Genomic DNA, 53,682 nt, shown 5'->3' with positions numbered 1-53,682 from the left:
GCGCCGGTACCAGCGCGCAGCTGGTCGCTCGCGAAGGCAATTACGCCACCCTGCGTCTGCGCTCCGGCGAGATGCGCAAGGTGCTGGCCGAATGCCGTGCGACCCTGGGTGAAGTCAGCAACACCGAGCACAGCCTGCGTCAGCTTGGCAAAGCCGGTGCGAAGCGCTGGAGAGGTGTGCGCCCGACGGTTCGCGGCGTGGCCATGAACCCGGTGGACCACCCGCATGGTGGTGGTGAAGGCCGCACCAGCGGTGGCCGTCATCCGGTGTCTCCGTGGGGTATCCCCACCAAGGGCCACAAGACCCGCAAGAACAAGCGCACCGACAAGCTGATCATCCGTCGCCGCAAGGCCCGGAAATAAGATCCAACGCCAAGACATCAAGAGGTAACGGCTGTGCCACGTTCACTGAAGAAAGGTCCTTTTATTGACCTTCACCTGTTGAAGAAGGTTGAGGTTGCAGTGGAAAAGAACGACCGCAAACCGATCAAGACCTGGTCGCGTCGTTCCATGATCCTGCCCAACATGGTCGGGCTCACCATTGCAGTCCATAACGGTCGCCAACACGTCCCGGTGCATGTCTCCGAGGAAATGGTTGGCCACAAGCTGGGCGAATTCGCTGCTACCCGCACTTATCGCGGTCATGCGGCGGACAAGAAAGCCAAACGGTAAGCCGAGAGAGGATTAGAGATGGAAGTCACAGCAAAGCTGCGTGGCGCTCGTTTATCCGCCCAGAAGGCCCGTTTGGTGGCTGACCAGGTGCGCGGTAAACCGGTCGCCGAGGCACTCGACCTGCTGACCTTCTCCCCGAAGAAGGCCTCCAAGCTGGTCAAGAAAGTGCTGCAGTCCGCCATCGCGAATGCGGAAGAAAATAACGGCATGGATATCGACGAGCTGCGTGTCTCGACCATCTGCGTCGATGAGGGCATGACGCTCAAGCGCATCCGGCCGCGGGCCAAGGGCCGTGCGGACCGTATCCTGAAGCGCACCTGCCACATCACCGTCAAGGTAGCCGAGAAGTAGGAGTCGACCAGATGGGTCAGAAAGTCAATCCAACAGGCATTCGCCTGGGTATCGTCAAAGACCATACCTCGGTTTGGTATGCCGAGCGCGGCGCCTATGCCGACAAGCTGAACAACGACCTCGAAGTGCGTCGCTTCCTCGAGGAACGGCTGAAGAATGCCTCGGTGAGCAACATCATCATCGAGCGTCCGGCCAACAATGCTCGTATCACTATCCACACCGCGCGTCCGGGGATCGTGATCGGCAAGAAAGGCGAGGATGTCGACAAGCTTCGTCGTGATCTTTCCCAGATGATGGGCGTGCCTGTTCACGTCAACATCGAGGAAGTCCGCAAGCCGGAACTCGATGCCAAGCTCGTCGCGCAGAACATTGCCGGCCAGCTCGAGCGTCGCGTGATGTTCCGTCGTGCCATGAAGCGTTCCGTCCAGAACGCCATGCGCCTGGGCGCCGGCGGTATCAAGGTGCAGCTCTCCGGTCGTCTCGGCGGCGCGGAAATCGCCCGTACCGAGTGGTACCGCGAGGGTCGTGTGCCGCTGCATACCCTGCGTGCGGATATCGACTTCGCCACCTACGAAGCCAAGACCACCTACGGCATCATCGGTGTCAAGGTCTGGATCTTCAAAGGTGAAATCCTCGGGGGCATCGAGGAGGTCCGCGCCAAGGCTAAGCAGTCGCAAGGCGCGCCCTCCAAGAAGAAAGGTTCCAGGTAAGGGGAGAGCGAATCGATGTTACAACCCAAGCGTCTCAAATTCCGCAAGGTGCAGAAGGGCCGTAACCGCGGCCTCGCGCATCGCGGTAACAAGGTAAGCTTCGGCGAGTATGGCCTCAAGGCCACTGGTCGTGGCCGCGTCACCGCCCGTCAGATCGAGGCCGGTCGTCGTGCCATCACGCGTCACGTCAAGCGTGGTGGCAAGATCTGGATCCGGGTCTTCCCTGACAAGCCGATTTCCAAGAAGCCGTTGGAAGTCCGCATGGGTAAGGGTAAGGGCTCCGTCGAGTACTGGGTCGCTCAGATCCAGCCCGGCCGTGTCCTGTACGAGATCGAAGGCGTATCCGAGGAGCTGGCTCGCGAGGCATTTGGCCTGGCCGCACAGAAGTTCCCGGTCTCCACCACCTTTGTGAAACGGACGGTGATGTGATGAAAGCCCAGGAAATTCGCGAGAAGTCAGCCGAGCAGCTCCAGGAGCAGCTCTTCGAACTCCTCCGTGAGCAGTTCAACCTGCGCATGCAGAAGGCCACCGGCCAGCTGAGCCAGACTCATCTGCTCAAGCAGGTTCGTCGGGATATTGCCCGTGTGAAGACTGTGCTCAACGAGAAGGCAGGTGTCTGAGATGGCCGAAGCAAAGAAAGCCCGTACGCTCACCGGTAAGGTGGTGAGCGACAAGATGGACAAATCCATCGTCGTCATGATCGAGCGTCGTGAGCGCCACCCGATCTATGGCAAATATGTCAAGCGCTCCACCAAGCTGCACGCCCACGACGCGACCAACCAGGCCAAGGCCGGTGACACGGTGTCTATCGAGGAGTGCCGTCCGCTGTCCAAGAACAAGTCCTGGACACTGGTCGAGGTCGTCGAACAGGCCAAGGGTTGATCGGCTAACGCCAGTCAAGCCTGCGCAGTCAGATTAGGTTTGGAGAAAACCGATGATTCAGACTCAGACAATGCTGGATGTCGCCGACAACAGCGGGGCGCGCCGGGTGCAGTGCATCAAGGTGCTCGGTGGTTCACACCGCCGTTACGCCCGCGTCGGTGACATCATCAAGGTCACGGTGAAGGAAGCCATTCCGCGCGGCAGGGTCAAGAAAGGCCAGGTCCTCAAGGCGGTTGTGGTTCGCACCCGTAGTGGCGTCCGTCGTAACGACGGCTCGCTGATTCGCTTCGATGGAAATGCGGCGGTTTTGTTGAACAACATCAACGAACAGCCGGTTGGTACCCGGATCTTTGGGCCGGTGACCCGTGAACTTCGTACTGAGAAGTTCATGAAGATCATTTCCTTGGCGCCTGAAGTGCTGTAAGGAGCGAGGCGGATATGCAAAAGATCAAACGTGACGACCAAGTGATCGTCATCGCCGGCAAGGACAAGGGCAAGCGTGGCACGGTCAAGCGCGTCCTCAAGGACGAGCGCTATGTGGTGTCCGGTGTGAACATGATCAAGCGTCACACCAAGCCTAATCCTATGGCGGGAAATCAGGGCGGTATCGTCGAGCGCGAGGCTCCGATTCACGCGTCCAACGTTGCCATCTTCAACCAGGAGACCGGTAAAGCGGATCGCGTCGGCTTCCAGGTTCAGGAAGACGGTACCAAGGTACGTATCTACAAGTCGACGCAAGCGCAGATCGACGCTTAACGCGAGTCGGGTAGCAAAATGGCGAACTTGAAAGAACGTTATCAAAACGAGGTGGCAGCTCAGCTGCGAGAGCAGTTCAGCTACGCCAACGTGATGCAGGTGCCCCGGATCACCAAGGTGACTCTGAACATGGGCATCGGCGACGCGATCAGCGACAAGAAGCTGATCGATAACGCCATCGGCGACCTGGAGAAGCTGTCCGGTCAGAAGCCGCTGGTGACCAAGGCGCGCAAGTCCATCGCGGGCTTCAAGGTGCGTGAAGACTGGCCGATCGGGATCAAGGTGACCCTGCGCCGTGAGCGCATGTGGGACTTCCTCGATCGCCTGGTGAATATCGCGATCCCCCGCGTTCGTGACTTCCGTGGTCTCAACCCGAAGTCCTTCGACGGTCGTGGCAATTACTCGATGGGGGTACGTGAGCAGATCATCTTCCCGGAGATCGAGTATGATAAGATCGATCGGATCCGTGGTCTGGATGTCACCATTACCACCACCGCCAACACCGATGAAGAAGGTCGTGCGCTGCTTGGCGCGCTGAACTTCCCGTTCAAGAAATAAGGGTGGGATCATGGCAAAGAAAAGCATGGTAGAGCGTGAGACGAAGCGCGCCAAGCTGGTGGAGAAGTTCTCCGCCCGGCGTGCCGAGCTCAAGGCGATTATCCAGGACGTGAACGCTTCCGACGAAGAGCGCTTCGACGCACAGCTCAAGTTGCAGCAGCTGCCGCGTGACTCCAGCCCGGTTCGCCAGCGTAATCGCTGTCGTATCACCGGCCGTCCGCACGGTTACTACAACAAGTTCGGCCTCGGTCGCAACAAGCTGCGTGAAGCCGCCATGCGTGGCGACGTGCCCGGACTCAAGAAGTCCAGCTGGTAACGCCACGTAGAATCATCAGGAGCGCAACGTAAATGAGCATGCAAGACACTCTGGCGGATATGTTCACCCGTATCCGCAATGCGCAGATGGCCACCAAGGAGACGGTTTCCATGCCGTCCTCCAAGCTCAAGATCGAGGTGGCCCGCGTGCTGAAGGAAGAAGGGTACGTCACTGACTATAGCGTCAGCGGCTCGGTCAAGCCCGAGCTGAACGTGACCCTCAAGTACTTCGAAGGCAAGCCGGTCATCGAGCATCTGCAGCGGGTCTCCAAGCCGTCTCTGCGCAACTACAAGGGCAAGGATTCACTGCCCAAGGTTGCCGATGGCCTGGGTATCGCGATCGTCACTACCTCTCAGGGGGTGATGACCGACCGCGCGGCTCGTCAGGCTGGTGTCGGTGGTGAAGTCATCTGCACCGTATTCTAGGAGTTTGGAATGTCCCGCGTAGCCAAATATCCGGTTAAACTGCCCAGCGGCGTCGAGATCAAGCTCGATGGCGACCAGCTGACCGTCAAGGGAGGTCAGGGCTCGCTGTCCATGGCCGTGCATCCCGACGTGACGATCGGCCAGGAAGATGGCCAACTGACCTTCCAGCCGAGCGAGTCTGCCAAGAGCTGGGCAATGGTTGGTACTACTCGTGCCCTGGTCCAGAACCTGGTCACTGGTGTGTCCGAGGGCTTTAGCCGGACCCTCGAAATTAACGGCGTCGGTTATCGTGCTCAAGCGAAGGGCCAGACGCTCAACCTGACACTGGGCTTCTCACACCCGGTCGACTATGAACTGCCTGAGGGTGTCACGGCCGAAACGCCGAAGAACACCACGATCGTGCTGAAGAGTGCGGACAAGCAGAAACTCGGCCAGGTTGCCGCGGAAATCCGCGCCTTCCGTCCGCCCGAGCCCTACAAGGGCAAGGGTATCCGGTACGGCGACGAGCAGGTCCGCCGCAAAGAAGCCAAGAAGAAGTAAGGCAGGGTTATGAACGCGAAGAAAGAATCTCGTCTCCGTCGTGCCCGCCGCGCTCGTGCCAAGATCCGCGAGCTGGGCGTGCATCGCCTGTGCGTCAATCGTACCCCGCGCCACATCTATGCGCAGATCATCTCGCCGGATGGTGGCAAGGTCCTGGCCAGTGCATCGACGCTGGACAAGGCCCTGCGCGAGGGAGCGACCGGCAATGTCGACGCCGCCACCAAGGTCGGCGAAATGATTGCCGAGCGCGCCAAGCAGGCTGGCATCACCCAAGTGGCTTTCGATCGCGCCGGTTTCAAGTACCACGGCCGCGTCAAGGCCCTGGCCGACGCCGCTCGTGAAGGCGGCCTGGAATTCTAAAGGGTTTTACGATGGCGAAGAACGAACAGCAAAACGGCGATCTGCAGGAAAAGCTCGTGCAGGTCAACCGTGTCGCCAAGGTGGTCAAGGGTGGCCGAATCTTCGGCTTCACCGCCCTGACCGTCGTGGGCGACGGTAACGGTCGTGTCGGCTTCGGTCGCGGCAAGGCTCGTGAGGTTCCGGTGGCGATCCAGAAGGCCATGGACCAGGCGCGTCGCAACATGGTCAAGGTCAACCTGGCCGGCAACACTCTGCAGTACTCCGTCAAGGCCCGCCACGGTGCCTCCAAGGTGTACATGCAGCCGGCTTCCGAGGGTACCGGCATCATCGCCGGCGGCGCCATGCGCTCCGTGCTCGAGCTGGCCGGTGTTCACGACGTCCTGGCCAAGTGCTACGGCTCCACTAACCCGGTGAACGTGGTGCGGGCGACCGTCAACGGTCTGACTGCCCAGCAATCGCCGGAAGACGTGGCCGCCAAGCGCGGTCTGTCAGTCGAAGCGATCACGGGGTAAGGACCATGTCAGCAACGATCAAGGTTACCCAGACCCGCAGCACCATCGGCGTATTGGCCAAGCACAAGGCCACCATGAAGGGCCTCGGCCTGCGTCGTATTGGTCATACGGTTGAACTGGAAGACACCCCTGCCGTGCGCGGCATGATCCACAAGGTCAACTACCTTGTGCGTGTTGAGGGAGAGTAATCCATGAAACTCAATAGCCTGAGCCCGGCACCGGGCTCCAAGCACGCCGAAAAGCGCGTCGGTCGTGGCATGGGTTCCGGTCTGGGCAAGACCGGTGGCCGTGGCCACAAGGGACTCAAGTCGCGCAGTGGCGGTAGTGTGAAGCCCGGCTTCGAGGGCGGCCAGATGCCGCTGCAGCGTCGTCTGCCGAAGTTCGGTTTCACCTCCGCCAAGGCGCTGGCCTCCGAAGAAGTCCGTCTGGCCGAGCTGGCCCGGGTCGAAGGTGACGACGTCACCCTGGAGACCCTCAAGCAAGCCAACGTGCTCAAGGATGCCACGCGCTACGCCAAGGTGATCCTTTCCGGCGAACTGAACAAGGCGGTTACTGTCCGCGGCCTCAAGGTCACCAAGGGTGCCCGTGCCGCGATCGAAGCCGCCGGCGGCAAGGTAGAGGACTAAATGGCCAAGTCAGGAAACATGCCGGCGATGGGCAGCGGTCTGAGTGAACTGTGGGCGCGTCTGCGCTTCGTGCTCCTCGCCATCGTGGTCTACCGTATCGGTGCCCACATCCCCGTTCCCGGTATCAATCCTGACCAGCTTGCTGCCTTGTTCAGGGAGCAGCAGGGCACCATCCTGGGCATGTTCAACATGTTCTCGGGCGGTGCCCTGGAGCGCATGAGTATCCTCGCCCTGGGCATCATGCCCTATATCTCGGCGTCGATTATCATGCAGCTGCTGACCGCCGTCTCGCCTCAGCTCGAGCAGTTGAAGAAGGAGGGCGAGGCCGGCCGTCGCAAGATCAGCCAGTACACGCGCTACGGCACCGTGCTCCTGGCGCTCGTCCAGGCCACCGGCATGTCGGTCGGTCTGGCGAGTCAAGGGATCGCCTATACGGCCGATTTCAGCTTCTATTTCACCGCCATCGTGACGTTCGTCAGCGGGGCGGTGTTCCTGATGTGGCTGGGTGAGCAGATTACCGAGAAAGGCATCGGCAATGGTATTTCACTGCTGATCTTTTCCGGGATCGTCGCCGGGTTGCCGGGTGCCGTGGGGCAGGCTTTCGAGCTGGCCCGCAACGATGGTGCCTGGAACGTGCTGCCGCTGTTGGCCCTGTCCGCGCTGGGCATCGCCACCGTGGCCTTCGTGGTGTTCATCGAGCGTGGCCAGCGCCGCCTCACCGTGAATTATCCGCGTCGTCAGGTCGGCAACAAGATGTATGCCGGCCAGAGCAGCTATCTGCCGCTGAAGGTGAACATGGCGGGTGTGATTCCGGCGATCTTCGCTTCGAGCATCCTGCTGTTCCCGGCCTCGCTGGGACAGTGGGTCGGTGCCGGAGAAGGCATGGAGTGGCTGCAACGGGCATCCCAGGCTCTGGGTCCTGGTCAGCCGCTTTATATCTTGCTTTTCGCGGCGGCGGTGGTATTCTTCTGCTTCTTTTACACAGCGCTGGTCTTCAACCCCAAGGATGTCGCCGACAACCTCAAGAAGTCGGGGGCCTTCCTGCCGGGTATCCGTCCCGGTGAGCAGACCGCTCGCTACGTCGACAAGGTCATGACTCGTCTGACCTTGTTCGGTGCTCTCTACATCACTGCGGTTTCCCTGATGCCCCAGTTCCTGATCGTGGCCTGGAACGTGCCGTTCTTCTTCGGCGGTACCTCGTTGCTGATCGTGGTTGTGGTCATCATGGACTTCATGGCTCAGGTGCAGTCGCACCTCATGTCGCATCAATATGAATCGGTGATGAAGAAGTCGAACCTGAAAGGCTACGGCAGCGGCGGCATGATGCGCTGAAGGCGCCGCCGCTCGATTTGGCGCGCCGCGAGCCGAATTTGGAGAAAGAACGATGAAAGTTCGAGCTTCCGTGAAGAAAATGTGCCGTAACTGCAAGATCATTCGTCGCAATGGCGCCGTGCGCGTCATCTGCAGCGAGCCGCGGCACAAGCAGCGTCAGGGCTGAAGCCCTGGGCTGTAATGAACCGGGTGCCGGCATGCCCCTTGCCCTTTGATAGGGAAAGGGGTATGCTGTTGCGCCTTTTGTAGATGATTAAACGAGCAAGCCGCTCAAGAAAACGCCGAGTGAATCGGTGAGCGGCGCGAAACGCAACCAAGCGATTCGCCCGTGTCGCCATTCAAGCGGCTTTTCGCAAACTTCGGAGTAAGCTGATGGCCCGTATAGCAGGCGTCAATATCCCGGACAACAAGCATGCGGCGATCTCGCTGACCTATATCTTCGGGATTGGCCGTACGCGCGCTCAGGAAATCTGTGTCGCGGCCGGCATCGCACCGACCACCAAGGTTCAGGAGCTGTCCTCTGAAGAGGTGGACACCCTGCGTGCCGAGGTCGGCAAGCATACCGTTGAAGGCGACCTTCGTCGTGATGTGACGCTGAACATCAAGCGTCTCATGGACCTGGGTTGCTATCGTGGTCTGCGTCATCGTCGTGGTCTTCCGCTGAACGGTCAGCGTACCAAGACCAATGCGCGTACCCGCAAGGGCCCGCGCAAGCCGATCCGCAAATAACACGCACGTTCTGGCGTAACGACAGGAATAGACATCAACATGGCTAACCCGCGTAGCAACCGTAAAAAGGTTAAAAAGCAGGTAGTGGATGCGGTTGCGCATATCCACGCCTCTTTTAACAACACGATCATTACGATCACAGACCGCCAGGGCAATGCGCTCTCTTGGGCGACTGCCGGTGGTTCGGGTTTTCGTGGTTCTCGCAAGAGCACCCCGTTCGCTGCTCAAGTGGCAAGTGAACGTGCAGCGACTGCTGCAGCCGAGTATGGTGTGAAAAACGTCGACGTGCTGGTCAAAGGCCCCGGTCCGGGTCGTGAATCCGCCGTGCGTGCACTCAATGCCGCCGGCTTCCGCGTGCAAAGCATCACCGACGCGACGCCCATTCCCCACAATGGCTGCCGTCCGCCGAAGAAACGCCGCGTTTAAGGAGACAGATTCATGGCTCGTTATATTGGACCGAAGTGCAAACTGTCTCGTCGTGAGGGTACCGACCTCTTCCTCAAGAGCGGTGTCACTCCCTTCGAGAAGAAGTGCAAATCCGAGCAGATCCCGGGTGTGCACGGCCAGCGTCGTCAGCGTATTTCCGACTACGGCTTGCAGCTTCGCGAGAAGCAGAAAGTACGTCGTATGTACGGCGTACTCGAAAAGCAGTTCCGCAACTACTACAAGGAAGCGGCCCGTCTGAAGGGCGCAACCGGCGAGTTGTTGCTGCAGCTGCTTGAATCCCGACTGGACAACGTCGTCTATCGCATGGGCTTTGGCTCCACGCGTTCCGAGGCACGTCAGCTGGTCAGCCACAAGGCGATCGCCGTCAACGGCAGGACCGTCAACGTGGCCTCTTACCAGGTCAAGCCGGGGGATGTGGTCTCCATTCGCGAGAAGGCCAAGAACCAGGCCCGTATCCAGAATGCCCTCGGCATCGCTGCCAACCGCGGCGACGTGGCCTGGGTCGAGATCGATGCCAAGAAGATGGAAGGCACTTTCAAGGCTCTGCCTGAACGCGGTGACCTGTCTGCCGACATCAACGAAAACCTGATCGTCGAGCTGTACTCGAAGTAAGCGGCCAGACCGCGCCGCTTCCCGATGATGGGAAGCGGCTTCCAGAACCGAGTATCCGTTTGGCAGCCTGAAAGGTGTTCATATGCAGCGTTCAGTGACAGAGTTTCTCCGTCCTCGCGATATCAAGGTCGAAGAGATCAGCGCACACCACGCGAAGATCGTGCTCGAACCCTTCGAGCGTGGTTTCGGCCACACGCTGGGGAATGCACTGCGTCGTATCCTGCTCTCGTCCATGCCCGGCTGTGCCGTGGTTGAGGTCGAGATTGCCGGTGTCGACCATGAGTACAGCGCGATCGAGGGTGTCCAGGAAGATGTCATCGAAATCCTCCTGAACCTCAAGGACGTGGCGATCAAGATGCATAGCCGCGACGAGGCGGTGCTCTCGCTGAACAAGCAGGGCCCGGCCGTTGTGACTGCGGGCGACATCGCCCTCGACCATGATGTCGAGGTCGTCAATCCCGAGCACATCATCGCCCACGTCAACGAGGGTGCCGAGCTGAAGATGCAGCTCAAGATCGCGCGTGGCCGTGGCTACGAGCCGGCCGACGTGCGTGGCGATGCCGACGATGAGTCTCGCGCCATCGGCCGCCTGCAGCTGGATGCGACCTTCAGCCCCGTGCGTCGCGTTTCCTATTCCGTCGAAGCGGCGCGTGTTGAACAGCGCACCGACCTCGACAAGCTGATCATCGATCTGGAAACCGACGGTACCCTGGATCCGGAAGAGGCGATCCGTCGCAGCGCCACCATCCTGCAAGAGCAGCTGGCAGCGTTCGTCGACCTGGAAGCCGACAAGGAACAGGAAGTCGAGGAGGAAGAGGATCATATCGATCCGATCCTGCTGCGCCCCGTGGACGATCTCGAGTTGACCGTTCGCAGCGCCAACTGTCTGAAGGCCGAGAATATCTATTACATCGGGGACCTGATCCAGCGCACCGAGGTGGAGCTGCTGAAGACCCCGAACCTCGGCAAGAAGTCGTTGAACGAGATCAAGGACGTGTTGGCCGCCCGCGGTCTGTCCCTCGGTATGCGGCTGGAAAATTGGCCACCCGCTAGCCTGAAGGACGACAAGGCCTCCGCGTGAGCGTCGACTCGAGTCCCAGTTTGGTAAGGAATCACAACCATGCGTCATCGTAAGAGTGGTCGTCACCTGAATCGCACCAGCTCACATCGTCAGGCCATGTTCAAGAACATGTGCGTGTCGCTGGTCGAGCACGAAGTGATCAAGACAACCCTGCCCAAGGCCAAGGAGCTGCGTCGTCATATCGAGCCGCTGATCACCCTGGCCAAGCAGGACAGCGTCGCCAACCGGCGTCTGGCCTTCAGCCGTACCCGCTCCAAGGAAACGGTCGGCAAGCTCTTCAACGAGCTGGGTCCGCGTTACGCCGAGCGCCCGGGCGGTTACGTCCGGGTACTGAAGTGCGGTTTCCGCACCGGCGACAACGCCCCCATGGCCTACGTCGAATTGGTCGACCGTCCGGTCGTCGAGGAAGCCGCCGAGGACTGATCCTCGCGTCGCGCGACCAAGACCGGTACGAAAACCGGCTCCCCGAGGGGAGCCGGTTTTTTTTACGCCCGGCTTCGCCGGGAGCTGGAAGAGCGGCGCTACGCGCCTGGAAGACGAGCTACGAGCTACGAGCTCGGGTCACTCGTTTGAGCTTCGCGCCCGGCTCAGGCCTCCGCGCTGCTTGTGGCTCGCGGCTCGCCGCTCGTGGCGCGTTCCAGCATCGGCTTGAGGAAGCGGCCGGTATGCGAGACTTCCTGCTGGGCGACCTGCTCGGGTGTGCCTTCGGCAATGATGCGCCCGCCGCCGGAGCCGCCTTCGGGGCCCAGGTCGATGAGCCAGTCGGCGGTCTTGATCACGTCCAGATTGTGCTCGATGACCACGATGGTGTTGCCGTGATCGCGCAGGCGATGCAGCACTGTGAGCAGCTGGCGGATATCCTCGAAGTGCAGGCCGGTGGTCGGCTCGTCGAGGATGTAGAGCGTCTTGCCGGTATCGCGCTTGGCTAGCTCGCGGGCGAGCTTGACGCGTTGTGCCTCGCCGCCGGACAGGGTGGTGGCGCTCTGGCCGAGACGGATATAGGACAGGCCCACGTCCATCAGCGTCTGCAGGCGTCGGGCAATGGCCGGTACCGGCGAGAAGAACTCCAGGGCTTCCTCGACGGTCATCTCGAGCACCTCGTGGATGCTCTTGCCCTTGTAGGCGATCTCGAGGGTCTCGCGGTTGTAACGCTTGCCCTTGCAGACATCACAGGGCACATAGATATCCGGCAGGAAGTGCATCTCCACCTTGATCATGCCCTCGCCCTGGCAGGCCTCGCAGCGCCCGCCCTTGACGTTGAAGGAGAAGCGCCCCGGCTTGTAGCCGCGTGCTCGGGCTTCCTGGGTGCCGGCGAAGAGTTCGCGGATCGGTGTGAAGATGCCGGTATAGGTGGCCGGGTTGGAGCGAGGGGTTCGACCGATGGGGCTCTGGTCGATGTCGATGACCTTATCCAGCGCCTCGAGACCTTCGATGCTCTCGTAGGCGGCGGGGCTCAGCGCGGTCGCGCGGTTGAGCTCGCGGGCGGCGATGGGCATCAGCGTCGAGTTGATCAGCGTCGACTTGCCGGATCCAGAGACGCCGGTCACGCAGACGAAGAGCCCCAGCGGCAGCGTCAGGGTGACATCCTGCAGGTTGTTGCCGGAGGCGCCGGACAGCACGAGCTGTTTCTCGGGGTTGCCGGGGATGCGCCAGGGCGGTATCTCGATGCGACGCTGCCTGGCCAGATACTGGCCGGTCAAGGAGTCCGGTGTTGCCATGATATCGTCGGGCGTGCCCTGGGCGACGATGCGACCGCCATGCACGCCGGCTCCCGGGCCGATGTCGAGCACGTGATCGGCGGCCCGGATGGCGTCCTCGTCGTGCTCGACCACGATGACGGTATTGCCCAGGTCGCGCAGGCGCTCCAGGGTCTGGAGCAGGCGGTCGTTATCGCGCTGGTGCAGGCCGATGGAGGGCTCGTCGAGGATGTACATGACGCCCACCAGGCCGGCACCGATCTGGCTGGCCAGGCGGATGCGCTGGGCCTCGCCGCCGGAAAGCGTCTCGGCGCTGCGTTCCAGGTTGAGATAGTCGAGCCCCACGTTGACGAGGAATTCCAGCCGTGCGCGAATCTCGTTGAGGATTTTCTCGGCGATCTCGCCGCGGCGGCCGGGCAGCGAGAGTCCCTGGAAATAGTCCAGTGCCTCGCCGATGGGCAGGCCGACCACCTCCGGCAGGGTACGCTCATCGATGTAGACGTGGCGAGATTCCTTGCGCAGCCGGCTACCCTGGCAGGCGGGGCAGGCCTGGGTCGAGATGTAGCGGGAGAGCTCCTCGCGCACCGCGCTGGATTCTGTTTCCCGGTAGCGGCGCTGCATGTTGGGCAGCACCCCTTCGAAGGGGTGCTCCCGGACCACCTTGCGGCCACGGTCGTTGACGTAGCTGAAGGCGATGTCATCGCTGCCGCTGCCGTGGAGGATGATGTCGTGTTCGTGGCGCGCCAACTCCTGCCAGGGTGTTTCCAGGGTGAAGCGATAGTGGTTGGCTACTGCCTGGAGCTGGTTGAAGTAGTAGACGCTGCGCCGGTCCCAGCCCTTGATCACGCCCTCGGCAAGCGACAGTTCCGGGTGACTGATCAGCTTGTCCGGCGCGAAGAATTGCTGGACGCCCAGGCCATCGCAGGTGGAGCAGGCGCCGGCTGGATTGTTGAAGGAGAACATCCGCGGCTCGAGCTCGGCGATGGAGTAACCGCACACTGGGCAGGCGAAGCGTGACGAGAAGGCGATATCCTCGGCCTCGCCGTCCATGAAATGCACCACGGCGGTGCCATCGGCCAGCCCCAGCGCCGTCTCGAAGGACTCGGCCAGACGCTGCGACAGGCCTTCGCGGACCTTGATGCGGTCGACCACCACGCTGATGTCATGCTTCTTGTTCTTGTCCAACGGAGCGATGTCGTCAAGTTCGAGCACCTGGCCATCGACCATGGCGCGCACGAAGCCCTGGGCGCGCAGTTCGGCGAGCAGTTGCAAGTGCTCGCCCTTGCGACCACTGACCACTGGCGCCAGCAGCATCAGCTTGCTGCCCTCGGGCAGGGCCGTGACCTGATCGACCATCTGCGAGATGGTCTGGGCCTCGAGATCCTCGCCATGCTCCGGGCAGCGCGGCGTACCGGCGCGGGCATACAGCAGGCGCAGGTAGTCGTAGATCTCGGTGATGGTGCCGACGGTAGAACGAGGGTTGTGGGACGTGGATTTCTGTTCGATGGAGATCGCTGGCGACAACCCCTCGATGTGATCGACGTCCGGCTTTTCCATCATCGACAGGAACTGGCGGGCATAGGTGGAGAGCGACTCCACATAGCGGCGCTGACCCTCCGCATAGAGGGTGTCGAAGGCCAGCGACGACTTGCCCGAACCGGACAGGCCAGTGACCACGATCAGCTTGTCCCGCGGCAACTCGACGTCGATCTGCTGGAGGTTGTGGGTGCGCGCACCCCTGACCAGAATCTTGTCCATTCCCACCTCGCGAGACGCGGCAAAAGTTCGATTATACGTGGCCGCTCGTGGCCCCGGCAAAGCCCTACTTCGCTTTGGCTTTCCCCGGGTGGTGACGAACGGCTAGAATATGCGGTCCATTCAAGGGCGCCAGCCCGTTCACGGAAACGCGATTCCTATGCGAAAGGTCTCTGGACTGCTGTTGGCTTCCGAGCGCCGTGCCATTGCCGGCCTGGCGGGGCTTTACGCCTCGAGAATGCTGGGGTTGTTCATGGTGCTGCCGGTGCTGGCGCTGCACGCCGAGAACCTGAGCGGTGCGACACCGTTGCTGGTCGGCCTGGCGCTCGGCATCTACGGCCTGACCCAGGCCGCTCTGCAGATCCCGTTTGGTCTGGTCTCCGACCGTATCGGGCGCAAGCCGGTCATTGCCTTCGGGCTCTGTCTGTTCATGATCGGCAGCCTGGTGGCGGCCCAGGCCGATAGCATCGCCGGCATCATCCTCGGGCGCTGCCTGCAAGGCAGTGGCGCAGTGGCGGCGGCGATCATGGCATTATTGGCCGACCAGACCCGCGAGCAGGTACGCACCGCGGCCATGGCCACTATCGGCCTGTCGATCGGCGTGGCCTTTGCCGTGGCCATGGTGCTGGGGCCGCTGGTCTCGGCACACTTCGGCCTGACCGGCGTGTTCTGGTTCACCGCCGGCCTCTCCGCCGTGGGGCTGGCCGTGCTGTGGAAGTTGGTGCCGCCAGCCCCTCGGCGCAGCCGTCATCGCGATGTGGGACTGGACCGCGGCCAGCTCGCCAGTATCCTCGGGCGGGTCGACCTGTGGCGTATGGATGTCTCGATCTTTTCCCTGCATCTTATTTTGATGGCGATCTTCATCGCCGTGCCATTCCGTCTGGTCGATGCCGGGATCGAGAGTGCGCAACATGGTTGGGTGTACCTCGGCGTCATGGCGGCGGCCTTCGTCGCCATGGTACCGCTGGTGATCGTGGCCGAGAAACAACGCCGGATGAAGACCATGTGCCTGGGCGCCATCATGGCGATCACCCTGAGCCTGATCGGCCTGGCCGGCTTCGCCGAGGGGCTGCGTGGCCTGCTGGTCTGGTTGCTGGTGTTCTTCACCGCCTTCAACCTGCTCGAGGCCACCCTACCGTCGATGCTCAGCAAGCTGGCGCCGGCCGGCGCCAAGGGAACGGCGATGGGGCTCTACTCCACCAGCCAGTTCCTGGGGGCCTTCCTGGGCGGCGTGCTGGGGGGCTGGTTGTCCCAGCAGTGGGGGCTCTCCGCAGTATTCGCGGGATGTGCCATGCTGGGAGGCGTCTGGCTGGTACTGATGGTCGGCATGGCGCCGCCACGGCATCTTTCCAGTGAAGTGGTCGCACTGGACGAGCGACATCGCGACGACGCCCTGGACACCCTGATGGCGAAGTTCGCCGATGTCGCCGGGGTCGAGGACGTGATGGTGGTACCCGAGGAACAGCTGGCCTACCTCAAGGTCGACCGTCAGCATCTCGATGAGCAGGCCCTGGCGGCACTGGTCGCCCGGGGCGAGAAACAGGACGGTGTTTGAACCCGCCGGGTCGTGAGACCCTGACATGATGGTGGTGCCGGTGTACCGGCGCCAAGGAATCCGCAGCACTACGCATTCGATAAGGAGTCAACCATGGCCCGTGGCGTCAACAAGGTCATACTCATCGGCAACCTCGGGCAGGACCCGGAAGTGCGCTTCACGCCCTCCGGTACCGCGGTGGCCAACCTCAACCTGGCAACCACCGATACCTGGACCGACCGTCAGAGCGGTCAGCGTCAGGAACGTACCGAGTGGCACCGGGTGGTGATGTTCAACAAGCTGGCCGAGATTTCCCAGCAGTACCTGCGCAAGGGCTCCAAGGTGTATATCGAGGGGCGCCTGCAGACTCGCAAGTGGCAGGATCAGAACGGTCAGGACCGTTACAGCACCGAGATCGTCGCCAACGACATGCAGATGCTCGACTCGCGCGGTGGTGAGATGGGCGGCGCCCCGCAGGGCGGTTTCGGTGGCGGCCAGCCTCAGCCCCAGCAGCAACAGCAGGGTGGCTTCGGTGGCCAGCCGCAGCAACCGCCACAGCAGCAGGGTGGCAACTATGGTGGTGGTCAGCCGCAGCGTCCTCCGCAGCAGCAGCCGGCCCCCAACCAGGGCGGCCAGCAGGGTGGTAACTACGGCGCTCCGGATCCGGGCAGCTTCGATGATTTCGACGACGAGATCCCGTTCTAAGGCATCCCCTTCGTCGGGGAGTTGTCATGACCCAGGAAACGCCCCGCTTCGACGGGGCGTTTCGCTGTCCGGCGTGCCAGCGCCATTCAGCTCTCGGCAATGCGCTCGAGCAGCGGCCGCCAGTCGGGACTGACGGCCAGGCCGAAGGTTTCGTGGAGGGTGCGTGCCAGGCCGTCGGCGTCCAGCAGGGTACGTGTCTGCTGGCCGTCGGTCGTGCGTACCGTGAGTCGCCGATCCGCCAGGCTGTAGCGTGCCTCCGGGGTGCTGAGCGCCACCGTCAGGTGATACCGGAAGTGCGAGCTGGAATGCGTGGCGGTGTACCAATTGGGCAGTTCGTAGTCGATGTCGAGCTGCGGTGTTGGTGCCAGCTCATAGAGAGAACGCCAGCGATCCTCGATCCATACCTGCAGCCGCCAGCCATCGCCGAAGGGGAGCACTCGGTAGAGCCCATGGGGCGTCGGCTGTGGCGCGCTGGTGGTCATGTCGAGCGGCGTCGTGGGCATGTTGCCGCCGAAGCCGACGTCGACCAGCCAGGGGGTATCGTCCAGCCAGACGCGCAGCGCCATGTGGGTCGGCAGGTTGGGAGCGCTGCCCGCCGGAGCCTGCCAGAGCACGCGCGCGATCAACCCGTCCACCTGGAAGCCCATGGCCGTGAGGGCGCGCTTGAAGAGTGCATTGTGCTCGAAGCAGTAGCCGCCGCGCTGGCCGTCGATCAGCTTGGCATCGATGTGTTCGGGCGCCAGGTCGATGCCCTTGTCCAGCAGGACATCAAGGTTCTCGAAGGCGATGGCGGCGGGGTGCTGTTCCTGCAAGGCCGCCAGAGTGTGGAAGGTCGCCTCCTGGGGGCCCCGATAGCCGATTCGTGTGCAGTAGGCGTCCAGGTCGATGGTGGGCGGTGCTTCGCCTTCGAGGGCCGAGGCGGCCCGGGAAACGGCGAGCGCTGCCGGGGCCTCGATGAGCGATGCGTGTGATCCGAGGAGTTCGCGGGCCTGGCGGCGTTCGGCCGAGGAGGTGCCAGGGGCATGAAGTGCGACGTCGAACTCGGGACTCTCGAGGGAGACGAGCGATGCCGTACCGCCCGTTGCGACACCGAGCTCGGTCAGCTCATCGCGCAGCGCCTCCAGAGTCTGGGGCGCGTAACCCAGCAGCAAGGCCCGTTTCGTTGTGCTGGCCTTGCCCGGGTTGGCATATTGGTTCTGGGCCGGTGCATGGTGTGATCGGTTGCCGTCAATGGAATCGATGGACTGTGACATCTGGCATGCCTCCTGGGACTGGGTCGAGTGATACGCCAGTTTATAGATCCTCAAGCATGGTTGAGGTCAAGGGTCGCATCAGGGGCGAACACCCTCTCGGCGGCGGATGGAGGACGAGCGTCGATGAAGTGGCCGCGTGTCTCCGGGAGATCGTGTAAAATGCGGGGCCTTGGACCGCCAATGCGCCATTCGCCAGGGCGCGTGATGTGACGCGGTCATCCCATGATCGAGCAAGGAGCCGCCGTGAAGTTACTGATACTGGACGCCGGTCACTGTCTTAGCCTGGCGCTGGCCCGCGAAAGTAACCGGCGCAGCGATGTCGAGCTGGTCATCGAACCCAGACTGGGCCTGGCGCCCGAACGCCTTGATGAAGTCGCCCCCGACGCTCTGATCATCCCGCCGCTGTCGCATCCGATCAGTGCCGATCCGGCCTCGGTGACGGCGCATGCCGAAGCCGTGGAAGCCTGCATGCAGGCCTGTCGTGAGCGCGATGTCCCCTTGGTCTGGTGCGTTTCCGACCAGCTCTACGAGGAAGGCTTCGAAGGGGTCATCGATGAGCATGTGGTGCCCCAGCCCCGGGATGATGGCCTGAGACGCCTGGTGAGTACGGGCGAGCGTATTCGTGCCGAGTTGCCTCGTCACCTGATCGTGCGAGTCGGGCCGCTTTTCGCCCTGGAGGGCAGCCATGCCTGGCTCGGCGAATTGCTCGACAGCCTGGCGAATGGTGAGGAGGTGCGTGCCGCCTCGGACGTTATCTTCTGCCCCACGTCTTCCGATGCCGTGGCCATGGCGCTGATCGGCATGCTGCAGCAGCAACATTGCGGCGCCGATGCCTGGGGCAGCTATCACCTGGCCGGTACGGAGCCGGTCAGCGCCTATACCTTCGTCTCGATGGTTCGTACCCAACTGGCCACGCGTCTCGAGGGGCGCGGCGAGTCGGTCGAGCTGGGTAGCGTCAAGGCGCTGAGCCATCACCATGATCAGCCGTTGCGCCGGGTGCTCAACTGCCGTCGCGTGCTGGAGGTTTTCGGCGTCCACCAGAAACCCTGGCGACTTGAGGTGGGGCGCATGCTGGACCTGTGGTGTCTGGCGAGGGATGAGGAAGCTGGCACGGAAGAGGAGTCCGGGAAAGCATGAATGTGATTCGTAGCACGGTGTTTTATATCGGCTATTTTCTGGCCATGCTCATCTGCGGCGTGCTGTTCCTGCCGCCCGCCCCCTTCCTGCCGCTGGCGAGCCGCTATCGCCTGCTCAACCTCTACAACCACTTCATCATCGCCTGGTTCCGGCTGGTCTGTGGCGTGCGCTACGACGTGCGTGGCCGCGAGCGCCTGCCCGACGGCCCCTGTGTCCTGCTGGCCAATCATCAGTGCGAGTGGGAGACGGTCTACCTGCAGTTGCTCAAGCCGCCGGTATGCACGGTGCTCAAGAAGGAGCTGCTCAATATCCCGATCTTCGGCTGGGGGCTGCGCCTGCTGCATCCCATCGCGCTGGATCGCTCCAAGCCTGCTCGTGCCATGAAGCAGGTGCTGACCCAAGGCAAGCAGCGTCTCGAGGAAGGGCTTTCGGTGTTGATCTTCCCGGAGGGCACCCGAGTCGAGCCGGGCCAGCGGCGACGCTACAACAAGAGCGGGGCAGTGATCGCCTGCCGGGCCGGCATGCCGGTGGTGCCGGTGGCCCACAACGCCGGTGAGCGTTGGCCGGGGCATCATTGGGTCAAGCGCCCGGGGCGTTTGACGCTGGTGGTCGGCGAACCCATCGAGACCGTCGGGCGCAGCGCGGAAGAGGTGCTGGCCGAGACCGAGGCCTGGATCGAGGCGCAACTCGCCGAGATCTCCGAGGTGCCGCGGCCGCGCGACGAACGCCAGGCCTCCTCTGACGGCGAAATCCAGCCGGGCTGACGTCAGACGAGAGCCGAAAAACGAAGAGGACGCCCTGGGGCGTCCTCTTCGTTACGTCATGCTGATTTCAGCATCATGAGCGTCAGTCGCGATATCGCTGCAGCACCAGACAGGCGTTGGTGCCGCCGAATCCGAAGCTGTTGGAGAGCACGCGCTCCAGCGAGGCGTCGCGCCGTTCGGTGACGATATCGAAGCCGGCGGCCTGCTCGTCGAGATTGTCCACGTTGGCCGAGGCGGCGATGAAGTCGTGTTCCATCATCAACAGCGAGTAGATGGTTTCCTGCACCCCGGTGGCACCCAGCGAGTGGCCGGTCAACGACTTGGTAGAGCTCATTGCCGGCGTGGTATCGCCGAAGACTTCGCGCACGGCCTTGAGTTCGGCCACATCGCCCACTGGTGTGGAGGTGCCATGAGTGTTGATGTAGTCGATATCGCCATCCACAGTGGCCAATGCCTGGCGCATGCAGCGCACCGCGCCTTCCCCGGAGGGGGCGACCATGTCATGGCCGTCGGAGGTCGCGCCGTAACCGACCAGCTCGGCATAGATCTTGGCGCCGCGGGCCTTGGCGTGTTCCAGTTCCTCGAGTACCAGCATGCCGCCGCCGCCGGCAATGACGAAGCCGTCGCGGGCCTGGTCATAAGGGCGGGAGGCCAACTCGGGGGACTCGTTGTACTGGGTCGACAGCGCGCCCATGGCGTCGAACAGACAGGACAGCGTCCAGTGCTCTTCCTCGCCGCCGCCGGCGAAAACCACATCCTGCTTGCCGAGCTGGATCTGCTCCATGGCGTTGCCGATGCAGTGGGCCGAGGTAGCGCAGGCCGATGAGATCGAGTAGTTGACGCCCTTGATCTGGAAGGGCGTGGCCAGGCAGGCCGAGACGGTGCTGCCCATGGTGCGGGTAACGCGATAGGGTCCGACGCGGCGTAGGCCCTTCTCGCGCATGACATCGGCGGCCTCCACCTGGTTGGCGCTGGAGGCGCCGCCGGAACCGGCGATCAGGCCGGTGCGCTCGTTGGAGACCTGATCCGGTGCCAGGCCTGAATCCTCGATGGCCTGGGCCATGGAGACATAGGCATAGGCGGCCGCGTCGCCCATGAAGCGGCGCAGCTTGCGGTCGACCAAGGTTTCCAGGTCGATGTCGACAACGCCGGCGACCTGGCTGCGGAAGCCACGTTCGGCGTAGTCGTCCTTGAAGCGAATGCCTGACCGCCCCAGGCGTAGCGCCTCGAGAACCTGTTGTGCGTCGTTGCCCAGGCAGGACACGATGCCCAGGCCGGTGACTACCACTCGTCGCATGGGAGCCTCCTGATCAGAAATTCGCGGTGGAGGTGAACAGGCCGACCCGCAGGTCATTGGCCTGATAGATGTCGCGGCCATCGACAGCCAGAGTGCCGTCGGCCATGCCCAGAATCAGGCGCCGGGTGATGATGCGCTTGATGTTGATACGGTAGGTCACCCTCTTGGCATCGGGGTGAATCTGACCACTGAACTTGACCTCGCCACAGCCCAGGGCACGGCCGCGCCCCGGGTGGCCTAGCCAGCCCAGGTAGAAGCCGACCAGCTGCCACATGGCGTCGAGGCCGAGGCAGCCCGGCATCACCGGGTCGCCGGGAAAATGGCAATCGAAGAACCATAGGTCCGGGTGGATATCCAGCTCGGCGATCACTTCGCCCTTGCCGTATTCGCCACCCTCTTCGTGGATGTGTGCGATGCGATCGAGCATCAGCATGTTGGGTGCCGGCAGTTGGGCGTTGCCGGGGCCAAACAGCTCGCCACGGCTGCATGCCAGCAGTGCTTCGCGATCAAAGGAATGTTGCTTGGTCACTGAATCGTTCCGAGAGTCGAGATTACTGTATGCCGTTTCACGGCATGCGACCGCCAGGCGGCATCGCCTAGTCTACTGTTCGCGTTCGTCGAATGCACGCCGCGCGGGCCGGTTGCCTCACCTCATGGTTCGACGACGGCAAGCTCACAACCCGCCGGGGCCTTGATCGGGAGGGGATGAGGTCGAGTCATCTCGCGTGTATCCGGGCTCAACGCGTCAGCCCCTTGAAGGCTTCGAGGGCGCGAGCGCGGGCGGCACGGTGCTCGACGATCGGCGTGGGATAGTGTCTGGCCGCGCGTTGTGCGGGGGCTGGATCATGACGCTCCTTGGCGGGCAGATCGGCCAGTTCGGGTAGCCACTCGGCGATGAAGCGCCCGTCGGGGTCGAAGCGACGCGACTGGGTGGTGGGATTGAAAATGCGGAAATAAGGCACGGCATCGGTGCCGGTGGAGGCGGCCCACTGCCAGCCGCCGTTGTTGGCGGCGAATTCGCCATCCACCAGATGGTGCAGAAAGAAGCGTTCACCGTGGCGCCAGTCGATGAGCAGGTGCTTGGCGAGAAACATGGCCGTGACCATGCGCAGTCGATTATGCATCCAGCCGGTGGCAAGGAGCTGGCGCATGGCGGCATCGACCAGTGGATAACCCGTGCGCCCCTCGGCCCATGCTCGCCATGCCGAGGTGTCGTTGCGCCACGGCAATGCCTCGGTGTGTGCCTGAAAGGCGCGATGACGACACACCTCGGGAAAGCCGACCGCAACGTGCTGATAGAACTCCCGCCAGATCAGCTCGTTGGCCCAGGCGGTCAGGCCGGCGTCGCCTTCGGCGAGCCCCCCGTCGTTCTCGGCGAGCACCGCCTGCAGGCACTGACGATGGGAGATCATGCCCAGTGCCAGATAAGGCGAAAGGCCGCTGGTGCCGGCCTCGGTAGGGAAGTCCCGTCGCTCGGCATAGTGACGAGCGCGCAAGCGCAGGAAACGCGCCAGGCGATCGGCGGCGGCGTCCTCGCCGGCGGGCCAGTTTTCCGGACCGGCGGGTGCTGTGTCGAGCGTCGGGAATTCGGGCTCCGGGTCGCTGGCGATGGGCAAGGGTGCCTGGGGGGCGGGGGGATCGCGCAGCGCGAGGCGCTCTGGTGTCACCTGCCGGTGCCAGGCCTTGGCGAAGGGCGTGAAGATGCCATAGAAGTCGCCCTTGCCGGTGCGCAGCTCTCCCGGCGCAAAGGCGACCCCGTCATGGTGGCCGACGGCGCTGAGCCCGGCGGCCTCGAAGGCGTCGACGACGCTGGCATCGCGACGCCTCTCGTTGAGTGGATACTCGTGATTGAAATGCAGTCGGCGGGCGCCGGTCTCGCGGGCCAGGGCCAGCAAGGTATTCGGCGCGGTGGCGAAGTCGTCGATATCGCGGTGCAGCAGGGGAATTCCCAGCCCGTGGAGGGCAGCCCGCAGGGCGAGGACGCCACGATGCCAGAAGTCCAACTTGTTGGCGCCGTGGCCATGTTCTAGCCACTGGGCCGTGCTGCGCAGGAAAACGGCCACTACGGGGCCTTTCGAAGCTGCAGCGGCCAGGGCAGTGTTGTCATGCACGCGAAGATCACTGCGAAACCAGACCAGGCTGGGGGGCATCGAGGGCTCCCTATTCATTCAGGTGCATTCCGGTCTCGTTGTGTGGGGTATTGGCCAGCAGGTCATTCAGGCGTGATGCGGCGACGGGGAGGTCGTCGCCCAGAATGACGACTCGGCTATCCGCGAGATCCGAAGCCCGGATGCGTGCCACTGGACCACACAGCGCCAGGGGAACGCCCAACTGGTCGGCGAGCCGGGGCAGTTGGCGCCTGATCAGATCGGGCTTCTCGGCCTTGCTGCTGGCCAGCAGCAGGGCATCGACACCCAGACGTTCCTCCGCCAGGTTCAACTCCTGAAACGGCAGGGGCGCGTCCAGCCACTGGACGCGATGGCCCTGCTCGCTGATCAGAAGAGCGGCCAGCAGGCCCGTCAAGGGGCTGTCGGCCTCGGGCAGCGGGGCGACGAGGACATGCGCTTTCTCGGCCCGGGAATTGGCATGGTAGAGGCGGGTACCGATGCGTGTGCGCAGGAAGGCTTCCAGAGTTCGGCGTTGCAGCGTGGCGCCCAAGCGCTCGTCCCAGCGCTCCTCCAGGTTGTGAATGACCGGTTGCCACAGTTTCTCGACACACACATCGGCCGGGTAGAGCGCCAGGCTCTGGTTGAACAGCGCATCCAGGCGGGCGGTATCCAGAGCTTCGACGGCGGCGATCAACTGCTGGTGTTGGCTCGTCCAGTCGTCGGCGCCGGGGCGATGACTCGCCGGGGCATCGGGTTGCTCGAGCAGTTCACGCACCTGGCTGACTGGGACGCCGCGGTGTAGCCATTGCAGGATGTGTTCGACGCGTTCGATGTCCTCGCGGGCATAGAGCCGGTGGCCCTTGGGGGTGCGATGAGGGCGCAGCAGGCCATAGCGGCGCTCCCAGGCCCGCAGGGTGACCGAGTTGACGCCGGTCAGACGCGAGACCTCGCGAATCGGGTAGCGGGGCGTGTCGCCCGGGAGGTTCGCCTTGTCGTTCATGCGGGCCTCATGATGTGGTGGTAGGGTGATGTGCTGTCACCACAAGTGTTGTACAAGGTGAGTGTGTTGTACAACCCGACGGCTTCATTCTCCGGCACGTTCGGCGATCACCGCCGCCAGCGCCTCGATGAAATCGGGATGTTCGCCTACGGGAGGCAGCAGCGTCAGGGCGATGTCGGGATGTCGAGTGCCGAGAGCTTCCACCTTAGCCGGCACGTCCTTGCGCAGGTGACGACCGGCGGCGAAGAACAGCGGCAGGATCTCGGCGCGCTCGGTACCAGCGTCGGCCAGCTCGGCGACGGTCGTCTCCAGCGAGGGTTCGCTGAGCTCCATATAAGCCAGCCGCAATGGCGTGGCAAGCCGCGCATCGAGGGCCTGATAGAAGCGTTCGAAGGGTTCTCGCCAGCGCGGGTCGCTCGAGCCGTGGGCCATCAGGATCAAGGCCTTGTTCATGTCGGCACCTCCAGCGGGTCATGTCGGGGCAGAAAACGAGTCATTGAGCGTCGATGGCGATGCAGGCATCGCCGTCGCTCAGCTAGACTAACAAAGGTGTACAAAGGCTGTATAACACACCGCCATCAAGGAGATAGCCATGCGCGTATTGATCACCGGCGGTAGCGGTTTTGTGGGACAGGCGCTTTGCCCGTTGTTGAAGGAAAACGGGCATCGGCCGATGGTTGTGTCGCGAACCCCCGAGCGTGTGCGCGAGCGCCTGCCGAGTGGCACCGACATCCGCCGCTCGGCGCTGGATTTCGTCGACACGCCACCGGATGCCGTCGTCAATCTGGCGGGTGAGCCGATTGCCGCCCGGCGTTGGAGCGAGTCCCAAAAGGCGCGTCTGATCGATTCACGGGTCAACATCACCCACGAGCTGGTCACCCTGTGCGAGCAGTTGTCGCACACAGGGACAGCGCCCAGGGTGATGGTGTCGGGTTCGGCCATGGGCTTCTATGGCGACCAGGGCGAGCGGGAGGTGGACGAGGAGACGCCGCCCCATGACGAGTTCGCTCACCGGCTGTGCCGGCGTTGGGAAGAGGCCGCCCAGGATGTGACGGACTACGGGACTCGGCTGGCCATCCTGCGTATTGGGCTGGTGCTCGATCAAGGCGGCGGTACCCTGCAGCGCATGTTGCCGCCGTTCCGTCTCGGCCTGGGTGGCCGCTTTGGGCATGGGCGACAATTCATGCCCTGGGTCCACCGTCAGGACCTGGTGCGGATGATCGTCTTTCTGCTCGAGCACGAAGCGCACGAGGGCGCCTTCAATGGCAGCGCGCCGCAGCCGGTGACCAATGCCGAGTTCAGCCGGCAGTTGGCACAACGACTGAATCGGCCCACCTTGCTGCCCGTGCCCGCCTGGGTGCTGGAAGGCGTGTTCGGCGAGATGTCCCGGCTGTTGCTGACCGGTGCCGACATGCGCCCCCGGCGCTTCGAACAGGCGGGCTTCACCTTCCGCTTCCCGACGCTTGCCGAGGCGCTGGACGACATCATCGGACGAGGGTGAGCGCGGAGGCGACCATGACTGACGCGCCGGTCGGGGCCGCCAGCGAGGAAGCGCGAGGGCGTCAGGCGTGGCAGCGTCGCTGCAGGGCCTTGATCTCGTCGTCCAGGCCGGGAGCCGGGCCGTCGACCTCGATGCCCGGCGCGATGTCCTGAATGGGCAACGGTCGAACCGGCGGAGGGGCGATGCCCCATTCGTTCAGCCAGGCGGTGAGCTGCGCCGAGGAACTGGCGTAGACGATGCGCCCAAGGCCCACCCAGGCATGGGCGGCAGCACACATCGGGCAGTGCTCGCCCGAGGTATAGACGGTGGCGGCGGCTCGGGACTCGGCGGGCAGGTTTTCCGCGGCCCAGCGTGCCAGGGCGAACTCCGGATGACGTGTCGAATCGCCACCGGCGATGCGGTTGCGATCCTCGGCCAGCACCTCGCCATCGGCGCCGACCAGCACGCTGCCGAAGGGCTCGTCGCCGTGCTCCAGCGCCTCGGCCGCGAGTGCCACGCAGCGCCGGAGATGCTTCATGTCGGTATCGTCGAGCATGGTGTGACTCCTGCGGGTTCGAATGGAGCAGAGGTGGCCGAACCAATATCGACGATAGGTGCCGGGTTGTCGATCCAGGCCCGGTCAGAGCGCGGCGAGCGCCGAAGCCCGAATGGTTCGGCGCTCGCTCTTGCGTCGTAACGACCTTGCTCCGTGTTTAGCGGGAGTCTTCGTCCACGGTGACGATGACGCGCACGGCGTCGAGGCGTAGCCGGGTGCCTTCGATGGCGGCATCCAGGGTGGCGCGTTCGTCGCGCAGGGCGGTCAGTTCGTCCTCGCGCACCGAGGGGTTGCGTTGCGCCAGGGCCTCCAGGCGAGCCAGTTCGGTATCGAGGGCGGTGCGCATGCGGTCCTGGGCGGCCTCGACGATGCTCGGCAGTTCGCGTTCGGCCTCGGTCTCGGCGCGGTCGAGCAGCTCGCGGAGCTGGGCGTGACGGCTCTTGATCAGGTCGCGAGCCACCGCCTTCTTGACCTTGTTCAGGTTCTTCGACAGGCCGCTGAAGGAGATCTTGTCGGTAAGGTTGGCGCCGGATTCATCGAGCAGCACGCGAACCGCGGTGGGCGGCAGGAAGCGGTTGAGATGCAGCCGCTTGGGCGCCGGACAATGGGTGCGGAAGACCAGTTCGGCCATCAGGCGGCCGCCGGGAATCGACGGATGCTTGAGCAGTGCCAGGGCGGTGTTGCCCATGGAGCCTTCGAGGATGCGGGCCATCATCTCGCGGGTCAGCGGGTGCTCCCAACTGAGGTGCTGGACATCGTCGCGGGCCAGGGCGCGTTCCCGGGAGAAGGTCGCCGAGAAGCCTTCCTCGCCTTTTACCAGGCCGGGCAGGCCATCGAGCATCTGCGGGCTGGGTTGCAGAAGCTGGATGTCGCCGCCCAGGTCCTGGCTGTCGACGCCGAAGATGTCCAGGGCCTGGTCGATATAGCGGCGCAGGGCGCGATCGGTGTCCAACTCGTGGATCGATGCAATGACGGCCTCGGCACGTTCGTGACGGCAGGCGTTGAGTTCCAGCAGCCGATTGCGGCCGGCATCACGCTCGGCCAGTCGGGACTCGAAGAAGCTCCGGGTTTCGTCGATGACTTCTTCCAGCGCTTCTTCGTCGAGCAGGGCATCGGCCAGGGCGTCGCCGAAGGCGGTGTAGATATCGCTGCCCAGGCCATGCGGTGCGCTGAAGGCGTCCATGCCGTCGCGGTACCAGCGCAGCAGCCGCTCACCGGGACTGTCCGAGAACACCGGCACATGCAGCTCGATGGGGTGGCGCTGGCCGATCCGGTCGAGACGGCCGATGCGTTGTTCCAGCTGATCGGGATGCAGCGGCAAATCGAACATCACCAGGTGATGGCAGAACTGGAAGTTGCGGCCTTCGGAGCCGATCTCCGAGCACACCAGAACCTGGCAGCCATCCTCCTCGTCGGCGAAGGCGGCCGCTGCCCGGTCGCGCTCCACCAGCGAAAGCCCTTCGTGGAAGACCGGGGCGTGCATGCCGCCGAGCACACGGAGTCCCTCGGCCAGGCCGATGGCGGTCTCGCGGTCATGGGCGATCACCAGCACCTTGTCGTCGCCCAGCTCGGTCAAGCGCTCGAGCAGCCAGGTCACTCGCGGGTCGATCTGCCACCAGGGCTCGGCATTCAGGGGATCGTTGGCCAGCGCCCGGTACATGGTGTCCAGATAGACCAGTACCTCGGGATGGTCGAGGCCACTCTCGATGAGCAGTTCGTCCAGGTAATCCTCGTCGCGACCCAGGCGACGCAGCACGCGCCGGTAGGCGGCGGGCGGCTCGAGGCGTTCGACATGCAGGCGGCGCTCGGGGAAGCCGCCGACGTGGCGCCGACTGTTGCGGAACATCACCCGGCCGGTGCCGTGGCGGTCCAGCAACTGGTCGCGCAACTGACCGCGGGCGTCGTCGCGCTGTGCCGCGTCGCTTTCCGGCGAGGCCAGGGTGTCCAGCAGGGCCTGGCTGTCGGCTTCGTGAATCACCGCGGCGACTCGCTGACGTTCATCCTCCTGGTCGGGCAGGCGCTCCAGGGCATCGATGGCTTCGGCGACCTCGATGTAGTGGCGCTCCTCTTCCTGGAAGTCGGCCAGGTTGTGGTAGCGGTCCGGGTCGAGCAGCCGCAGCCGCGTAAAGTGGCTCTCCTGGCCCATCTGCTCCGGCGTGGCGGTGAGCAGCAGTATGCCGGGCACGCTGCCGGCGAGGCGCTCGACACAGGCGTAACCAGGGCCGACGCGCTCCTCGGACCACTCCAGGTGGTGAGCTTCGTCGACGATCAGCAGGTCCCAGTCGCAGGCTTCGGCCTGGGCCTGGCGATGCGGATCGGCGAATAGCCAGTCCTGGCTGGCCAGGATCAGCTGGCCGGCCTCGAAGGGGTTGGTATCGCCGTGGGCCAGGCTCTGCTGTTCATCCAGCAGGGTGACTTCCAGCGAGAAGCGGCGCAGCAATTCCACCAGCCACTGGTGGGTCAGGCTGGCCGGTACCAGGATCAAGGCGCGCTCGGCGCGGCCGGTGAGCAACAAGCGGTGCAGGATCAGGCCGGCCTCGATGGTCTTGCCCAGCCCCACTTCATCGGCCAGCAGCACGCGCGGCGACGGTCGGCGTGCGATCTCGTCGGCGATGTAGAGCTGGTGGGGAATCAGGTCGACGCGTGGGCCAGCCAGGCCCAGGGCGGGGTTTTGCTCGACGCGATGATAGTGATGCAAGGTCCTGAAGCGCAGGTCGAACCAGTCGTTGCGGTCGACCTGACCGGTCAGCAGTCGATCCCTGGCCTGATCGAACTGCATGGTATCGGCGAGCTTGGCCTCGGGTAGCTCGCAGAGTTCGCCCTGTTCGCTCTCGCCGATGTAGGTGATCAGGCCATTGGCTTCCTTGCTGTCGTCGACGATCAGGTGCCAGCCGTCGGTGGACTGGATGCGGTCGCCGCTGCCGAAGACCACTCGAGTCAGGGGAGCCTGCCGGCTACTGTAGGTGCGGGTTTCCTGGCTGGCGCCGAAGAGGACGGTGACGCTGCGGTTGTCGCAGTTGAGGATGGTGCCAAGGCCAAGTTCGGCCTCGCCGTCGCTGATCCAGCGTTGGCCGGGAGAGAAGTCGCTCATGGTGCCTCGGGTGCTAGGGATCATGTCTCGCGTCGCGGCCGCGATGAGATGAGGGCCGCGAGATATAGGGCGCGACATCTTACAGCAAAGCCGGCCGTGGCTTAAGTCTCCCGAGTGCCGTTCAGCGTGGTTCCAGCCAGTCGTCCAGGATGGCGCGGGTGAGCTCGCCGACGTGCTGGGCCACGCCGCGACCTTCGGCATCGAACAGCAGGGTGGTGGGCAGGCCCGGGGACTCGCTCTCGACCATCAGCGTCTGGCGCGGATCGAGCAGAGCATGGGTGAATTCGAGGCCCTGTTCATCGAGATATCGCACCACTGGCAGCAGGTCTTCGCCCTGGTTGACCACCACCACGGTGACGCCTGCGCGGTCATCGACCTCGTCGAGCAGCGGCATCTCCCGACGACAGGGCGGACACCAGGTGGCCCAGAGGTTGACCAACACCTTCTCGCCGCTCAACGAGGCCAGTTCGACACTTTCTCCCTCCAGGTTCTCCAGGGTGATGTCGGGCAACTGGCGCAGGGCCATGCCGCCACCCAGCGGTGCCAGTGCCGTCAGGGCCAGCCACAGCAGCGAGGCACCGATGGTCAGTCCCGTGGCGCCGAGCAGGGCACCGAGACGGTCGCGCAGTGACCACAGCGTCCAGGCCAGTGCCGCCAGTAGCCCCACCACGCCCTGGAAGCCGGGCTGCCAGAACTTGAGAATATCCAGTGGCGCCTCGGCATAGGCCGCCGGATGCAGGGCGACATGGCCGAGCCTGGCTGCCACCAGCCAGACGATGAGCAGGCCATTGAACCAGCGCACGTGTCGCTGTCGGGGCAGGCCGAGCAGGAAGACGCTGAGGGCCAGCAGCAACAGAGTGACGGCAAGGGCGTAGAGGCGGGGCAGTGGGAGCAGCACGGGCCCCAGGGCGATAGCATCCATGGCGAGGTTCTGGCTTCCGGGTCAAGGGTCGGCGCGCTGCGCCGGACCGGTTACACTTGGCGGATTCGTTTTGCCAAGCCTACTGCCGGTGGGCGGGGCTGTCATCCAGCGGGAGCATTCATGGCACAACCGGCCTTCGACACCCTCCGCGCCCTGGCCATTGCCAGCCAGGCGCTGGGCTTCATTCTCATCATCACCCTGGAGACCGTGATGGGCGACGCGGCCCGCCCCTGGCAGGGCTGGACGCTGGCGGCCATGGTCGTGGCCGCCCTGTGGATCGCCCTGGTGCGGCTGTATCGGCGCAATAAGGCTCGCAAGCGGCGTGATATGTCGTGATTAAGCGTTGAGCACTCACGCGTGCAGCGGCAGGTAGACGTGCTCGTAGCCGATCGAACCTGCCACGCCGATCAGCAGGACCGCCATGACCCGGTTGAGGGCCTTGAAGACGCGCGGGTTCCCGAGGCGTCGGCCGGCCAGGAAGCCTGCCAGGGCATAGCTGCCGGGGGCGCCGGAGGCCAGCACCGCAAGCCCCAGGGAGGCGAACAGCAGTGCAGGCCCTTCGATGCCCGCGTGGGGAAACTGGAGGGTCGCGATGGGCAGAGTGGCCAGCAGCCCCTTGGGGTTCATCAACTGCATGACCAGGCCATCGCGAAAGCGTAGTCGGGTGCCCTGTGTTGCTCCGTCGATGCTGACCTCGGCTCGCATGACCTTGAGGGCCAGATAGGCGATGTAGAGGCAGCCCAGGGCACTGATCACCAGCAAGGCATCGCCGCGCACCCAGCGCGCCCCCACCCAGCCGAATAGCAACAGCAGCAGCATGGCCGTGCCGACGCCGGCGAAGAAGCCCAGTGACGAGGCAAAGCGGCCATTCAGGCCGGAATTCAGGGCAAACAGGTTCACTGGCCCAGGCGTGTACATCACGCCAATGGCATAGGCGAGGATCTCGATCATGATGGGGTCCCGGTCAGACGATGACGTTGCGCTGGTACTGCCTCGGCGTCATGCCATAGATGCGCTTGAAGCGACGGTTGAAATGACTCAGGTCGGCGAAGCCGTAGCGGCCGACCACGTCGTTGAGCTCGTGGCCTGCATCGAGGGCCGAGCGGGCGGCGTTGATGCGGCAGTTGAGCACGTACTGGTGCGGGGTGATGCCGAACTGGCGACGGAACAGCCGCAGGAAGTGATACTTGGAGAGATGGGCCGCCTGGCTGATCTCCTCGAGGGAAATGTCGTGCTCGGCATGGGCATGGATGAATGTCTTTGCCCGCTCCAGCAGCTTGTCGGTGCGTCCCGTCGACACGTCCTCATCCAGGTTGCCGGTCCGCTGGACCAATCGGGCGGCGATCCGGTAGAGCGCGTACTCCTGGTCGATGCGGCTGCCCGTGTCGGTATCGATTCGCCGCGCGAGATCGAGGATCTCGCCACGCAACGCACCGTCATGAATCAGCGTCTCGGCGGCGCGAAACTGGCTGGCGCTCTCACGGCCCGCCGCGCTGGCGAACAGCGGCGCGAGTTGCGCCGGGTCTGCGTAGAGCATCACATAGTCGAGGGTATCGTTGCCCCCGGCCTGGCCGTCGTGCACCTCATCCGGATTGAACTCGATGATGGTGCCCGGGCGGCTGCGGTGATACTCGCCGCCGCTGAAGAAGTCCTGGCGCCCGGCCAGGGTCACGCCGAAGGCATATTCCTCGTGGGCATGGCGATCGTAGCTGAAGTCGCTCATTGCGGCGCGCAGCATGGTGAGCCCCGGCACATGCCGGCTTCTGGTGAAGCGGAATTGGCTCCGTTGCGTCAAGGTCGCACCTCCTCGGGCGGCGTCTGTGCCCTTTACGCCACCACTCTAGCGTCACTCGCCCGCCGGGGCTTGGACAGAATTGCGCAACTCACGACGATTGTCCCGCGTGCCGGAAAGCGCCGGGGCAGTGGCGTCAGGAACGAAGCGGTGCCCGGCCGAGATCATGTGGCCTGTCGACATCGCGCAGCACGCCGGGGTCGTCGACGGGCAGGTGATGGCAACGTTCGCGATGGCGTACAAGCAGCTCGTGTGCGCCGTGGTCGCCGGCGAGATTCGACAGCTCGGGCCAGAAGGTGCGGCCGAACAGTACCGGATGGCCCGGTTGGCCATCATGGGTGGGGCGAAGGAGGGTGTCATCGCAGGCGTGGGCGAGTAGAACCTCGCTGGTGGCCGGTGCGATCCAGGGCATGTCGCCGAGCCAGATCGCCAGGGCGCGGCAATGCGCCAGTTCGGGATCGAGGCAGGCGGTGCGAACGGCATGGCCAAGGCTGGTGCCAAGGCCCTCCCGAATGCTGGAAGGTACGTGCCAGTGCGGTACCGATGGCGACAGCCCCAGGGAGGCCGGGGTTTCGTCTCCACGCAGGATCAGGCGCTGGAGAGGGTAGGTGCGCGAGACCGACTCCCGGGTGGCCGCCAGCAAGGAGCGGCCATCGGCGAGGCGGGCGGTGCGCTTGTCACGGCCGAAACGGCGGGAGCGACCGGCGGCCATCACCAGGACCACTACGTCATCGGCCGTCATGGCTGGCGCCCCCGCTGCACGCGGAGGATATCGGCCATGACGGCCAGGGCGATCTCGGCGGGCGTCTTGCTGCCGAGGTCGAGCCCGATGGGCATGTGCAGGCGATCGATCTGCGCCTCGTCGAGGCCGCCGGAGCGGCGCAGGCGCTCGGCCCGGGCTTCGGAGGTGCGGTGCGAGCCCATCACGCCGATGTAGAAGGCCGGTGTCCTGACCGCCTCGATCATCGCCAGGTCGTCGATGCGCGGGTCATGGGTCAAGGCCACCACCGCCGTACCGTCATGGCTGGCCTCGGGAATCAGGCTGGATGGCAGCCGCGGGACGACATTAACGCCCTCGATGTCAAAGGTACGGCAGGCCTCTTCCCGTGGGTCGCAGACGATGACTTCGAAGTCCAGTGCTCGAGCGAACTCGGCGCAGAAACGCGTTACCGGCGAGATGCCGGCGATGATCAGTCGATGCGTCGGAGCCAGGCGTAGCCGTACGTGGTCGTGGGTGCGTTCGACACGCGGCCCCAGGCCGTCGTCATCGAGCAGGCGGGTGGCTCCGTCGTCGAGGGCCACCTCGCGAAGGCGTGGCGGAGCGCCGCGCAGGATATCGCGCATGGCGGCGAGCAAGGTCGTGCTGGCCTCGCCGGCCGTAAAGCGCTCGACCAATACCTCCAGCACGCCGCCACAGGGCAGTTGCAGGCCTTGCTCGCCACTATCGCCGTAGTGCACCAGGCGCGGCGCGGCATCGAATTCGCCGCTGGCCAGGCGGGTCAGGAAGTCGTCCTCGACGCAGCCACCGGACAGCGATCCGACGTGTTCGCCGTCGCGGGTGGCGGCAAGCAGGGCGCCGGGCGGACGGGGCGACGAGCCGAAGGTTGCCAGCACGGTGCACAGCCAGACGTCGTGACCCTGGCGTACCCATGACAGGGCGCTTTCCAGGGTGGCGAGATCAAGGGGCAGCATGGGCGCTGTCCTCGCGCAGGTCTGCGACGTCCTCGGGGGCGATATCGCCTGGTTGGCCACCCCAGGTTTCACGCAGGTAATTACCCAGGTCGGCGAGTTCGGTATCGCTCAGGTGAGCGGCGAAACCGGGCATTTCCTGCATGCGGGCGAAGCCGGGAAAGTCGCGGGCTTCAATACCGTCGAGCATCACCCTGAGCAGATTGGTGGGATCCTCGAGGCGCAGGGTGGTGTTGCCGTTCATGGCCACCGCGACCTGCGGCTTGCCCTGGCCATCGCCGCCGTGACAGCCGGCGCAGGTGTCGAGATAGGACTGGCGCCCGCGACGTGCGGAGTCGCTCAGGGTCTCCAGGGGACGGGGCTCGATGCGTCTGGCCTCGGGCGGTGTGTCGCCGAGCAGGTAGGTCGCCATGGCCGAGAGATCTTCGTCGGTCAGGTATTGGGTGCTGTGATGCATCACCGGAAACATCTCGTTGAACACCGAGCCCTGCGGGCTCATGCCGTGCTTGAGGAAGTGCGCGAGATCGTCGCGGTTCCAGCCGCGCTCGGCCAGTGCCTCGGCCTCGAGGCTGGGCGCGCGGTAGCCGGCCAGGCTACCGCCCTCCAGGTGGCGGTCGAGATCCATGGCGCCCGTCCAGCTGCGGGGCGTATGGCACTCCCCGCAATGTCCCATCGCCTCGACCAGGTATTGCCCGCGTTGCCAGGCGGAGCTCTGTGACGACGATGCGTCCGGCTCAAGGGCATCGGCGTAGATCAGGTTCCAGAATGCCACCCCCCAGCGCTGGTTGTAGGGAAAGGAGAGGTCGGTCTCGGGCGCCGCACGGGCAATCGGTTCGCGGCTCATCAGGAAGGCATAGATGGCGTCGGCATCCTCGCGACGCATCAGGTGATAGGACGTGTAGGGCATCGCCGGATAGAGCTGTCGCCCGCTCGGTGTCTCGCCCTCGGTCAAGGCATGATAGAAGTCATCGGCACTGTACTCGCCGATGCCATAATTCGGGTCGGGCGTGATGTTGGTGCCGTAGATGGTGCCGAAGGGCGAAGCGATGGGCACGCCGCCGGCGAAGGGGGCGCCTCCCTCGGCGGTGTGACAGGCCGCGCAGTCGGCGGTGCGCGCCAGATAGCGGCCGCGCTCGATGAGCGATTCATCGTCGGCCGCCTGGGCTGTCAGACCGGGCACCAGCAGTATTCCGATCAGTAAGCGTCGCATTCAGCCCTCCTTGACCAGTCCGAGTTCCTCGATGGCCGCCTTGGCGGCCTGGTAATAACGCACATAGCCGGTGCAGCGGCAGATATGATGCCCCAGCGCCTGGTCGATGGTGGCCTCGAGATCGGCGCGCGCCACCGGCTCGCGCTCCAGGCGTTCCACCAGCACCGTGGCGGCATTGACGAACCCGGGCGCGCAGTAGCTGCACTGAAAGGCGAAATGATCGACGAACTTCCGCTGGATCGGGTTCAGGGCGACGACGTCGCCATCATCGCCGTGTTCTGCGTGTCCCTCGATGGTGCGGATGCGCTTGCCGTGAAAGAAGTGGGCGCCGGTGATACAGATGCGCATCTCCTCGCTGGTGCCGTCGTCGTGATCGAGGATCACCACGCAAGCACGGCAGATACCCTGACCGCAGCCGAGCCGCGAACCGGTGAGGCCCTGATATTCGTGAAGAAAGTCGATCATCATCAGATCGTCCGGTATCTCCACGGGGCCGACGGCCTGGCCGTTGATCGTCAGACGCAGGGGGCGGGTGGAAAGCTCAGCCATGGAGGGCCTCCTTGATGCGTTCGGGCGTCACGGGCAGGTCACGGAATCGTTGGCCGGTGGCGTGGGCCAGGGCGTTCACGATGGCGCCGACGATGGGGATCATCACCACCTCGCCCATGCCCTTGGCGGGATCGGTATCGGAGAGGGGCGGCAGGATTTCGCTGCCCTGCTTCCAGACCGCGCAATGGCGAGCCAGGGGAAGCTGGTAGCGATTGACGTTCCAGGTGCCGTTGCCGGGGCCATCTTCGTAGAGCGGCATTTCTTCGAGCAGGGCGTGGCCGATGCCCATGGCGATGCCGCCTTCGAGCTGGCCCTTGACCAGTTCGGGGACGATCGGCTTGCCGCACTCCACCCAGGAGTAGTGTTCGAGGATCTCGACCTCGCCGCTGCCCTTGTTGACACGGAGGTCGACCAAGGTGGCGACCGGGCTGTAATAGGTGACGTGGGCGTTGTTGAGCTGTACGTCGGGATAGCGCACGTCGCGCCGGTCGAGCAGGTGATAGTCGTCGTCGCCGTACTTCACTGCCACGGCGTCGAGGGGCAGGCGCGGAGCCTCGTCGTTCAGCGGAAACTCGGCACTGGCCCAGCTCCAGCGGTTGAAGGCATGCACACTGGCGGCGGTGACCAGGCCCATTTCGTGCGCCTTGGCGGCCAGTTTCGCCAGGGGAATCGGCGTCATGCCGCTGGCGGTGAGGTGCCCTTCGACCCAGCGGGCGTCCTCGAGACGCATCACATAGGGATTGGCCTGGCCTCCATAGATGCCCTGTCCCCAGATCGACAGCGCCGCAGGCCATAGCCCATGTCGGAATACCAGGCGTGCCGCCTCGCGCGTGGCGTGACTGGAGTAATAGGCGGAATTGGACGCCGAGGAGGGCGAGGCGAGGCGAGGTGTCCAGCGCGGGTTGCGGCTGAGGCGATCCTGTTCGGCCTGCTGCATGGTATAGGGATTGCCGCTGGTCTCGAGCGTCAGCTCCGGCCAGTCGGTTTCGCCGGTCTTGATGTCGTCGGCCGGCCGACCGAGGAAGTCGACCACATTCATGGCCTGGGATGTGGCGGTGCCGGTTCCCATGTCGATGGCGATCTGGCGCAGCCGGATACGCCCCTCGGCGTCGATCTCGACGCTGGCCATGGGCGCCTCGGCGCCGGTGCCGAAATCCTTGTGGCTGACCGCGAAGCCGGTGCCGTAGAGGTGGTCGGGATCCTCGGCCTGGCGTTTGTCGCGGCGCTCGGTGCGTTCCTTCCAGAGGGGATGGCGCTCGGCCTTGTCGAGCATCTCACCGACCCGGATGGCACCGCCAGGGATCGCTCCCTGGGTGTTCTTCATGCCAGCCTCGAGCACATTGGCGCGGCGCAGCTCGATGGGGTCGACGTCGAGGCGCTCGGCGAGTTCATCGACCATCATCTCGGTGGCGGCCATGGTCTGCAGGGTGCCGTAGCCTCGCATCGAGCCTGCTTCCACGGCCCGGGAGGGGTAGGCGGTGGTGGCCAGGTCGCTGCGAGGCAGGTAGTAGACCGACTGGGCGGCAGTGGCGCCGACCGCTGCCACCGAGGCGCTGTAGTTGGCTCGACCGCCGCCGTTGACGTCCATGTGGGCGCGGAAGATCTGGAATTTCAGGGAGTCCCGGTCCACCGCCAGGCGATAATCCATATCGAAGGGGTGACGCTTGATGCCGCTCTGGAACTGCTCGAAGCGATCATTGGCCAGGCGCACCGGGTGACCGTCGCCATACAGGGCGGCGATCACCGCATAGTAGACGAAGATATTGTGGTCCTTGGAACCGTAGCCCACGGTGTAGCCTGGGTGGACATTGAGGTGGCGGACGTCGAAACGTGAGCCTTCGAGCATGCGTGCTGTCTCGTGGGCTGACTCGAAGGGGCACTGGGTGGCGACCACGAAATTTAGGGTGCCGGTGTCGGGGTCGAGCCAGCCGTTGCCATTGTCCGGCTCCAGTGCGGCCGGCTCGATGTAGGGCGTAGTGTAGCGCGCCTGGAAGACTTCCCAGTTGTCGGGCGGGTCGTCCAGCGTGTCCTGCATGCGTCGGGCGTGATAGACCCCCTGTTCGCCAATGTCGCCATTGAGGCTGGGATCGTCGGGCCACACCGGGCGGCGATTCTTGATGGTGGGGAAGAGATCGCTGTCCTTGAGGCTGGAGAAGACGTCCGGGTCGTAGGGCGTTTCCCCGCCGACACGCACATAGCGGAAACTCCCGTAGGGCGGGCGCTCGACCTCGCCGGTCTTGGCGCCGTAGCGGATCAGGTCGTCACGGAACTGCAGGGCGTTCTTGGCCGCACGATAGCGTGCAAAATCATGCCAGATCAGTATGGCCACCGGATGGCCGAGAAAAAGCGGCGTCTTGCCCTCGGGCAGGAGCGGATCCGGGCCATGGCTTTCCGGGAATCCGACTCCGTCCTGCTCGAGGTCGGCGGAAGTGACGATGCGGTCCGGTTGCAGGCCGTCATCCAGCAGGGAGAGGTCGAAGCCCTGGTAGGTGCGGTCGGCACGGGTCGCCTTGAGCAGCATGGCGTGGCTCTGCTGCTGTGGCCAGCCTGGCATGTCCCGGGCACGAATGTCGCGGGCGAAGACCTTGGCACCGCTGACCTTGCTGATGGCGTCGATGCGAAAGTGTGCCCCCGAGGGGGAGGCCCACTGGTCGCGAGCGGCAGTGACACGGGGCTCGAAGAGCGCCGCGAAGGCGCGACTGCCCAAGGGCGCGACGGTAATGCCGATACCGGTGGCGCTGCCTTTCAGGAAGGCGCGACGCGAGAGGCGAGGGTACTTCATGGTCGTCCCCATTGCGGTGGCTGGACACGGTGCTTGGCGGTGTTATGTCGTTATCGTGGCCATAGTACTTGGTAGCAGACTAATTGACCAGTTGGACAGTTTTTGAGCGAGCTTGAAAATGCCCCTTGCCAGCTGGCCGGTGATGCTGTCCATGAAATGAGCGTAGGGAAGGACATGACTCGCCCGCAAATCGAGGACGAGACAAAGTGGGGGATCTCTGGTCGAGGTGAGCGAGGACGGCGTCGGCAAGGCTGGCCTGACGCCCAGGAGCTGGATGCCTGGGCGATGACGGCGCGCCGCTGCGGGTAGCGGCGCGCGGGGACTCACTGGTCCCAGGCGGGGGCGATCTCGGGGTTGGCGATGCGTTCGCCGCGATCGAGGGTGGCGATCTCGGCCATTTCCTCGTCGCTCAGGGTGATGTCCAGGGCCTCGATATTACGCTTGAGGTTGGTCTCCTTGGTGGAGGATGGGAAGGTGACGATGTCCAGCTGATTCAACCAGGCGATGGCCACCTGCGCCGGCGTGGCGTCATGGGCCTCGGCGATGCGCTGCAGGGTGGCATCTTCCATCACCTTGCCCACCGCTAGCGGCATGAAAGCTGTCACGGCAATGTCGTGGCTCTGGCAATGTGCCACCAGGTTGCGGTTCTGCAGGAAGGGATGCACCTCGATCTGGTTGGTCAGCAGGGTGCCGGCACCGAGGATGTCCACGGCCTGGTCGATCTGTGCCCGAGTGAAGTTGGAAACACCGATATGGCGGGTCTTGCCGGCTTGCTGGACTTCGCTCAGGGCCGTCAGATAGTCGGCCATCGGGACCTCGTCGCCGGGCGAGGGCCAGTGGATCAGCAGCAGATCGACGTACTCGGTACCGAGCTTCTCGAGGCTCTCGTCGACGCTGGCCTTGAGGTCGGCTGGTTGCAATCGGTCGAACCAGACCTTGGTGGTCAGGAAGATCTCCTCGCGGGGTACCTCGCTTGCTGCGATGGCGGCGCCGACGTCGGCCTCGTTGTCGTAGAACTGCGCCGTGTCGATATGGCGATAACCCAGCTTCAGGGCAGTATCGATGACGCGCCTCACCGTGTCGCCTTCCAGGCGATAGGTGCCGAGGCCGGGATTGGGCAGAGTCTGTTGGGTGCTCATGTTCGCTCCGTGTCGTGGGGTGTCGACTTGGGCGGTGGGCCCGCGCCAGGATTGATTGGCTAAAATGTTAGAAGATTCATGATGTGTTTGCGCACTTTATACCCATATGGGGCGGGGTTCCGGCACATCAAGGGGCAAAAGGCGTAGTGCTATACATTCAGCGGCCTGTCTGGGGCCATGCCGGCGTCTCGGCGTTGATCCCGTATGCCCGACCAGCATGTCGCGATCAGGCCCAGGATGACGTCATCGTGTCTCGTTTGACCTCGTCGTTGCGGGGCGAGACAAGCGCTCCAGCTCCTCGAGGTAGCTTTCCAGTACCAGATTGGGCGGCGCCCCCTTGCGGGTGATGGCGCTGTAGTGGGTGAGGTAGTGACATTCTCGGGGATTCAGGGCGCGCATCCGGTCGTCGCGTACCCAGCGCTCGGCGTAGTGGGTCGGCAGGTAGCCGAGGTAACGACCGGAGAGGATCAGAAAGGCGATGCCTTCTCGGTCGGTGGCCGAGGCGGCGGCCTTGAGCGGTTCGTGAAGCGCCTTGATCTCCGGTGTCTGCGCATAGGCAGGTACGACGGCATCGCACTGTGCCAACTGCTGCCCGGTCACGTGCTCGGCATCGAAGAGTGGGTGCCCCGAGGCGCAGTAGAGCTGCGACGCTTCCTCGTAGAGCGCGCGATACTGCAGCCCGGGCAGGGGCTTGAGCGTCGGAATCACGCCGGTATGCAGGCGCCCGTCCAGCACGGCCAGCTCGATGTCGTTGGGCGGTATCATGCGGATGTTGATGCGCACATCCGGGCCGCGCTCCTTGAGCGCGCTCAGGGCATCGGTGATCAGCATCTCGGGCATGGTCACCAGGTTGTCGGTGATGCCGATGTTCAGTTCGCCCTTGAGCCGGGCATGCAGGCCATTGACTCGGGTGCGGAAGCCTTCCACCGAGGCCAGCAGTTGCAGGCTGGCATCGAACACCTCGGTGCCCTCGTCGGTCAGAGCGAAGCCGCTGCGTCCGCGTTGGCAAAGGCGCAGGCCGAGGCGTGTTTCCAGGTCGTTCATGGCCATGCTGATGGCGGCCCGGCTGATGTTCAGCTCCACCTCCGCCGCGGAAAACCCACCACACTCCACGACCTTGCGATAGATTCTCAGCAGGCGAAGGTCGGCATCGCTGACCTGGCCGCCCAGGGCCTCTTTGCGGCGTGACATCGTTCCGTGCTCCTCGAATGGTGTCGCACGACGAGGCTAGCAGCGGGGGTGCTGAAAGTTAAATGAAAGCTTACATGAGATTCAATATATCTGGATTTAATTGATCATGGGGCGGGACTAGCCTTCTTGTCAGAACCTCCATCAAGGTGACTCACGAGAGGGTGTCGTCATGTCGGATCAAAACCTTGCCCGGGCCGCCGGGCTGAGCCCGGAGCAGTTGGATGCCTACTGGATGCCCTACACGGGCAATCGCCAGTTCAAGCGCGACCCGCGCATTATCGTCGGCGCCGAAGGCAGTTATCTGAAGGATGCCGAGGGACGACGCATCTACGATGGCCTTTCCGGCCTGTGGACCTGCGGTGCCGGCCATTGTCGTCCGGAAGTCACCGAGGCGGTCAGCCGCCAGCTTGGCGAGCTGGACTATTCGCCGGCGTTCCAGTTCGGTCATCCCAAGGCCTTCGAACTGGCTCACCGCCTGGGTGAACTAACCCCGGCCGGGTTGAATCATGTCTTCTTCACCGGCTCCGGCTCCGAGAGTGCCGATACCTCCCTGAAGATCGCGCGGGCCTACTGGCGCAAGAAGGGCAAGCCGGCCAAGACCAAGCTGATCGGCCGCTCCAAGGGCTACCATGGCGTCAATTTCGGGGGCATCAGCCTGGGTGGCATCGGGGCCAATCGCGTGCTCTTCGGCCAAGGGGTCGACGCCGACCATTTGCCTCATACGCTGCTGAAGGAGAATGCCTTCACGCGGGGCATGCCCGAACGTGGCGCCGACCAGGCCGATGAGTTGCTGGAGCTGATCGCCCTGCACGATGCTTCCAATATTGCGGCGGTGATCGTCGAGCCCCTGGCCGGTTCCGCCGGGGTGATTCCGCCGCCCAAGGGCTATCTGCAGCGTCTGCGCGAGATCTGCGATCAGCACGACATCCTGTTGATCTTCGACGAGGTCATCACCGGCTTCGGGCGCATGGGATCGATGACCGGCGCCGAAGAGTTCGGCGTGGTGCCGGACATCATCAATGTCGCCAAGCAGTTGACCAACGGTGCCGTGCCCATGGGCGGGGTCATCGTGCGCGACGAGATCTATCAGACCTTCATGGAGCAGGGCGGTCCCGACTATATGCTCGAACTGCCCCACGGCTACACCTACTCGGGCCACCCGGTGGCTTGCGCCGCGGCCCTGGCCGCGCTGGATGTGCTCGAGAACGATCGCTTGATCGAGCGCGTTCGCGAGATGAGCCCGGTCTTCGAGGAAGCGCTGCACAGCCTCAAGGGTTCGCGTTATGTCAGCGACATTCGCAACTACGGTCTTGCCGGCGCCCTGCAGATCGAGCCCTATCCCGGCGAACCGGCACGACGTCCCTTCGAGATCGCCATGAAGTGCTGGGAGAAAGGCTTCTACGTGCGCTATGGCGGCGACACCATCCAGCTCGGTCTGCCATTCATCGTCGAGCGCGAAGAGATCGATCGGCTCATCAATGCATTGGGCGACGCGCTCGGTGAATTGGATTGAAACATTGGGAAATTGTCTCAAACGCGACTCGGAGCCTTTTGGGCGATGAGCTTTCCCGTCGACAAGTCTTCGCGAGGGCGCTGTGAACCCTTCCATGGGCGCTACATCCGCCATCCATGGCGGATGACCCTCGCTGCGACTTGTCCCCGGCGCTCATCTGACTGACTTCTTGCTTCTTATAACGAGGTACTCCATGACCACACTCGGCCATCTGATCAACGGCTCACGCGTCGCTGGTGAAGGGCGCACCCAGGATATCTTCAACCCTTCCACCGGCGAGGTCGGCGGCCAGGTGAGTCTGGCCAGCAAGGCTACCGTCGAAGAAGCCATTGCCGCCGCCGAGGCCGCTTATCCGGCATGGAGCAGTACGCCGCCCGCCAAGCGCGCTCGCGTGATGTTCAACTTCAAGCAACTGCTGGAGCAGAACGCCGACGAGATCGCCCGGCTGATTGGCCAGGAGCATGGCAAGATCGTCCACGATGCCAAGGGCGAATTGCAGCGCGGCATCGAGAACGTGGAGTACGCCTGCGGCGCACCGGAGCTGCTCAAGGGCGAGCACAGCAAGAACACCGGCCCGGGCATCGATTCCTGGAACGAGTTCCAGCCGCTGGGGGTGGTCGCCGGCATCACGCCGTTCAACTTCCCGGCCATGGTGCCGCTGTGGATGTATCCGATGGCCATCGCCTGTGGCAACACCTTCGTGCTCAAGCCCTCCGAGCGCGACCCGACCTCGACGCTCTACATCGCCGAGCTGGCGCTCGAGGCGGGACTGCCCGCCGGTGTACTCAACGTCGTCAACGGTGACAAGGAAGCCGTCGATACCCTGCTCGACGATGCCCGCGTGCAGGCCGTCAGCTTTGTCGGTTCCACGCCGATCGCCGAAACCATCTATCAGCGTGCCAGTGCCAACGGCAAGCGCTGCCAGGCCCTGGGCGGTGCCAAGAACCATGCCATCGTGATGCCCGATGCCGACATGGACAATGTGGTCGACTCCCTAACCGGGGCCGCCTTCGGTTCCTCCGGCGAGCGTTGCATGGCGCTTTCCGTGGCGGTAGCGGTGGGCGACGAGGCGGCCGATGCCATGATCGACAAGATGCAGGGGCGGATGAAGACCCTCAAGGTCGGCCCCTTCCATGAGGCCGAGAACGATTTCGGTCCGGTGATCACCAAAGCCCATCAGGAGAAGGTCTGCGGCTATATCGACAGCGCCGAGCAGCAGGGGGCCAGGATTGTGGTCGACGGCCGCGACGTGCAAGTGCCCGGCCATGAGAATGGCTTCTATGTCGGCGGTACCCTGATCGACCGCGTGACGCCCGACATGACCTGCTATCTCGAGGAGATCTTCGGCCCGGTGCTGCTGGTGGTGCGTGCCAACTCCATGGAAGAGGCCATGCAGTTGATCGACGATCACGAGTACGGCAACGGCACCTGCATCTACACCCGCGACGGCGAGGCGGCGCGTTACTTCAGCGACCGCATCCAGGTTGGCATGATCGGCGTCAATGTGCCCTTGCCGGTACCGGTCGCCTACCACAGCTTCGGCGGCTGGAAGCGTTCGCTGTTCGGCGACCTGGCTGCCTACGGCCCGGATGCGGTGCGCTTCTACACCAAGCGCAAGACCGTCACCCAACGCTGGCCATCGGCCGGGGTGCGTGAAGGCGCTCAGTTCTCCTTCCCATCTTGATGAAATGAGAGCTGCCCTCGTTATCGGGGGCGGTTTGGTCTTTCAGGATCGGCTCGATCCGCAGCAACCAGGAGGCGCGATGTTCGGATTACCCACTGCGACGACTTGGCTCGTCATTGGCGTGCCGGTGTTCTGGATTCTCTACACCCTGGGATTCCTGTGGGTGACACGGGGGTGGCCGGGGCTCAAGAAATCGGGGAGCGAGTAATAGCTCCATCCCGCGAATGAACGGCATGACAACAACAAGGAGGCATGAGTGAATTCGACGGTACTACTTTTTCTCGCGCTATACTTCCTGGCCATGCTGGCGGTGGGCATCGTTGCCATGCGTCGAGGTGGCTCGAGCAGCATGGAAGGCTATTACCTGAGCGGTCGTAACGTTGGTCCCCTGGTGACGGCCATGACCATGCAATCGACGTCAATGAGCGGCTACATGTTCCTGGGTGCCGGCTCCTTGGGATATACCCAAGGCTACTATGGCTTCTGGTATGCGGCGGGTGACATCGGCGGCGGTGTCGTCAATCTCTCCGTGCTCGGCAGACGCATGCGCAAGCTGTCCCAGATCATGGGTGCCCTGACCTCGATCGAGTATCTCGAGAAACGCTATCCCAGCAAGTGGGTTCGACTTATTTCGGCGCTGCTTTCCGTCTTTCTGCTGGGGGCCTATGTACTGGCGCAGTTCATCGCGGGCGGCAAGGGTCTGGAAATGGTGACGGGCCTGCCCTACGAGGTCTCCCTGTTGATCGCCGTGGCCGTGATCCTGGCCTATACCCTGATGGGCGGGTATGGAGCGGTGGCTTACACGGATTTGCTGCAGAGCCTGGTCATGCTGGTCGGCATCGTCTGGATCCTGTTCGCCACGCTCCAGGAGGTGGGCGGACTGACTGCCGCCAACGAGGCTCTCGCCACCATTGATCCGACCCTGTTGTCCGTCTGGGGCAGGGATCTGGCCTACGAGGGGCAGTGGGGCATCGTGCTTGGCGCGCTGCTGATCTTCTCGATCGGTTACATGGGCTGGCCTCATGTGGTAACGCGTCACATGGCGATGCGCAACCCCTTCCATGCCCGGCGTGCGGGGGTTTATTCGACACTCTGGAACCTGGTGTTCGTGAGCGCGCCCTATATTCTGGGTACGTTGGCGATTCTGGTGCTGCCGGATCTCGACGATCCCGAACAAGCCATTTTCGCCCTGGCACAGAGCCTGCTGCCGGCTGCTGTCGTCGGTATCGTGATGGCGGCGATCATGGCGGCCATCATGTCCACGGCGGATTCCATCCTGTTGCAGACGGGCAGTATCGCGGCGCGTGACCTCTATGAGCGCTTCATCAATCCGCGGATGGAGGAAAAGCAGATGGTCCGAGTATCGCAACTGATCGTGCTGCTGCTCGGCATGGCATGTGCCGTGATTGCCCTGTTCGAGCCTCCAGCCGTGTTCTCGATCGTGGTCTTCACCACCTCGGTGCTGGGTAGTGCCTTCCTGCCGGCTTATGTGGCTGCGGTGTGGTGGAAAAAGGCCAACACGCCAGGGGCTCTGTCATCGATCGTCGTCGGCGCTGTCGTTGCCTTCCTGTGGAAGTATCTTGGGCTGGAGGGAGCGACCGAGATCCATCCCATGCTGGCCGGCCTGGTGCTGTCGAGTGTCACCATGGTTGCCGTCAGCCTGGCAACACAACGCCGACATCCCGTGCCGGAGCACATCCTGAGGGCCATGGAGGAAACGGAAGAGCTGCGTCCCCTGCCGAGATCGTTGGCTTCCAGGCAGAGTTTCGAAATGGCCCATGAAGCATTGACGCTCAAATCCGCCGAGCAGCCGACATGAATGAGGCACTACTGAACGAGGTCGTCGATACAGAGGAGGCCTGGCTGGCTGCCAGGCTTCCTCTGGACGACGTGGCGAGACGGATCTCGGGAATCGACACCACCCTGGATGCCCGGGAGGTCCAGGCTGTGGGCTTTCCTTACCTGCTGTTCACTTTCCGTTGGGAGTCGCGGCGTTGGGGGCGAACGTGCCAGGAGCTGATGAGCTGTATGGTGGATCGCTGCCAGGGCGTCAGTACGACGCTGGAGCGCATCGAGTTCGGCTCGTCTCCGGCTTCGCCGGTGTTGCTGCAGCCCGCACTCGACACTCCGCCTCTAGAGCGCAAGGCACGCCAGCACGTGATGCAGGTACGGCGCCATCGCTTGAAAAGGCGAGCGGCCTCGGGACTGGAACTGGTTGCGAGTCGCCGGGTGAGAAAGCCCTTGTGGCGAGTTGTGGCCCGCCACCAGCGGCATGGCGACATCGAGTTGTTGCTGGATGGCGTGACCGGCGGTTACTACGTGATGTGACACGGCCCATGATGCCTGGTTGGGCGAGAAAGGCTGCTCGTTACACCAGCGACAGCAGGGCGGTTACCAGCAGGTCGGGGTCGTAGAGTGGGGCATCGTTTTCGCCGATCAAGCGTGTATCGATCAGGGTGACCCCCAGTTCGGCGAGGAAGTCAGGGGATAGCTGACCGGGGTAGTCGCCGCGCTCGCTGTCGATGAGCACGAAGTCGAGCAATTCCCGGGTGGGGCAGGTCTCGCCGATATCGCGGTGCAGGGTGTCGAGCAGGGTGGTGATCTGCCGTTCCAGGTCCATTCCGGCCTGCTCCGGGTCGGGGCTTGAATTGGGAATGAAGACCTTGGGACAGCGGTTGGCGTGGATGGCCCGGCCGACGCCGTGGGGCAGCAGGTTGGCCAACAGGCTGGAGTAGAAGCTGCCCGGCGGGTAGCAGATCAGCTCGGCGGAGGCGATCAGGCGCTGGTTTCTCTTGTGCAGCTTTGCGGTAACGGGCTCGTAGGTATCCCGGTCGGCCGAGAGTTCGAGTCTGGCGATAGGCGTGACCAGCGGCGCAACTTCCTTGCCGGTGATGCGGTGCTGGCCCAGTACTTGGCAGCCGTCCGTCAAGGTGGCCGCCAGGTGATAATCCTGGTCGATGATGGCGCGGACGGTGCCGCGGACGTGGACCAGCTTGGAGAACAGGAAGGTGATCGGGTCGAGCTGCTGATGATTGTTCAGGTAGCCGCCCGCCAGAATCAGGTTGCCGATGCTGGCGCCGCGCAGGTCGAAGTCGTCGGGCATTGCCTCGAGGAAGAAGCCGAGCTGGTTGCAGATCAAGCGGCGCATCGGATTGGAAATATCGCCGGTCAGAGGATGCTGCCCGCGCGCCAGCGTGTCGAGGGTGGCCCGCAGGGCATCCGGCTCGGCTTCCTCTGGCAGCCGGTAGGTGAATAGTCGGCAGACCTCGGGGTGGCCCAGGATGGAGTCGTCCGCGAGTGCCATCAGGCGACTGCGCAGATCGCCGATGGCCGGCATACCGAAGGCCTTGCGCAGCTTGGCGGAGCTGCCGCCTGAGTCGAAGGGCGTCACCAGGTGAATGGAGTTGTGGGTATAGTGCTGTAGCCGTCGAGATATGCCGTTGAGGGCCGAACCGCCGCTGAAGAAGAGCAGCTTCGGCCCGAGTTCCGGGGCCTTGTGGTAGCGCTGGACCCGTAGAGGGTCGGGTACCCGCGCGGTGCGGGTCACGCGAACGTCGACCATGTCGTTTTCCTGGCTTTGTGTCTGGAACGCCTAGCCAAGAGTGCCTGCTTTTGGTCGTCTTGTCGCCTTCCCGGCGGTAAGGACGGGGCCTGGTTTCACGGAAATTTCATGCGGGGTGTGGCATGCTTGAAGTAGCGTTGAAACTTCGAGTGATCCGAGCATGGCCGAGCTGATTCCCGGTGTGCGCAATTCGGCCAGAGCGCTGATTCTGCGCGAAGACCACATCCTGCTGTTGCAGAAGGAGGATGATGTCTACGCGCTGCCCGGTGGCGGCCAGGAAACCGGGGAGCCCCTGGAGGCGGCCTTGCAGCGCGAGTGTCGCGAGGAGATCGGTACTGATGTGCTGGCGCCTGCGCTGATTCAGGTCTGCGACTACTTCAAGCTCAAGCGTACCGAGCCCGCTACCCGTCGCCATCAGGTGGATTTCATCTTTCGCTGCGCCGTGCCGGATGACTATGCCCCGCATAACGGCCCGAGCCCCGACAAGCGCCAACTCGAAGTACGATGGGTCGAGGTCCGCGACCTCGTCCGATTGGCCTTTTCGCCCGCCTATCTGGTTCTCCAACTGCCACGCCTGATCGAATCCCGAGAACGGACGGCAGAGCCCCTTTACACAGGCGTTTTCCATGACCAATCGAATCCCTGAGAGCATTCAGGACAATCTGCGTTTCCTGTGTGTCGAGGTGGATTCGCAACTGGCCAACCTGCAAGCCTTTTTTACCAGCCCCACGGCTGCCATCGCCCGGCGTGTTGCGGAGCGCGATGGTTATGCCCGCAACCTCAAGATGCGCATCCATGCCGATTGCATCAGGCGGCTTTCCCGCAAGAAGACCGGGGAAGCCAGGCGCCGTCTGCTGCGCAGTCTGGAGCTGGTATCAACGGACCTTGATCGTCTCACCGAGTTGAGTCGCGAGTGCATCCATCAACTGGTCGACATGGACGATCTGGCGGCACTGGATCCGGAAACCTTTCCTCCCATGCTGGCTCAGGTGCGCTCTGGCGTGGCCAAGGTCGAAGAGGCGGTCGCTGGCAGCAATACTCAGCGGGCCCTGCAGATAGGTCGACTGGAGGCGAGCCTGCAGAAGGATGTCCGGCGCCGGGTGAGTCACTGCATCACGGCGCTCAAGAGGCGTCATAATCGCACAGAGGATCTCACCCGGGCGCTCTTCGTGGCCCAGGCCATTCGTCAGATGGGTGAGGTTCTGCTGCATCTCAGCGAGGTGATCATCTCGGCCAATCTGGGGCAGTCGGTCAACTTCGAGCGCTATTGTTCGCTGCAATCGCTGGTGGAGGACTTGACCGACAGCGAGAACGAGGACTTCAGCATGGCGCCCATCGCCGAGACCCGTTCGGGCAGTAGTATTTCGGGGATCTCGACGGGCCAGGATGATGACTATGTGGCCATCTTCAAGGATGGCCTCAAGCGCAAGGTCAAGGAAGAACGCCAGGGAGTTGAGAGCTGGCACGAGATATATCCCGGTCTGGCGCCCAAGATTCTCTCCTACAAGAAACGCGGCCAGTCGGCGGCGCTGCTCATTGAACACATGCCGGGTTTCACCTTCGAGCAGATCCTGCTCAACGAGTCTTCCGAGTTACTCGACGAGGCGCTGAAACGGCTGACCCGGACGCTGAAGTCGGTTTGGCGCGAGACTCATACCGACATCCCGGTTGCGGCCAACCATATGCAGCAGCTCGAGAAACGTCTCGGCGAGGTGTACAAGATTCATCCCGAATTCAAACATAGTGGTGCAACGGTATGCGGCGTCGATCTGCTTGCTTTCGACACCCTGGTCGAGCGAGCCAGGGACAAGGAAGCCGGCCTCGAAGCGCCCTTTTCGGTGTACATCCATGGCGACTTCAATGTCGATAACATCATCTACGATCCACTCGAGCGGCGGATCAATTTCATCGACCTTCATCGCTCCAGCTACATGGATTACGTGCAGGATGTCTCGGTATTCATGGTTTCCAACTATCGCCTGCAGATCAAGGATGCCCCGCTGCGCCGACGGATCATGCAACTGGCCCAGGACTTCTACCGGATGGCGCGTCGTTATGCGATATCTCAGGACGATGTGACCTTCGAATTGAGGCTGGCGCTGGGGTTGGCGCGTTCCTTCGCCACCTCCACGCGTTTCATCCTCGACAATGCCTTGGCCAACAGCATGTTCCTGCGGGCCCGTTATTTGCTTGAGCTGGTGCTGGCGGCCGATCCGCAGAAGGCGCACCGCTTCCGTATTCCCATGAAGGAGATTTTCGTTGACTAACCCCAAGATCGGCGTGGTGGGCATTCCCGGCAAGTGGTCCACCGAGGTGTTGGCGGATGCCATCGAAGCGCGCACCGGGTTTCGTGCGGTGATTGACCTTCATGAGACCTGCCTCGACCTGACCTCGGGCCGCCTCGAGCATCGGGGGCAGGACCTCGGCGAGCTGGATGCCTTGATCGTCAAGAAGATCAGCGCCGAGTACAGCCCCACCAGCTTGGACCGCCTCGAATTACTGCGGGTGGCCGAGGCCCGGGGCGTCAGGGTGTTCAGCAGGGCGGAGACGATGCTGCGGCTGATCAATCGGTTGAGCTGTACCGTTACCCTGCGCAATGCGGGCATTCCGATGCCGGAGACCCTGGTCACCGAAGACCTGGACAGCGCCTGCCAGGCGGTCCAGCGCTTCGGCGAGGCGGTCTTCAAGCCGCTGTTCTCGACCAAGGCGCGTGGCATGTGCGTGATTTCCGCCGATCAGTCGCCCGAGGCCCTGCGCCGCGAGGTGGCAGCCTTTCGGGCTGACAATCCGATGATGTATCTGCAGCGCCGGGTGGAGCTGCCCGGCCGCGACCTGGGCATGGTGTTCGCCGGCGGGCGCTACCTGGGCACCTATGCCCGGGTACCCCAGAGCGGCGATACCTGGAACACCACCATCCACAGCGGCGGGCGCTACGAGGCCTATACGCCGTCGGCCGAGCTCATCGAGCTGGCCACCCGGGCCCAGGCGCCCTTCGATCTGGACTTCACCACCGTGGATGTGGCTGAGACCTCGGACGGCCCGGTTGTCTTCGAGGTGTCTGCCTTTGGCGGTTTCCGCGGCGCTCTGGAAGGAGCGGGAATCGATGCCGCCGGCGCCTACCTCGACCACGTGCTGAGCGAGCTATGAGCGCTGCTACCGAAAGTCCCGGTGCCTTGGCCCGCACGCTGGTCGGCGTCACCGAGCTCATCGACCAGACTTTGGTTCTGGCCATGGGGCAGGCCCGCCTGGCCGTACGCTCGAACTCGGCCGAGCTGCTCGATACCTTGGGCGACTATTTCGCGCACTGCCTGGTACCGGGTGAGACAGCGGATCTCGAGGTGATCGCCATCGAGCGGGAGGCCCCCGAGCTGAAGGTGGATTTCCTCGACTGGTCCCGGGAGGCCGGCAAGACCGGGCGCAAGGACAGCATCCTCGATCTCCCGGGCGGCCGGCTGGTGCGCAAGGTTCGCACCGGTATGGTCTTTTTGCAGAGCGCAACGCAGCGCATCGCGGCTGGCCCCTGTCGTGCCAACGTCAATCAGGTGGTGAATTTCATTCTGGCCCAGTACATGAATCACCTTCAGCAGGCGGACTGGCGGATCTGTCACGCTGCGGCTCTAGTGCATGAGGGCCGCGCGCTGGCCATCGCCGGCTTTTCGGGGGGCGGCAAGTCCACGGCCATGCTGCGGGCCCTGGAGCATCCCGGGACCGCCTTTCTGACCAATGATCGGTTGTTTCTCAAGCGCCAGGGCAGCGGCGTGCGGGCCGCAGGCGTACCCAAGCAGCCGCGCATCAACCCGGGGACGGTGTTGCACAATTCTCGGCTCGAGGCCTTGATCCCGGCCGAACGTCGGGAAGTGCTGCGAGCCTTGCCGTCGGCCGAACTCTGGGAGTTGGAAGAGAAGCACGACGTGCCCATCGCCACCTTCTATGGGCCGCAGCGTCTCATCGCCGAGGCGCCCCTGGCGGCTTTCGTTGTCCTCAACTGGCGTCGGGACGACGCGAGCCCGACGCGGGTCACGGCGGTGGATCTGGAACCGCGCCGGGATCTGCTGGCGGCTATCATGAAATCACCCGGCCCCTTTTATCAGCATGCCAACGGTCGCTTCGAGGCCGATGGGGAACCGCTCGACGAGGCGGCCTATCTGGCGGTACTCGAGGGGATTCCGGTTTATGAGGTGACGGGCGGTATCGATTTTTCCGCTCTGGTCGAGGGGCACCTTTATCCCTTGATGGAGGGCTAGCCATGTCTCGAGAGCTGCTGGTGCTGCGCCACGGGAAGTCCGATTGGTCGAAGCCGGTGAGCGATGTCGAGCGACCGCTGAAGAAGCGCGGCAAACTGGCCGCGCAGCGCGTGGGGGCCTGGCTCGCCGAGCAGGACCGGGTGCCTGACCGCATCCTGGCTTCGCCCGCTGAACGTGCCCGGGCCACTGCCGAGAAATGCGCCAAGGCCATGGGGCTGACGCAGGCCGACGTGGTGATCGAGCCGAGCCTCCTCGATGCCGGCTCCGAGGCGTTGGCCGCTGTGGTGTCGCGTTGCCCCGAGGCGGTGACGCGCCTCATGGTGGTTGGCCACAATCCCGGCCTCGAGGCGTTTCTGGATTGGTTGTTACCCGAACCGCCCCCGGTGCCCGATGACGGCAAGTTGCTGCCCACCGCCGCGCTGGCGCATTTTGCCCTCGACGGTGAGTGGTCGATGTTGGACGCTGGCGCCGCGCGACTGATCGAGATCCGCCGGGCCCGGACGTTGCCGGAGGGCTTTCCCTATCCCTTTCCGGATGGCTCCGAGCGCCGGGAGCGGCCGGCCTACTACTACACGCAGTCCGCCGTGTTGCCCTATCGCTGGCATGACGGTGTCCTGGAGATACTGCTGATCGGATCGAGCGGCAATCGGCATTGGAGCCTGCCCAAGGGCATCGTCGAGCCGGGGCTGAGTCCCGAGGATTCAGCACTCAAGGAGGCCGCTGAGGAGGCTGGCATCAGCGGGACCATCTCTGCCGTCGCGCCGGCTCGCTATCGTCAGGCCAAGTGGGGGGCGACCTGCAACGTCGAGCTGTTTGCCATGCGCGTCGACAGCGAGCAGCCCGAGCACGCCCGCGAAGAGCCGCAGCGGAGCCGTCGTTGGGTCGGGCCCGAACAGGCTGCCGAGCTCGTTGCGAGCGACGCTCTCGCCCATGAGATTCGGGCGCTGTCGGCGCGCCTTGCCACCGGGAGCACGGAGTGAGCTCGGCACCGCGCACTATCGCGGTACTCGTTCGGCATGGTGACTACCATCAGTTGCCCGATACGCCCAGTGCCCACCAGCCTTTTCCGCTCACCGAGCGAGGCCGGACCCAAGCCGATAAGGCGGCTTGGGAGTTAGGGGCGATGCTCGAAGCCGAAGGTTGGCGGCTGGCCGAGACGATCGACACCTCCGAGCTGTTGCGGGCCTGGCAGACCGCCGAGCGGTTGCGCGAAGGGCTCGCCAACTGCTGGTTCCCGCTGCGCATCGAGGACTTCGGGGCGCTGGCCGAGCGAGGGCTGGGGAGCGCGGCGAACCTGACTCTCGAGCAGATTGTGCGGGCGGTCGAGGCGGACCCGCGCTGCGACGCGTTACCCGCGAACTGGAAGGCGAGCAGCCATTTTAGGTTGCCTCTGCCGGGGGCGGAGTCGCTGATGGAGGCCGGCGAGCGCGTCGCCGATCATCTCGAGTCTCGCATGGCCGCCCTGGCGGCCGAGGTTCGAGGCGATACGGCGAAGCTGTTTGTCGGCCACGGGGCCGCCTTTCGTCATGCTGCTTACCGGCTTGGGGTACTGGCCTTCGACGACATCGCCCGGTTGAGCATGTACCACGCTGCCCCGGTCTACCTGGAGCGCTTCCCGGACGGGCGCTGGCGACACATCGGGGGGCACTGGAAGCGTCGGCAGAGCGGCGAAGGCCACCATGACTAGGCACTGTCCGAAAAGTGCCTGCGCTTGGCCGAGCGGCCGGTAGGGCATGTGTTGTCACGGGGGTGTCACCTTGGTGTCATACGCTATGCCGTATTTCTTCCCCCACCAGGAGCCGGCGCATGGCGAGTGGTCAGGTGCACATCGACATTCCTCGCTACAAGGGAGTATCGCGAGTGATACAGGGGCTGCCGACGACGGTGGAGCCCTGGGTGCCGGGCGGACGCAACGCCCAGGCGCGCGGAGGCAGCTCGCCGGAAGTGGTCTCCCGACTGCTGCGTCGAGCGGTTGCCCATCGCCCCTGGACCTGGCCTGACCGCCCTATCTATTTTATCTCCGACCCTCATGCCGATGCCGAGGCCTTCGTTGGCTCCCTGGTGGCCTCCGGTGGGGTGAAGAAGACAGGCCCGGGGCTCGATGACATCAAGCTGACCAA

62 protein-coding genes (2 of these 62 running past the window's edge) are annotated in these 53,682 nt (G+C 63.9%); 42 read left to right on the top strand and 20 right to left on the bottom strand.

Going from position 1 to position 53,682, the window contains the following annotated elements:
- The 24 genes from rplB to rplQ all read left to right on the top strand — a co-directional run.
- Positions 1 to 362: the end of a 50S ribosomal protein L2 gene (gene rplB / locus FZZ93_RS12310; protein ID WP_149322618.1), read on the top strand. The gene continues 469 nt to the left of window position 1, outside the view; 362 of the gene's 831 nt are visible here — the last part of the coding sequence; its start codon lies beyond the left edge, outside the window; its stop codon occupies positions 360 to 362.
- Positions 363 to 395: 33 nt separating this feature from the next.
- A complete protein-coding gene (rpsS, locus tag FZZ93_RS12305; RefSeq protein WP_013330996.1) occupies positions 396 to 671 on the top strand; it encodes a 30S ribosomal protein S19 in 276 nt (91 codons plus the stop codon).
- A gap of 18 nt (positions 672 to 689) precedes the next feature.
- A complete protein-coding gene (gene rplV / locus FZZ93_RS12300; RefSeq protein WP_013330997.1) occupies positions 690 to 1,022 on the top strand; it encodes a 50S ribosomal protein L22 in 333 nt (110 codons plus the stop codon).
- Between the two features lie 11 nt (positions 1,023 to 1,033).
- Positions 1,034 to 1,732, top strand: coding sequence for a 30S ribosomal protein S3 (gene rpsC, locus FZZ93_RS12295; RefSeq protein WP_149322617.1), 699 nt, complete (start codon positions 1,034 to 1,036; stop codon positions 1,730 to 1,732).
- A gap of 15 nt (positions 1,733 to 1,747) precedes the next feature.
- The gene (rplP, locus tag FZZ93_RS12290; RefSeq protein ID WP_149322616.1) at positions 1,748 to 2,161 is read left to right on the top strand and encodes a 50S ribosomal protein L16; all 414 of its coding nucleotides are present in this window, start codon (positions 1,748 to 1,750) and stop codon (positions 2,159 to 2,161) included.
- Positions 2,161 to 2,352: a 50S ribosomal protein L29 gene (gene rpmC, locus FZZ93_RS12285; RefSeq protein ID WP_013331000.1), complete on the top strand. Its 192-nt coding sequence runs from the start codon at positions 2,161 to 2,163 to the stop codon at positions 2,350 to 2,352. Before rplP ends, rpmC begins: the two co-directional genes overlap by 1 nt.
- A gap of 1 nt (position 2,353) precedes the next feature.
- Positions 2,354 to 2,614, top strand: a complete 261-nt coding sequence (gene rpsQ, locus FZZ93_RS12280) for a 30S ribosomal protein S17 (protein WP_013331001.1) — start codon at positions 2,354 to 2,356, stop codon at positions 2,612 to 2,614.
- Positions 2,615 to 2,666: 52 nt separating this feature from the next.
- The gene (gene rplN / locus FZZ93_RS12275) at positions 2,667 to 3,038 is read left to right on the top strand and encodes a 50S ribosomal protein L14 (RefSeq protein WP_013331002.1); all 372 of its coding nucleotides are present in this window, start codon (positions 2,667 to 2,669) and stop codon (positions 3,036 to 3,038) included.
- Between the two features lie 14 nt (positions 3,039 to 3,052).
- Complete coding sequence (gene rplX / locus FZZ93_RS12270) at positions 3,053 to 3,370, top strand: 50S ribosomal protein L24 (protein ID WP_149322615.1); 318 nt, start codon at positions 3,053 to 3,055, stop codon at positions 3,368 to 3,370.
- Between the two features lie 18 nt (positions 3,371 to 3,388).
- The gene (gene rplE, locus FZZ93_RS12265; protein WP_149322614.1) at positions 3,389 to 3,928 is read left to right on the top strand and encodes a 50S ribosomal protein L5; all 540 of its coding nucleotides are present in this window, start codon (positions 3,389 to 3,391) and stop codon (positions 3,926 to 3,928) included.
- 10 nt (positions 3,929 to 3,938) lie between these two features.
- Entirely contained in the window at positions 3,939 to 4,244 is a 306-nt protein-coding gene (gene rpsN, locus FZZ93_RS12260; protein ID WP_149322613.1) for a 30S ribosomal protein S14, read from the top strand.
- A 32-nt stretch (positions 4,245 to 4,276) separates the two neighbouring features.
- Positions 4,277 to 4,669, top strand: a complete 393-nt coding sequence (gene rpsH, locus FZZ93_RS12255; protein ID WP_149322612.1) for a 30S ribosomal protein S8 — start codon at positions 4,277 to 4,279, stop codon at positions 4,667 to 4,669.
- Positions 4,670 to 4,678: 9 nt separating this feature from the next.
- The gene (gene rplF, locus FZZ93_RS12250; RefSeq protein WP_149322611.1) at positions 4,679 to 5,209 is read left to right on the top strand and encodes a 50S ribosomal protein L6; all 531 of its coding nucleotides are present in this window, start codon (positions 4,679 to 4,681) and stop codon (positions 5,207 to 5,209) included.
- A gap of 9 nt (positions 5,210 to 5,218) precedes the next feature.
- Positions 5,219 to 5,569: a 50S ribosomal protein L18 gene (rplR, locus tag FZZ93_RS12245; RefSeq protein WP_149322610.1), complete on the top strand. Its 351-nt coding sequence runs from the start codon at positions 5,219 to 5,221 to the stop codon at positions 5,567 to 5,569.
- A gap of 11 nt (positions 5,570 to 5,580) precedes the next feature.
- A complete protein-coding gene (gene rpsE / locus FZZ93_RS12240; RefSeq protein ID WP_149322609.1) occupies positions 5,581 to 6,081 on the top strand; it encodes a 30S ribosomal protein S5 in 501 nt (166 codons plus the stop codon).
- 5 nt (positions 6,082 to 6,086) lie between these two features.
- The gene (rpmD, locus tag FZZ93_RS12235) at positions 6,087 to 6,269 is read left to right on the top strand and encodes a 50S ribosomal protein L30 (RefSeq protein ID WP_013331010.1); all 183 of its coding nucleotides are present in this window, start codon (positions 6,087 to 6,089) and stop codon (positions 6,267 to 6,269) included.
- A 3-nt stretch (positions 6,270 to 6,272) separates the two neighbouring features.
- Positions 6,273 to 6,707, top strand: a complete 435-nt coding sequence (gene rplO, locus FZZ93_RS12230) for a 50S ribosomal protein L15 (RefSeq protein WP_149322608.1) — start codon at positions 6,273 to 6,275, stop codon at positions 6,705 to 6,707.
- A complete protein-coding gene (gene secY, locus FZZ93_RS12225; RefSeq protein WP_149322607.1) occupies positions 6,708 to 8,039 on the top strand; it encodes a preprotein translocase subunit SecY in 1,332 nt (443 codons plus the stop codon).
- A 52-nt stretch (positions 8,040 to 8,091) separates the two neighbouring features.
- On the top strand, positions 8,092 to 8,205 hold the full coding sequence (gene rpmJ / locus FZZ93_RS12220; protein ID WP_008959154.1) for a 50S ribosomal protein L36: 114 nt from the start codon (positions 8,092 to 8,094) through the stop codon (positions 8,203 to 8,205).
- 206 nt (positions 8,206 to 8,411) lie between these two features.
- Complete coding sequence (gene rpsM, locus FZZ93_RS12215; protein WP_149322606.1) at positions 8,412 to 8,768, top strand: 30S ribosomal protein S13; 357 nt, start codon at positions 8,412 to 8,414, stop codon at positions 8,766 to 8,768.
- Positions 8,769 to 8,807: 39 nt separating this feature from the next.
- A complete protein-coding gene (gene rpsK / locus FZZ93_RS12210; protein WP_013331014.1) occupies positions 8,808 to 9,194 on the top strand; it encodes a 30S ribosomal protein S11 in 387 nt (128 codons plus the stop codon).
- 12 nt (positions 9,195 to 9,206) lie between these two features.
- On the top strand, positions 9,207 to 9,827 hold the full coding sequence (gene rpsD / locus FZZ93_RS12205; RefSeq protein ID WP_149322605.1) for a 30S ribosomal protein S4: 621 nt from the start codon (positions 9,207 to 9,209) through the stop codon (positions 9,825 to 9,827).
- Between the two features lie 82 nt (positions 9,828 to 9,909).
- Entirely contained in the window at positions 9,910 to 10,908 is a 999-nt protein-coding gene (locus tag FZZ93_RS12200; RefSeq protein ID WP_149322604.1) for a DNA-directed RNA polymerase subunit alpha, read from the top strand.
- A 39-nt stretch (positions 10,909 to 10,947) separates the two neighbouring features.
- Positions 10,948 to 11,331 (top strand): 50S ribosomal protein L17, encoded by a 384-nt coding sequence (rplQ, locus tag FZZ93_RS12195; protein ID WP_149322603.1) that lies wholly within the window; start codon positions 10,948 to 10,950, stop codon positions 11,329 to 11,331.
- Between the two features lie 164 nt (positions 11,332 to 11,495).
- Here rplQ and uvrA read toward each other — a convergent pair whose 3' ends face one another.
- Positions 11,496 to 14,363 carry an excinuclease ABC subunit UvrA gene (uvrA, locus tag FZZ93_RS12190; protein WP_149322602.1) on the bottom strand — a complete coding sequence of 956 codons (2,868 nt, stop codon included), beginning with the start codon at positions 14,361 to 14,363 and terminating at the stop codon, positions 11,496 to 11,498.
- A 157-nt stretch (positions 14,364 to 14,520) separates the two neighbouring features.
- On the opposite strand from uvrA, the gene FZZ93_RS12185 reads away from it, so the two are divergent.
- Together FZZ93_RS12185 and ssb are read left to right on the top strand one after the other, a co-directional pair.
- Entirely contained in the window at positions 14,521 to 15,915 is a 1,395-nt protein-coding gene (locus FZZ93_RS12185; RefSeq protein WP_149322601.1) for an MFS transporter, read from the top strand.
- Between the two features lie 93 nt (positions 15,916 to 16,008).
- Entirely contained in the window at positions 16,009 to 16,599 is a 591-nt protein-coding gene (ssb, locus tag FZZ93_RS12180) for a single-stranded DNA-binding protein (RefSeq protein ID WP_149322600.1), read from the top strand.
- Between the two features lie 86 nt (positions 16,600 to 16,685).
- Here ssb and FZZ93_RS12175 read toward each other — a convergent pair whose 3' ends face one another.
- On the bottom strand, positions 16,686 to 17,852 hold the full coding sequence (locus tag FZZ93_RS12175) for an arylamine N-acetyltransferase family protein (protein ID WP_149322599.1): 1,167 nt from the start codon (positions 17,850 to 17,852) through the stop codon (positions 16,686 to 16,688).
- 243 nt (positions 17,853 to 18,095) lie between these two features.
- On the opposite strand from FZZ93_RS12175, the gene FZZ93_RS12170 reads away from it, so the two are divergent.
- Together FZZ93_RS12170 and FZZ93_RS12165 are read left to right on the top strand one after the other, a co-directional pair.
- Positions 18,096 to 18,989: a sugar nucleotide-binding protein gene (locus FZZ93_RS12170; RefSeq protein WP_187774525.1), complete on the top strand. Its 894-nt coding sequence runs from the start codon at positions 18,096 to 18,098 to the stop codon at positions 18,987 to 18,989.
- A complete protein-coding gene (locus tag FZZ93_RS12165) occupies positions 18,986 to 19,753 on the top strand; it encodes a lysophospholipid acyltransferase family protein (RefSeq protein WP_149322597.1) in 768 nt (255 codons plus the stop codon). The genes FZZ93_RS12170 and FZZ93_RS12165 overlap by 4 nt, the downstream gene beginning before the upstream one ends.
- Positions 19,754 to 19,835: 82 nt before the next feature.
- Here FZZ93_RS12165 and fabB read toward each other — a convergent pair whose 3' ends face one another.
- The 5 genes from fabB to FZZ93_RS12140 form a co-directional block, all read right to left on the bottom strand.
- Positions 19,836 to 21,050, bottom strand: coding sequence for a beta-ketoacyl-ACP synthase I (fabB, locus tag FZZ93_RS12160; RefSeq protein ID WP_149322596.1), 1,215 nt, complete (start codon positions 21,048 to 21,050; stop codon positions 19,836 to 19,838).
- A gap of 13 nt (positions 21,051 to 21,063) precedes the next feature.
- Positions 21,064 to 21,579, bottom strand: a complete 516-nt coding sequence (fabA, locus tag FZZ93_RS12155) for a 3-hydroxyacyl-[acyl-carrier-protein] dehydratase FabA (protein WP_149322595.1) — start codon at positions 21,577 to 21,579, stop codon at positions 21,064 to 21,066.
- Positions 21,580 to 21,787: 208 nt separating this feature from the next.
- A complete protein-coding gene (gene phrB, locus FZZ93_RS12150; protein WP_149322594.1) occupies positions 21,788 to 23,200 on the bottom strand; it encodes a deoxyribodipyrimidine photo-lyase in 1,413 nt (470 codons plus the stop codon).
- A 10-nt stretch (positions 23,201 to 23,210) separates the two neighbouring features.
- Positions 23,211 to 24,158 carry a MerR family transcriptional regulator gene (locus FZZ93_RS12145; protein ID WP_149322593.1) on the bottom strand — a complete coding sequence of 316 codons (948 nt, stop codon included), beginning with the start codon at positions 24,156 to 24,158 and terminating at the stop codon, positions 23,211 to 23,213.
- Positions 24,159 to 24,242: 84 nt separating this feature from the next.
- Positions 24,243 to 24,611: a sirohydrochlorin chelatase gene (locus FZZ93_RS12140; protein WP_149322592.1), complete on the bottom strand. Its 369-nt coding sequence runs from the start codon at positions 24,609 to 24,611 to the stop codon at positions 24,243 to 24,245.
- A gap of 139 nt (positions 24,612 to 24,750) precedes the next feature.
- Here FZZ93_RS12140 and FZZ93_RS12135 point away from each other — a divergent pair, with 139 nt between their 5' ends.
- Complete coding sequence (locus FZZ93_RS12135) at positions 24,751 to 25,659, top strand: TIGR01777 family oxidoreductase (RefSeq protein ID WP_149322591.1); 909 nt, start codon at positions 24,751 to 24,753, stop codon at positions 25,657 to 25,659.
- Between the two features lie 61 nt (positions 25,660 to 25,720).
- On the opposite strand, the gene FZZ93_RS12130 is transcribed toward FZZ93_RS12135, so the two are convergent.
- The 3 genes from FZZ93_RS12130 to FZZ93_RS12120 form a co-directional block, all read right to left on the bottom strand.
- Positions 25,721 to 26,194, bottom strand: coding sequence for a nucleoside deaminase (locus FZZ93_RS12130; protein WP_149322590.1), 474 nt, complete (start codon positions 26,192 to 26,194; stop codon positions 25,721 to 25,723).
- 157 nt (positions 26,195 to 26,351) lie between these two features.
- The gene (rapA, locus tag FZZ93_RS12125) at positions 26,352 to 29,285 is read right to left on the bottom strand and encodes an RNA polymerase-associated protein RapA (RefSeq protein ID WP_149322589.1); all 2,934 of its coding nucleotides are present in this window, start codon (positions 29,283 to 29,285) and stop codon (positions 26,352 to 26,354) included.
- 121 nt (positions 29,286 to 29,406) lie between these two features.
- On the bottom strand, positions 29,407 to 30,207 hold the full coding sequence (locus FZZ93_RS12120; RefSeq protein ID WP_149322588.1) for a TlpA disulfide reductase family protein: 801 nt from the start codon (positions 30,205 to 30,207) through the stop codon (positions 29,407 to 29,409).
- 120 nt (positions 30,208 to 30,327) lie between these two features.
- Between FZZ93_RS12120 and FZZ93_RS12115 the strand changes: the two genes are divergently transcribed.
- On the top strand, positions 30,328 to 30,543 hold the full coding sequence (locus tag FZZ93_RS12115) for a hypothetical protein (RefSeq protein ID WP_041601837.1): 216 nt from the start codon (positions 30,328 to 30,330) through the stop codon (positions 30,541 to 30,543).
- Positions 30,544 to 30,558: 15 nt separating this feature from the next.
- Here the strand turns inward: FZZ93_RS12115 and FZZ93_RS12110 are convergent, their stop codons facing one another.
- From FZZ93_RS12110 to FZZ93_RS12070, 9 genes are all read right to left on the bottom strand, one after another.
- Entirely contained in the window at positions 30,559 to 31,158 is a 600-nt protein-coding gene (locus FZZ93_RS12110; protein ID WP_149322587.1) for a LysE family translocator, read from the bottom strand.
- Positions 31,159 to 31,171: 13 nt separating this feature from the next.
- Positions 31,172 to 32,002: a helix-turn-helix transcriptional regulator gene (locus tag FZZ93_RS12105; protein WP_149322586.1), complete on the bottom strand. Its 831-nt coding sequence runs from the start codon at positions 32,000 to 32,002 to the stop codon at positions 31,172 to 31,174.
- A gap of 133 nt (positions 32,003 to 32,135) precedes the next feature.
- Positions 32,136 to 32,741 carry a nucleotidyltransferase family protein gene (locus tag FZZ93_RS12100; protein ID WP_149322585.1) on the bottom strand — a complete coding sequence of 202 codons (606 nt, stop codon included), beginning with the start codon at positions 32,739 to 32,741 and terminating at the stop codon, positions 32,136 to 32,138.
- The gene (locus FZZ93_RS12095; protein WP_149322584.1) at positions 32,738 to 33,691 is read right to left on the bottom strand and encodes an XdhC family protein; all 954 of its coding nucleotides are present in this window, start codon (positions 33,689 to 33,691) and stop codon (positions 32,738 to 32,740) included. Before FZZ93_RS12095 ends, FZZ93_RS12100 begins: the two co-directional genes overlap by 4 nt.
- Positions 33,678 to 34,898, bottom strand: coding sequence for a cytochrome c (locus FZZ93_RS12090; RefSeq protein WP_149322583.1), 1,221 nt, complete (start codon positions 34,896 to 34,898; stop codon positions 33,678 to 33,680). Before FZZ93_RS12090 ends, FZZ93_RS12095 begins: the two co-directional genes overlap by 14 nt.
- Entirely contained in the window at positions 34,899 to 35,447 is a 549-nt protein-coding gene (locus FZZ93_RS12085) for a (2Fe-2S)-binding protein (protein WP_149322582.1), read from the bottom strand.
- A complete protein-coding gene (locus FZZ93_RS12080; RefSeq protein WP_149322581.1) occupies positions 35,440 to 38,229 on the bottom strand; it encodes a xanthine dehydrogenase family protein molybdopterin-binding subunit in 2,790 nt (929 codons plus the stop codon). The genes FZZ93_RS12085 and FZZ93_RS12080 overlap by 8 nt, the downstream gene beginning before the upstream one ends.
- Positions 38,230 to 38,552: 323 nt before the next feature.
- The gene (gene dkgB / locus FZZ93_RS12075; RefSeq protein ID WP_149322580.1) at positions 38,553 to 39,368 is read right to left on the bottom strand and encodes a 2,5-didehydrogluconate reductase DkgB; all 816 of its coding nucleotides are present in this window, start codon (positions 39,366 to 39,368) and stop codon (positions 38,553 to 38,555) included.
- A 243-nt stretch (positions 39,369 to 39,611) separates the two neighbouring features.
- Positions 39,612 to 40,559 (bottom strand): LysR family transcriptional regulator, encoded by a 948-nt coding sequence (locus FZZ93_RS12070; RefSeq protein WP_149322579.1) that lies wholly within the window; start codon positions 40,557 to 40,559, stop codon positions 39,612 to 39,614.
- Between the two features lie 169 nt (positions 40,560 to 40,728).
- Between FZZ93_RS12070 and aptA the strand changes: the two genes are divergently transcribed.
- The 5 genes from aptA (at position 40,729) to FZZ93_RS12050 (ending at position 46,084) form a co-directional block, all read left to right on the top strand.
- Complete coding sequence (aptA, locus tag FZZ93_RS12065; RefSeq protein ID WP_149322578.1) at positions 40,729 to 42,072, top strand: omega-aminotransferase AptA; 1,344 nt, start codon at positions 40,729 to 40,731, stop codon at positions 42,070 to 42,072.
- A 193-nt stretch (positions 42,073 to 42,265) separates the two neighbouring features.
- Positions 42,266 to 43,756, top strand: a complete 1,491-nt coding sequence (locus FZZ93_RS12060; protein WP_149322577.1) for a CoA-acylating methylmalonate-semialdehyde dehydrogenase — start codon at positions 42,266 to 42,268, stop codon at positions 43,754 to 43,756.
- Between the two features lie 79 nt (positions 43,757 to 43,835).
- Positions 43,836 to 43,964, top strand: coding sequence for a hypothetical protein (locus FZZ93_RS18630; RefSeq protein ID WP_281290375.1), 129 nt, complete (start codon positions 43,836 to 43,838; stop codon positions 43,962 to 43,964).
- Positions 43,965 to 44,012: 48 nt separating this feature from the next.
- A complete protein-coding gene (locus tag FZZ93_RS12055; protein WP_223111787.1) occupies positions 44,013 to 45,575 on the top strand; it encodes a sodium/proline symporter in 1,563 nt (520 codons plus the stop codon).
- Positions 45,572 to 46,084, top strand: coding sequence for a hypothetical protein (locus tag FZZ93_RS12050; RefSeq protein WP_149322576.1), 513 nt, complete (start codon positions 45,572 to 45,574; stop codon positions 46,082 to 46,084). Before FZZ93_RS12055 ends, FZZ93_RS12050 begins: the two co-directional genes overlap by 4 nt.
- A gap of 40 nt (positions 46,085 to 46,124) precedes the next feature.
- Here FZZ93_RS12050 and FZZ93_RS12045 read toward each other — a convergent pair whose 3' ends face one another.
- Complete coding sequence (locus FZZ93_RS12045; RefSeq protein WP_149322575.1) at positions 46,125 to 47,318, bottom strand: GAK system CofD-like protein; 1,194 nt, start codon at positions 47,316 to 47,318, stop codon at positions 46,125 to 46,127.
- Positions 47,319 to 47,478: 160 nt separating this feature from the next.
- Here FZZ93_RS12045 and FZZ93_RS12040 point away from each other — a divergent pair, with 160 nt between their 5' ends.
- The 7 genes from FZZ93_RS12040 to FZZ93_RS12010 all read left to right on the top strand — a co-directional run.
- On the top strand, positions 47,479 to 47,964 hold the full coding sequence (locus FZZ93_RS12040; RefSeq protein WP_149322574.1) for an NUDIX domain-containing protein: 486 nt from the start codon (positions 47,479 to 47,481) through the stop codon (positions 47,962 to 47,964).
- Positions 47,945 to 49,585: an aminoglycoside phosphotransferase family protein gene (locus tag FZZ93_RS12035; RefSeq protein ID WP_149322573.1), complete on the top strand. Its 1,641-nt coding sequence runs from the start codon at positions 47,945 to 47,947 to the stop codon at positions 49,583 to 49,585. Before FZZ93_RS12040 ends, FZZ93_RS12035 begins: the two co-directional genes overlap by 20 nt.
- Positions 49,578 to 50,465: a GAK system ATP-grasp enzyme gene (locus tag FZZ93_RS12030; protein WP_149322572.1), complete on the top strand. Its 888-nt coding sequence runs from the start codon at positions 49,578 to 49,580 to the stop codon at positions 50,463 to 50,465. Before FZZ93_RS12035 ends, FZZ93_RS12030 begins: the two co-directional genes overlap by 8 nt.
- Positions 50,462 to 51,562: an HprK-related kinase B gene (locus FZZ93_RS12025; RefSeq protein WP_149322571.1), complete on the top strand. Its 1,101-nt coding sequence runs from the start codon at positions 50,462 to 50,464 to the stop codon at positions 51,560 to 51,562. Before FZZ93_RS12030 ends, FZZ93_RS12025 begins: the two co-directional genes overlap by 4 nt.
- A 2-nt stretch (positions 51,563 to 51,564) precedes the next feature.
- Positions 51,565 to 52,542, top strand: a complete 978-nt coding sequence (locus FZZ93_RS12020; protein ID WP_149322570.1) for a histidine phosphatase family protein — start codon at positions 51,565 to 51,567, stop codon at positions 52,540 to 52,542.
- A complete protein-coding gene (locus FZZ93_RS12015) occupies positions 52,539 to 53,249 on the top strand; it encodes a histidine phosphatase family protein (protein ID WP_246146202.1) in 711 nt (236 codons plus the stop codon). Before FZZ93_RS12020 ends, FZZ93_RS12015 begins: the two co-directional genes overlap by 4 nt.
- A gap of 119 nt (positions 53,250 to 53,368) precedes the next feature.
- Positions 53,369 to 53,682, top strand: the start of a protein-coding gene (locus FZZ93_RS12010) for a metallophosphoesterase (protein WP_149322569.1). The gene runs 1,072 nt beyond the window's last position; only the first 314 of its 1,386 coding nucleotides appear in the window; the start codon lies at positions 53,369 to 53,371; its stop codon lies off the right edge, out of view.

Source organism: Halomonas eurihalina, assembly GCF_008274785.1.
Lineage (GTDB): Bacteria > Pseudomonadota > Gammaproteobacteria > Pseudomonadales > Halomonadaceae > Halomonas > Halomonas eurihalina.
The sequence above is the reverse complement of the archived record's forward strand: the minus strand, read 5'-3'. Positions and strand labels throughout refer to the sequence as shown.

What these genes read in the sequence shown, in the direction of transcription:
- rpsC (WP_149322617.1), top strand. Translation starts at nt 1,034, where the DNA reads ATGGGTCAGAAAGTCAATCCAACAGGCATTCGCCTGGGTATCGTCAAA.
- FZZ93_RS12070 (WP_149322579.1), bottom strand. Translation starts at nt 40,559, where the DNA reads ATGTCACGCCGCAAAGAGGCCCTGGGCGGCCAGGTCAGCGATGCCGAC.
- FZZ93_RS12060 (WP_149322577.1), top strand. Translation starts at nt 42,266, where the DNA reads ATGACCACACTCGGCCATCTGATCAACGGCTCACGCGTCGCTGGTGAA.
- FZZ93_RS18630 (WP_281290375.1), top strand. Translation starts at nt 43,836, where the DNA reads ATGTTCGGATTACCCACTGCGACGACTTGGCTCGTCATTGGCGTGCCG.
- rplO (WP_149322608.1), top strand. Translation starts at nt 6,273, where the DNA reads ATGAAACTCAATAGCCTGAGCCCGGCACCGGGCTCCAAGCACGCCGAA.
- FZZ93_RS12130 (WP_149322590.1), bottom strand. Translation starts at nt 26,194, where the DNA reads ATGCTCGACGATACCGACATGAAGCATCTCCGGCGCTGCGTGGCACTC.
- ssb (WP_149322600.1), top strand. Translation starts at nt 16,009, where the DNA reads ATGGCCCGTGGCGTCAACAAGGTCATACTCATCGGCAACCTCGGGCAG.
- rplX (WP_149322615.1), top strand. Translation starts at nt 3,053, where the DNA reads ATGCAAAAGATCAAACGTGACGACCAAGTGATCGTCATCGCCGGCAAG.
- dkgB (WP_149322580.1), bottom strand. Translation starts at nt 39,368, where the DNA reads ATGAGCACCCAACAGACTCTGCCCAATCCCGGCCTCGGCACCTATCGC.
- FZZ93_RS12100 (WP_149322585.1), bottom strand. Translation starts at nt 32,741, where the DNA reads ATGACGGCCGATGACGTAGTGGTCCTGGTGATGGCCGCCGGTCGCTCC.
- rplP (WP_149322616.1), top strand. Translation starts at nt 1,748, where the DNA reads ATGTTACAACCCAAGCGTCTCAAATTCCGCAAGGTGCAGAAGGGCCGT.
- rpsK (WP_013331014.1), top strand. Translation starts at nt 8,808, where the DNA reads ATGGCTAACCCGCGTAGCAACCGTAAAAAGGTTAAAAAGCAGGTAGTG.
- rpmC (WP_013331000.1), top strand. Translation starts at nt 2,161, where the DNA reads ATGAAAGCCCAGGAAATTCGCGAGAAGTCAGCCGAGCAGCTCCAGGAG.
- rapA (WP_149322589.1), bottom strand. Translation starts at nt 29,285, where the DNA reads ATGAGCGACTTCTCTCCCGGCCAACGCTGGATCAGCGACGGCGAGGCC.
- rplN (WP_013331002.1), top strand. Translation starts at nt 2,667, where the DNA reads ATGATTCAGACTCAGACAATGCTGGATGTCGCCGACAACAGCGGGGCG.
- rplR (WP_149322610.1), top strand. Translation starts at nt 5,219, where the DNA reads ATGAACGCGAAGAAAGAATCTCGTCTCCGTCGTGCCCGCCGCGCTCGT.
- phrB (WP_149322594.1), bottom strand. Translation starts at nt 23,200, where the DNA reads ATGCCCCCCAGCCTGGTCTGGTTTCGCAGTGATCTTCGCGTGCATGAC.
- rplE (WP_149322614.1), top strand. Translation starts at nt 3,389, where the DNA reads ATGGCGAACTTGAAAGAACGTTATCAAAACGAGGTGGCAGCTCAGCTG.
- rpsH (WP_149322612.1), top strand. Translation starts at nt 4,277, where the DNA reads ATGAGCATGCAAGACACTCTGGCGGATATGTTCACCCGTATCCGCAAT.
- aptA (WP_149322578.1), top strand. Translation starts at nt 40,729, where the DNA reads ATGTCGGATCAAAACCTTGCCCGGGCCGCCGGGCTGAGCCCGGAGCAG.
- FZZ93_RS12045 (WP_149322575.1), bottom strand. Translation starts at nt 47,318, where the DNA reads ATGGTCGACGTTCGCGTGACCCGCACCGCGCGGGTACCCGACCCTCTA.
- FZZ93_RS12165 (WP_149322597.1), top strand. Translation starts at nt 18,986, where the DNA reads ATGAATGTGATTCGTAGCACGGTGTTTTATATCGGCTATTTTCTGGCC.
- FZZ93_RS12040 (WP_149322574.1), top strand. Translation starts at nt 47,479, where the DNA reads ATGGCCGAGCTGATTCCCGGTGTGCGCAATTCGGCCAGAGCGCTGATT.
- uvrA (WP_149322602.1), bottom strand. Translation starts at nt 14,363, where the DNA reads ATGGACAAGATTCTGGTCAGGGGTGCGCGCACCCACAACCTCCAGCAG.
- FZZ93_RS12035 (WP_149322573.1), top strand. Translation starts at nt 47,945, where the DNA reads ATGACCAATCGAATCCCTGAGAGCATTCAGGACAATCTGCGTTTCCTG.
- FZZ93_RS12175 (WP_149322599.1), bottom strand. Translation starts at nt 17,852, where the DNA reads ATGTCACAGTCCATCGATTCCATTGACGGCAACCGATCACACCATGCA.
- rpmD (WP_013331010.1), top strand. Translation starts at nt 6,087, where the DNA reads ATGTCAGCAACGATCAAGGTTACCCAGACCCGCAGCACCATCGGCGTA.
- rpsM (WP_149322606.1), top strand. Translation starts at nt 8,412, where the DNA reads ATGGCCCGTATAGCAGGCGTCAATATCCCGGACAACAAGCATGCGGCG.
- rpsQ (WP_013331001.1), top strand. Translation starts at nt 2,354, where the DNA reads ATGGCCGAAGCAAAGAAAGCCCGTACGCTCACCGGTAAGGTGGTGAGC.
- FZZ93_RS12110 (WP_149322587.1), bottom strand. Translation starts at nt 31,158, where the DNA reads ATGATCGAGATCCTCGCCTATGCCATTGGCGTGATGTACACGCCTGGG.
- fabB (WP_149322596.1), bottom strand. Translation starts at nt 21,050, where the DNA reads ATGCGACGAGTGGTAGTCACCGGCCTGGGCATCGTGTCCTGCCTGGGC.
- FZZ93_RS12090 (WP_149322583.1), bottom strand. Translation starts at nt 34,898, where the DNA reads ATGCGACGCTTACTGATCGGAATACTGCTGGTGCCCGGTCTGACAGCC.
- rplV (WP_013330997.1), top strand. Translation starts at nt 690, where the DNA reads ATGGAAGTCACAGCAAAGCTGCGTGGCGCTCGTTTATCCGCCCAGAAG.
- rpsE (WP_149322609.1), top strand. Translation starts at nt 5,581, where the DNA reads ATGGCGAAGAACGAACAGCAAAACGGCGATCTGCAGGAAAAGCTCGTG.
- rpsD (WP_149322605.1), top strand. Translation starts at nt 9,207, where the DNA reads ATGGCTCGTTATATTGGACCGAAGTGCAAACTGTCTCGTCGTGAGGGT.
- FZZ93_RS12080 (WP_149322581.1), bottom strand. Translation starts at nt 38,229, where the DNA reads ATGAAGTACCCTCGCCTCTCGCGTCGCGCCTTCCTGAAAGGCAGCGCC.
- FZZ93_RS12020 (WP_149322570.1), top strand. Translation starts at nt 51,565, where the DNA reads ATGTCTCGAGAGCTGCTGGTGCTGCGCCACGGGAAGTCCGATTGGTCG.
- rpmJ (WP_008959154.1), top strand. Translation starts at nt 8,092, where the DNA reads ATGAAAGTTCGAGCTTCCGTGAAGAAAATGTGCCGTAACTGCAAGATC.
- FZZ93_RS12025 (WP_149322571.1), top strand. Translation starts at nt 50,462, where the DNA reads ATGAGCGCTGCTACCGAAAGTCCCGGTGCCTTGGCCCGCACGCTGGTC.
- FZZ93_RS12120 (WP_149322588.1), bottom strand. Translation starts at nt 30,207, where the DNA reads ATGGATGCTATCGCCCTGGGGCCCGTGCTGCTCCCACTGCCCCGCCTC.
- FZZ93_RS12095 (WP_149322584.1), bottom strand. Translation starts at nt 33,691, where the DNA reads ATGCTGCCCCTTGATCTCGCCACCCTGGAAAGCGCCCTGTCATGGGTA.
- FZZ93_RS12185 (WP_149322601.1), top strand. Translation starts at nt 14,521, where the DNA reads ATGCGAAAGGTCTCTGGACTGCTGTTGGCTTCCGAGCGCCGTGCCATT.
- FZZ93_RS12135 (WP_149322591.1), top strand. Translation starts at nt 24,751, where the DNA reads ATGCGCGTATTGATCACCGGCGGTAGCGGTTTTGTGGGACAGGCGCTT.
- FZZ93_RS12140 (WP_149322592.1), bottom strand. Translation starts at nt 24,611, where the DNA reads ATGAACAAGGCCTTGATCCTGATGGCCCACGGCTCGAGCGACCCGCGC.
- rplQ (WP_149322603.1), top strand. Translation starts at nt 10,948, where the DNA reads ATGCGTCATCGTAAGAGTGGTCGTCACCTGAATCGCACCAGCTCACAT.
- rpsN (WP_149322613.1), top strand. Translation starts at nt 3,939, where the DNA reads ATGGCAAAGAAAAGCATGGTAGAGCGTGAGACGAAGCGCGCCAAGCTG.
- rplF (WP_149322611.1), top strand. Translation starts at nt 4,679, where the DNA reads ATGTCCCGCGTAGCCAAATATCCGGTTAAACTGCCCAGCGGCGTCGAG.
- FZZ93_RS12050 (WP_149322576.1), top strand. Translation starts at nt 45,572, where the DNA reads ATGAATGAGGCACTACTGAACGAGGTCGTCGATACAGAGGAGGCCTGG.
- FZZ93_RS12145 (WP_149322593.1), bottom strand. Translation starts at nt 24,158, where the DNA reads ATGAACGACAAGGCGAACCTCCCGGGCGACACGCCCCGCTACCCGATT.
- FZZ93_RS12115 (WP_041601837.1), top strand. Translation starts at nt 30,328, where the DNA reads ATGGCACAACCGGCCTTCGACACCCTCCGCGCCCTGGCCATTGCCAGC.
- FZZ93_RS12085 (WP_149322582.1), bottom strand. Translation starts at nt 35,447, where the DNA reads ATGGCTGAGCTTTCCACCCGCCCCCTGCGTCTGACGATCAACGGCCAG.
- FZZ93_RS12200 (WP_149322604.1), top strand. Translation starts at nt 9,910, where the DNA reads ATGCAGCGTTCAGTGACAGAGTTTCTCCGTCCTCGCGATATCAAGGTC.
- secY (WP_149322607.1), top strand. Translation starts at nt 6,708, where the DNA reads ATGGCCAAGTCAGGAAACATGCCGGCGATGGGCAGCGGTCTGAGTGAA.